The sequence below is a fragment of the Citrobacter sp. Cpa228 genome, assembly GCF_030333085.1.
GTDB classification, from domain to species: Bacteria; Pseudomonadota; Gammaproteobacteria; order Enterobacterales; family Enterobacteriaceae; genus Citrobacter; species Citrobacter pasteurii.
Genome location: NZ_JAOWGQ010000055.1, coordinates 287745 through 345415 on the forward strand (window position 1 = coordinate 287745; position 57671 = coordinate 345415).

General features: G+C 53.3%; 48 protein-coding genes and 2 pseudogenes (1 of these 50 only partly in view). 29 read left to right on the forward strand and 21 right to left on the reverse strand.

What is annotated here, in order from left to right; genetic code table 11:
* The first annotated feature begins 573 nt into the window (after positions 1–573).
* The 14 genes from lrhA (at position 574) to nuoN (ending at position 17272) form a co-directional block, all read left to right on the forward strand.
* Complete coding sequence (lrhA, locus tag OGX91_RS19940; RefSeq protein ID WP_005129482.1) at positions 574–1512, forward strand: transcriptional regulator LrhA; 939 nt, start codon at positions 574–576, stop codon at positions 1510–1512.
* Between the two features lie 627 nt (positions 1513–2139).
* Positions 2140–2583, forward strand: a complete 444-nt coding sequence (nuoA, locus tag OGX91_RS19945; RefSeq protein WP_003028077.1) for an NADH-quinone oxidoreductase subunit NuoA — start codon at positions 2140–2142, stop codon at positions 2581–2583.
* 15 nt (positions 2584–2598) lie between these two features.
* Entirely contained in the window at positions 2599–3261 is a 663-nt protein-coding gene (gene nuoB, locus OGX91_RS19950) for an NADH-quinone oxidoreductase subunit NuoB (RefSeq protein ID WP_003028075.1), read from the forward strand.
* A gap of 85 nt (positions 3262–3346) precedes the next feature.
* Positions 3347–5149 carry an NADH-quinone oxidoreductase subunit C/D gene (gene nuoC / locus OGX91_RS19955; RefSeq protein ID WP_082031705.1) on the forward strand — a complete coding sequence of 601 codons (1803 nt, stop codon included), beginning with the start codon at positions 3347–3349 and terminating at the stop codon, positions 5147–5149.
* A gap of 2 nt (positions 5150–5151) precedes the next feature.
* On the forward strand, positions 5152–5652 hold the full coding sequence (gene nuoE / locus OGX91_RS19960) for an NADH-quinone oxidoreductase subunit NuoE (RefSeq protein WP_003028069.1): 501 nt from the start codon (positions 5152–5154) through the stop codon (positions 5650–5652).
* Positions 5649–6986 (forward strand): NADH-quinone oxidoreductase subunit NuoF, encoded by a 1338-nt coding sequence (gene nuoF, locus OGX91_RS19965; protein ID WP_005129472.1) that lies wholly within the window; start codon positions 5649–5651, stop codon positions 6984–6986. The genes nuoE and nuoF overlap by 4 nt, the downstream gene beginning before the upstream one ends.
* Before the next feature lie 81 nt (positions 6987–7067).
* Entirely contained in the window at positions 7068–9794 is a 2727-nt protein-coding gene (gene nuoG, locus OGX91_RS19970; RefSeq protein WP_005129471.1) for an NADH-quinone oxidoreductase subunit NuoG, read from the forward strand.
* Positions 9791–10768, forward strand: coding sequence for an NADH-quinone oxidoreductase subunit NuoH (gene nuoH / locus OGX91_RS19975; protein ID WP_003028063.1), 978 nt, complete (start codon positions 9791–9793; stop codon positions 10766–10768). The genes nuoG and nuoH overlap by 4 nt, the downstream gene beginning before the upstream one ends.
* Positions 10769–10782: 14 nt before the next feature.
* The gene (gene nuoI, locus OGX91_RS19980; RefSeq protein WP_003028062.1) at positions 10783–11325 is read left to right on the forward strand and encodes an NADH-quinone oxidoreductase subunit NuoI; all 543 of its coding nucleotides are present in this window, start codon (positions 10783–10785) and stop codon (positions 11323–11325) included.
* Positions 11326–11336: 11 nt separating this feature from the next.
* A complete protein-coding gene (nuoJ, locus tag OGX91_RS19985; protein ID WP_003028059.1) occupies positions 11337–11891 on the forward strand; it encodes an NADH-quinone oxidoreductase subunit J in 555 nt (184 codons plus the stop codon).
* Positions 11888–12190, forward strand: a complete 303-nt coding sequence (gene nuoK / locus OGX91_RS19990; protein ID WP_000612644.1) for an NADH-quinone oxidoreductase subunit NuoK — start codon at positions 11888–11890, stop codon at positions 12188–12190. Before nuoJ ends, nuoK begins: the two co-directional genes overlap by 4 nt.
* Positions 12187–14028 (forward strand): NADH-quinone oxidoreductase subunit L, encoded by a 1842-nt coding sequence (gene nuoL / locus OGX91_RS19995; protein WP_286627228.1) that lies wholly within the window; start codon positions 12187–12189, stop codon positions 14026–14028. The genes nuoK and nuoL overlap by 4 nt, the downstream gene beginning before the upstream one ends.
* A 250-nt stretch (positions 14029–14278) precedes the next feature.
* The gene (gene nuoM, locus OGX91_RS20000; protein WP_003027692.1) at positions 14279–15808 is read left to right on the forward strand and encodes an NADH-quinone oxidoreductase subunit M; all 1530 of its coding nucleotides are present in this window, start codon (positions 14279–14281) and stop codon (positions 15806–15808) included.
* 6 nt (positions 15809–15814) lie between these two features.
* The gene (gene nuoN, locus OGX91_RS20005; protein WP_005129464.1) at positions 15815–17272 is read left to right on the forward strand and encodes an NADH-quinone oxidoreductase subunit NuoN; all 1458 of its coding nucleotides are present in this window, start codon (positions 15815–15817) and stop codon (positions 17270–17272) included.
* Positions 17273–17331: 59 nt separating this feature from the next.
* On the opposite strand, the gene OGX91_RS20010 is transcribed toward nuoN, so the two are convergent.
* Positions 17332–18336, reverse strand: coding sequence for a chemotaxis protein (locus tag OGX91_RS20010; RefSeq protein WP_005129463.1), 1005 nt, complete (start codon positions 18334–18336; stop codon positions 17332–17334).
* A gap of 64 nt (positions 18337–18400) precedes the next feature.
* Complete coding sequence (rbn, locus tag OGX91_RS20015) at positions 18401–19318, reverse strand: ribonuclease BN (RefSeq protein WP_040230132.1); 918 nt, start codon at positions 19316–19318, stop codon at positions 18401–18403.
* A 67-nt stretch (positions 19319–19385) separates the two neighbouring features.
* Here rbn and OGX91_RS20020 point away from each other — a divergent pair, with 67 nt between their 5' ends.
* The 9 genes from OGX91_RS20020 (at position 19386) to pmrD (ending at position 27726) form a co-directional block, all read left to right on the forward strand.
* Positions 19386–19847: a GNAT family N-acetyltransferase gene (locus OGX91_RS20020; RefSeq protein ID WP_005129453.1), complete on the forward strand. Its 462-nt coding sequence runs from the start codon at positions 19386–19388 to the stop codon at positions 19845–19847.
* Between the two features lie 53 nt (positions 19848–19900).
* The gene (elaB, locus tag OGX91_RS20025; RefSeq protein WP_005129450.1) at positions 19901–20206 is read left to right on the forward strand and encodes a stress response protein ElaB; all 306 of its coding nucleotides are present in this window, start codon (positions 19901–19903) and stop codon (positions 20204–20206) included.
* Positions 20207–20300: 94 nt separating this feature from the next.
* Positions 20301–21599: an isochorismate synthase MenF gene (menF, locus tag OGX91_RS20030; protein ID WP_286627229.1), complete on the forward strand. Its 1299-nt coding sequence runs from the start codon at positions 20301–20303 to the stop codon at positions 21597–21599.
* An 87-nt stretch (positions 21600–21686) separates the two neighbouring features.
* On the forward strand, positions 21687–23357 hold the full coding sequence (gene menD, locus OGX91_RS20035) for a 2-succinyl-5-enolpyruvyl-6-hydroxy-3-cyclohexene-1-carboxylic-acid synthase (protein WP_188232042.1): 1671 nt from the start codon (positions 21687–21689) through the stop codon (positions 23355–23357).
* Positions 23354–24112, forward strand: a complete 759-nt coding sequence (gene menH, locus OGX91_RS20040; RefSeq protein WP_149691461.1) for a 2-succinyl-6-hydroxy-2,4-cyclohexadiene-1-carboxylate synthase — start codon at positions 23354–23356, stop codon at positions 24110–24112. Before menD ends, menH begins: the two co-directional genes overlap by 4 nt.
* 14 nt (positions 24113–24126) lie before the next feature.
* The gene (gene menB, locus OGX91_RS20045; RefSeq protein ID WP_149691462.1) at positions 24127–24984 is read left to right on the forward strand and encodes a 1,4-dihydroxy-2-naphthoyl-CoA synthase; all 858 of its coding nucleotides are present in this window, start codon (positions 24127–24129) and stop codon (positions 24982–24984) included.
* Positions 24984–25946, forward strand: coding sequence for an o-succinylbenzoate synthase (gene menC, locus OGX91_RS20050; protein WP_005129439.1), 963 nt, complete (start codon positions 24984–24986; stop codon positions 25944–25946). Before menB ends, menC begins: the two co-directional genes overlap by 1 nt.
* Complete coding sequence (gene menE, locus OGX91_RS20055; protein ID WP_155021363.1) at positions 25943–27367, forward strand: o-succinylbenzoate--CoA ligase; 1425 nt, start codon at positions 25943–25945, stop codon at positions 27365–27367. The genes menC and menE overlap by 4 nt, the downstream gene beginning before the upstream one ends.
* A 95-nt stretch (positions 27368–27462) precedes the next feature.
* The gene (gene pmrD, locus OGX91_RS20060; RefSeq protein WP_005129436.1) at positions 27463–27726 is read left to right on the forward strand and encodes a signal transduction protein PmrD; all 264 of its coding nucleotides are present in this window, start codon (positions 27463–27465) and stop codon (positions 27724–27726) included.
* 2 nt (positions 27727–27728) lie between these two features.
* Here pmrD and arnF read toward each other — a convergent pair whose 3' ends face one another.
* The 8 genes from arnF to nudI form a co-directional block, all read right to left on the reverse strand.
* Positions 27729–28115: a 4-amino-4-deoxy-L-arabinose-phosphoundecaprenol flippase subunit ArnF gene (arnF, locus tag OGX91_RS20065; protein WP_286627230.1), complete on the reverse strand. Its 387-nt coding sequence runs from the start codon at positions 28113–28115 to the stop codon at positions 27729–27731.
* Positions 28115–28450 carry a 4-amino-4-deoxy-L-arabinose-phosphoundecaprenol flippase subunit ArnE gene (arnE, locus tag OGX91_RS20070; RefSeq protein WP_040230124.1) on the reverse strand — a complete coding sequence of 112 codons (336 nt, stop codon included), beginning with the start codon at positions 28448–28450 and terminating at the stop codon, positions 28115–28117. The genes arnF and arnE overlap by 1 nt, the downstream gene beginning before the upstream one ends.
* The gene (arnT, locus tag OGX91_RS20075) at positions 28447–30105 is read right to left on the reverse strand and encodes a lipid IV(A) 4-amino-4-deoxy-L-arabinosyltransferase (RefSeq protein WP_040230122.1); all 1659 of its coding nucleotides are present in this window, start codon (positions 30103–30105) and stop codon (positions 28447–28449) included. The genes arnE and arnT overlap by 4 nt, the downstream gene beginning before the upstream one ends.
* Positions 30102–31004 (reverse strand): 4-deoxy-4-formamido-L-arabinose-phosphoundecaprenol deformylase, encoded by a 903-nt coding sequence (arnD, locus tag OGX91_RS20080; protein WP_040230121.1) that lies wholly within the window; start codon positions 31002–31004, stop codon positions 30102–30104. The genes arnT and arnD overlap by 4 nt, the downstream gene beginning before the upstream one ends.
* The gene (gene arnA, locus OGX91_RS20085; protein ID WP_286627231.1) at positions 31001–32983 is read right to left on the reverse strand and encodes a bifunctional UDP-4-amino-4-deoxy-L-arabinose formyltransferase/UDP-glucuronic acid oxidase ArnA; all 1983 of its coding nucleotides are present in this window, start codon (positions 32981–32983) and stop codon (positions 31001–31003) included. The genes arnD and arnA overlap by 4 nt, the downstream gene beginning before the upstream one ends.
* Complete coding sequence (gene arnC / locus OGX91_RS20090) at positions 32980–33963, reverse strand: undecaprenyl-phosphate 4-deoxy-4-formamido-L-arabinose transferase (protein ID WP_188232045.1); 984 nt, start codon at positions 33961–33963, stop codon at positions 32980–32982. Before arnC ends, arnA begins: the two co-directional genes overlap by 4 nt.
* A gap of 2 nt (positions 33964–33965) precedes the next feature.
* A complete protein-coding gene (arnB, locus tag OGX91_RS20095; RefSeq protein WP_155021358.1) occupies positions 33966–35105 on the reverse strand; it encodes a UDP-4-amino-4-deoxy-L-arabinose aminotransferase in 1140 nt (379 codons plus the stop codon).
* Between the two features lie 284 nt (positions 35106–35389).
* Entirely contained in the window at positions 35390–35815 is a 426-nt protein-coding gene (nudI, locus tag OGX91_RS20100; protein WP_005129417.1) for a nucleoside triphosphatase NudI, read from the reverse strand.
* A gap of 315 nt (positions 35816–36130) precedes the next feature.
* Between nudI and OGX91_RS20105 the strand changes: the two genes are divergently transcribed.
* Both OGX91_RS20105 and OGX91_RS20110 read left to right on the forward strand, forming a co-directional pair.
* Positions 36131–36673, forward strand: a complete 543-nt coding sequence (locus OGX91_RS20105) for a YfaZ family outer membrane protein (protein ID WP_286627232.1) — start codon at positions 36131–36133, stop codon at positions 36671–36673.
* 79 nt (positions 36674–36752) lie between these two features.
* On the forward strand, positions 36753–37949 hold the full coding sequence (locus OGX91_RS20110) for a nicotinamide mononucleotide deamidase-related protein YfaY (RefSeq protein WP_149691466.1): 1197 nt from the start codon (positions 36753–36755) through the stop codon (positions 37947–37949).
* A gap of 38 nt (positions 37950–37987) precedes the next feature.
* Here the strand turns inward: OGX91_RS20110 and OGX91_RS20115 are convergent.
* The 4 genes and pseudogenes from OGX91_RS20115 to glpA form a co-directional block, all read right to left on the reverse strand.
* A pseudogene (locus tag OGX91_RS20115) lies at positions 37988–38916 on the reverse strand (Rpn family recombination-promoting nuclease/putative transposase).
* A gap of 183 nt (positions 38917–39099) precedes the next feature.
* Complete coding sequence (glpC, locus tag OGX91_RS20120; RefSeq protein WP_005129406.1) at positions 39100–40290, reverse strand: anaerobic glycerol-3-phosphate dehydrogenase subunit GlpC; 1191 nt, start codon at positions 40288–40290, stop codon at positions 39100–39102.
* Entirely contained in the window at positions 40287–41546 is a 1260-nt protein-coding gene (gene glpB / locus OGX91_RS20125) for a glycerol-3-phosphate dehydrogenase subunit GlpB (RefSeq protein ID WP_155021355.1), read from the reverse strand. The genes glpC and glpB overlap by 4 nt, the downstream gene beginning before the upstream one ends.
* Positions 41536–43164: an anaerobic glycerol-3-phosphate dehydrogenase subunit A gene (glpA, locus tag OGX91_RS20130; protein WP_005129398.1), complete on the reverse strand. Its 1629-nt coding sequence runs from the start codon at positions 43162–43164 to the stop codon at positions 41536–41538. The genes glpB and glpA overlap by 11 nt, the downstream gene beginning before the upstream one ends.
* A gap of 270 nt (positions 43165–43434) precedes the next feature.
* Between glpA and glpT the strand changes: the two genes are divergently transcribed.
* Positions 43435–44793, forward strand: coding sequence for a glycerol-3-phosphate transporter (gene glpT, locus OGX91_RS20135; protein ID WP_155021353.1), 1359 nt, complete (start codon positions 43435–43437; stop codon positions 44791–44793).
* A 3-nt stretch (positions 44794–44796) separates the two neighbouring features.
* Positions 44797–45864, forward strand: coding sequence for a glycerophosphodiester phosphodiesterase (gene glpQ, locus OGX91_RS20140; RefSeq protein WP_188232048.1), 1068 nt, complete (start codon positions 44797–44799; stop codon positions 45862–45864).
* Positions 45865–45926: 62 nt separating this feature from the next.
* Here glpQ and OGX91_RS20145 read toward each other — a convergent pair.
* From OGX91_RS20145 to ubiG, 5 genes and pseudogenes are all read right to left on the reverse strand, one after another.
* A pseudogene (locus OGX91_RS20145) lies at positions 45927–46016 on the reverse strand (hypothetical protein); the annotation flags it as partial.
* 21 nt (positions 46017–46037) lie between these two features.
* A complete protein-coding gene (yfaE, locus tag OGX91_RS20150; RefSeq protein ID WP_005129393.1) occupies positions 46038–46292 on the reverse strand; it encodes a class I ribonucleotide reductase maintenance protein YfaE in 255 nt (84 codons plus the stop codon).
* Positions 46292–47422 carry a class Ia ribonucleoside-diphosphate reductase subunit beta gene (gene nrdB / locus OGX91_RS20155; protein WP_003834668.1) on the reverse strand — a complete coding sequence of 377 codons (1131 nt, stop codon included), beginning with the start codon at positions 47420–47422 and terminating at the stop codon, positions 46292–46294. Before nrdB ends, yfaE begins: the two co-directional genes overlap by 1 nt.
* Positions 47423–47533: 111 nt before the next feature.
* Positions 47534–49819, reverse strand: coding sequence for a class 1a ribonucleoside-diphosphate reductase subunit alpha (gene nrdA, locus OGX91_RS20160; RefSeq protein WP_286627233.1), 2286 nt, complete (start codon positions 49817–49819; stop codon positions 47534–47536).
* A 487-nt stretch (positions 49820–50306) separates the two neighbouring features.
* A complete protein-coding gene (ubiG, locus tag OGX91_RS20165; RefSeq protein ID WP_005129389.1) occupies positions 50307–51035 on the reverse strand; it encodes a bifunctional 2-polyprenyl-6-hydroxyphenol methylase/3-demethylubiquinol 3-O-methyltransferase UbiG in 729 nt (242 codons plus the stop codon).
* Between the two features lie 158 nt (positions 51036–51193).
* On the opposite strand from ubiG, the gene gyrA reads away from it, so the two are divergent.
* Complete coding sequence (gene gyrA / locus OGX91_RS20170) at positions 51194–53830, forward strand: DNA topoisomerase (ATP-hydrolyzing) subunit A (protein ID WP_188232049.1); 2637 nt, start codon at positions 51194–51196, stop codon at positions 53828–53830.
* Positions 53831–53950: 120 nt separating this feature from the next.
* Complete coding sequence (gene rcsC, locus OGX91_RS20175; RefSeq protein ID WP_005129385.1) at positions 53951–56797, forward strand: two-component system sensor histidine kinase RcsC; 2847 nt, start codon at positions 53951–53953, stop codon at positions 56795–56797.
* Positions 56798–56909: 112 nt separating this feature from the next.
* Here the strand turns inward: rcsC and rcsB are convergent, their stop codons facing one another.
* Together rcsB and rcsD are read right to left on the reverse strand one after the other, a co-directional pair.
* Positions 56910–57560 carry a response regulator transcription factor RcsB gene (gene rcsB / locus OGX91_RS20180; RefSeq protein ID WP_003027592.1) on the reverse strand — a complete coding sequence of 217 codons (651 nt, stop codon included), beginning with the start codon at positions 57558–57560 and terminating at the stop codon, positions 56910–56912.
* A gap of 16 nt (positions 57561–57576) precedes the next feature.
* Positions 57577–57671, reverse strand: the 3' end of a protein-coding gene (rcsD, locus tag OGX91_RS20185) for a phosphotransferase RcsD (protein WP_286627234.1). Its footprint extends 2575 nt past the window's final position; 95 of the gene's 2670 nt are visible here — the last part of the coding sequence; its start codon lies off the right edge, out of view — the gene reads right to left on this strand; the stop codon is at positions 57577–57579.

Genomic DNA, 57671 nt, shown 5'->3' on the forward strand with positions numbered 1-57671 from the left:
CGACGCGGTGTGAATCTATTGTTAAGTATAATTAATGAATGGTGGCATTCTTAATTAATTATTATTTAATATTTAAACAGTATTTATTGAACGCGTTAATAATACGAAAACAGCCAGTCTGAGTTAACACCTTTTTGCTTCGATTAATTCGCGATAACACTTATAAATATAGTGGTTTTAGGTTAAGATAAGTCCCATGAAATGGTGCGAAACTTGTGTTTTGCGATAATTCTAATGTTAGTTAAGATTTTCTAACATACTGAAAAGTTAGTTTTTAATGTGTAAATTAGTGTTTGTTAACTATTTTTTAAATTTACAAAATTTACATGTTTTCCATTAGTCAGAATCATCCAATAGCTAAAAAATGACTCTTTCTCGTTGCTATATTCCGATGAGTGCTATGGGTATTAAATAGCGCTGAAGAGAAATTGTTTCGTTTGTTAAAGCAAATACATCCTTATTTTCACCCGGTTACACCTGGTGAAACTGCGAGGGAGGTCCATTACAAATGGAGTTGTTTGTTTCTGAATGCACAGCATTAACCCGGTATGACCCGCGAGTAAGTGAAAAATTATGATAAATGCAAATCGTCCGATAATTAACCTCGATCTCGATCTGCTGAGAACCTTCGTTGCTGTTGCCGATCTGAATACCTTCGCGGCTGCGGCAGCTGCGGTATGTCGCACTCAGTCTGCGGTGAGTCAGCAAATGCAACGCCTCGAACAACTGGTGGGGAAAGAGTTGTTCGCGCGCCATGGACGTAACAAACTACTGACCGAGCATGGGATTCAGTTGCTGGGTTACGCCAGAAAAATATTGCGTTTTAATGATGAGGCATGCTCATCATTGATGTTTAACAATCTTCAGGGAGTGTTAACTATTGGCGCTTCTGATGAGTCAGCGGATACCATCCTTCCTTTTCTGCTGAACCGGATAAGTTCGGTTTATCCGAAGCTTGCGCTGGATGTCAGAGTGAAACGCAACGCCTACATGGTGGATATGCTGAAGTCACAAGACGTTGATCTGGTGGTGACAACCAACCGGCCAGGCGATTTTGAGTGTCTGAATCTGCGTACCTCACCTACGCACTGGTATTGTGCGGCCGAATATATTTTACAAAAAGGTGAGCCGGTGCCGCTGGTGCTGCTGGACGATCCGAGTCCGTTCCGCGATATGGTACTGGCAACGCTGAACGCTGCACAGATCCCGTGGCGTCTGGCCTATGTTGCTTCAACATTAGCGGCTGTGCGTGCGGCAGTGAAGGCGGGGTTGGGCGTGACTGCCCGTCCTGTAGAAATGATGAGCCCTGATTTACGCGTACTGGGCGCGGCGGACGGATTGCCACCATTGCCGGAAACAGAGTACTTGCTGTGCTGCGACCCTGCCTCACAAAATGAGTTGGCTCAGGTGATCTTTAAGTCGATGCAGACCTATCAAAATCCCTGGCAATACAACCAGTTTACCCCTGAAGGGGGAGACGATTCGCTGATTGTTGAGGGCGACTTCGAGTGATGTACCATAAATAATCGTTATAAAATGTAAGTGCAAAAATGAGTCGCTGGTGATGAAAAAACATCCATCGGCTCTTTTTTTATGCAAATAATGACCGGAGATGTCATTTTGTATACCAAAACTTAACAAAATCAGTAGGTAAAAAAACCACCTACAAATAGTGCAAAAAATAATCACTCGAGGCGCTCTGCATTTTCATGTTAAAAAACTAGAGAAATTGTTGCTGTTTTTTATGGTGAATTAACAAAAGCGTGTCACAGATCAAGAAAATACTCCCATTTAGGGGGAGGCATCTGTGCGAATTCCTGTCAAAATAGACGTGTATTATCTTTTTTACTTCACAACGGACACGATTCAACAACATTAAAAATGACTGATGATGCGATCGAAATTGGTCTAAAGAGCACTTTATGTTAATGAAGTTGGAACAGTGTAAAATAATGTGAGGAAACTTTTGTTAAAGTTGACAAAAGGTTATAGAAAGGAGTAAAAAACCCCATCAATTAGCTGTCTAAAATGATTTTTCACAGTGATTGTAAGGTTTTTTTTATTCCTCCCCATGAATCGATGTGGCGTTCATCTGCCGAAAAGAGCAGAGAATTTGGCGCTACTTTTGATGAGTAAGCAATGAGTATGTCAACATCCACTGAAATCATCGCTCATCACTGGGCATTCGCTATCTTTCTTATTGTTGCCATTGGCCTGTGCTGCCTGATGCTCGTCGGCGGCTGGTTTTTAGGTGGTCGCGCGCGCGCGAGATCTAAAAACGTGCCGTTTGAATCAGGTATCGACTCGGTCGGCACCGCCCGCTTGCGCCTGTCTGCCAAGTTTTATCTGGTAGCCATGTTCTTCGTTATCTTCGACGTTGAAGCGCTGTATCTGTTCGCATGGTCAACTTCTATCCGTGAAAGCGGCTGGATTGGCTTTGTGGAAGCTGCAATTTTTATTTTTGTGTTACTGGCAGGTCTGGTTTATCTGGTGCGTATTGGCGCGCTGGACTGGACGCCCGCGCGTTCACGCCGCGAGCGTATGAACCCGGAAACGAACAGTATCGCTAATCGTCAACGCTAACCGCGAGGCATTAAGATGGATTATACGCTCACCCGCATAGATCCTAACGGTGAGAACGACCGTTACCCCCTGCAAAAACAGGAGATCGTAACCGACCCCCTGGAGCAAGAAGTTAACAAAAACGTGTTCATGGGCAAGCTGCATGACATGGTTAACTGGGGCCGTAAAAACTCAATTTGGCCATATAACTTTGGCCTCTCCTGCTGCTACGTAGAGATGGTGACCTCGTTTACCGCCGTGCACGATGTAGCCCGTTTTGGTGCGGAAGTTCTGCGTGCATCGCCGCGTCAGGCTGACCTGATGGTCGTAGCCGGAACCTGCTTTACCAAAATGGCGCCGGTTATTCAGCGTCTCTATGATCAGATGCTGGAACCGAAATGGGTTATTTCCATGGGCGCCTGTGCCAACTCCGGCGGTATGTACGATATCTACTCGGTAGTGCAGGGCGTTGACAAATTCATTCCGGTCGATGTGTACATCCCGGGATGCCCGCCGCGTCCGGAAGCGTATATGCAGGCTCTGATGCTGCTGCAAGATTCCATTGGCAAAGAACGCCGTCCGCTCTCCTGGGTGGTTGGCGATCAGGGCGTTTATCGCGCCAATATGCAGTCAGAACGCGAGCGTAAACGCGGCGAACGTATTGCTGTAACGAATCTTCGTACACCAGACGAGATTTAATTTGCGCCTGTCGGCAGCAGCACTTCCTTCGCTTACCACTACATAAATAGCGCGAAGCACTGCCGACCACCACGGACCATTTGCAATGGTGAACAATATGACCGACTTAACCGCGCAAGACGCCGTATGGCAAACACGGGATCACCTTGATGACCCGGTCATTGGCGAACTGCGCAACCGTTTTGGGCCGGATGCCTTTACCGTTCAGGCGACTCGCACCGGGGTACCCGTTGTTTGGGTCAAGCGTGAACAATTACTGGAAGTTGGCGATTTCTTAAAGAGACTGCCGAAACCTTACGTCATGCTGTTTGACTTACACGGCATGGACGAACGTCTGCGTACGCACCGCGAAGGGTTACCCGCCGCGGATTTTTCCGTTTTCTATCACCTGATCTCTATTGAACGCAATCGCGATATCATGCTCAAGGTGGCTTTGTCTGAAAACGATCTGCGCGTACCGACTTTCACCAAACTGTTCCCGAACGCCAACTGGTATGAGCGTGAAACCTGGGAAATGTTTGGCATCGACATCGAAGGTCACCCGCACCTGACGCGTCTGCTGATGCCGCATACCTGGGAAGGCCATCCGCTGCGTAAGGACTACCCGGCGCGTGCGACTGAATTCGACCCGTTTGAGCTGACTAAAGCCAAACAGGATCTGGAAATGGAAGCGCTGACCTTCAAACCCGAAGACTGGGGCATGAAGCGTAGCACCGAAAACGAGGACTTCATGTTCCTCAACCTCGGTCCTAACCACCCGTCTTCCCACGGTGCGTTCCGTATTGTGCTGCAGCTTGATGGCGAAGAAATCGTTGACTGCGTACCTGACATCGGCTACCACCACCGTGGCGCTGAAAAGATGGGCGAACGTCAGTCCTGGCACAGCTACATTCCGTACACCGACCGTATCGAGTACCTCGGCGGCTGCGTTAACGAAATGCCTTACGTACTGGCGGTTGAGAAACTGGCAGGCATCACCACGCCGGATCGCGTCAACGTGATTCGCGTCATGCTGTCTGAACTGTTCCGTATCAACAGTCATCTGCTGTACATCTCCACGTTCATTCAGGACGTCGGCGCGATGACCCCGGTATTCTTCGCCTTTACCGACCGTCAGAAAATCTACGACGTCGTGGAAGCGATCACCGGTTTCCGTATGCACCCGGCCTGGTTCCGTATCGGCGGTGTGGCACACGATCTGCCGCGCGGTTGGGACAAACTGCTGCGTGATTTCCTCGACTGGATGCCAAAACGTCTGGATTCTTACGAGAAAGCCGCGCTGCGTAACACCATCCTGAAAGGCCGTTCGCAGGGTGTTGCCGCTTACGGTAAGAAAGAAGCGCTGGACTGGGGTTGTACCGGTGCTGCGCTGCGTGCGACGGGTATTGATTTTGATGTGCGTAAATCACGTCCGTACTCTGGCTACGAAAACTTTGACTTTGAAGTCCCGGTTGGCGGCGGCGTTTCCGACTGCTATACCCGCGTGATGCTGAAAGTTGAAGAGCTGCGCCAGAGTCTGCGCATCCTTGAGCAGTGCCTCAACAACATGCCGGAAGGCCCGTTCAAAGCGGATCATCCGCTGACCACGCCGCCGCCGAAAGAGCGCACGCTGCAACATATCGAAACCCTGATCACCCACTTCCTGCAGGTTTCGTGGGGCCCGGTTATGCCGGCGAACGAGTCCTTCCAGATGGTGGAAGCAACCAAGGGTATCAACAGTTACTACCTGACCAGCGATGGCAGCACCATGAGTTATCGTACCCGTATCCGTACCCCGAGCTATGCGCACCTGCAGCAGATCCCGGTAGCGGTACGTGGCAGCCTGGTGTCCGACCTGATCGTCCATCTGGGTAGTATCGATTTTGTTATGTCAGATGTGGACCGCTAATTATGCACGAGAATCAACAACCACAAACCGAGGCTTTTGAGCTGAGTGCGGCTGAGCGTGAAGCGATTGAGCACGAGAAGCACCACTACGAAGACCCACGTGCGGCGTCCATTGAAGCGCTGAAAATCGTTCAGAAGCAGCGTGGCTGGGTGCCGGATGGGGCGATCTATGCGATCGCTGATGTGCTGGGGATCCCGGCAAGCGACGTCGAGGGTGTTGCGACATTCTACAGCCAGATCTTCCGCCAGCCGGTCGGTCGCCACGTGATCCGCTATTGCGACAGCGTCGTGTGCCATATCAATGGCTACCAGGGGATCCAGGCTGCGCTTGAGAAAAAACTCAACATCAAGCCGGGGCAGACGACCTTTGACGGTCGCTTTACGCTGCTGCCGACCTGTTGCCTGGGGAACTGCGACAAGGGGCCGAACATGATGATCGATGAAGATACTCATGCTCACCTGACCCCGGAAGGCATTCCCGAACTGCTGGAGCGGTATAAATGAAAGACATTATCCGTACTCCCGAAACACATCCGCTGACCTGGCGTCTGCGTGATGACAAACAGCCAGTCTGGCTGGACGAATACCGTAGCAAGAACGGTTATGAAGGTGCGCGTAAGGCCCTGACCGGGCTGTCACCGGATGAAATCGTCAACCAGGTAAAAGACGCTGGCCTGAAAGGGCGCGGCGGCGCGGGCTTTTCCACCGGTCTGAAGTGGAGCCTGATGCCGAAAGACGAATCTATGAACATCCGTTACCTGCTGTGTAACGCTGATGAAATGGAGCCGGGCACCTATAAAGACCGCCTGTTGATGGAACAGCTGCCGCACCTGCTGGTGGAAGGTATGTTGATCTCCGCGTTTGCGCTGAAAGCGTACCGTGGTTACATCTTCCTGCGCGGTGAGTATATCGAAGCGGCTGTGCATCTGCGCCGCGCGATTGCCGAAGCGACCGAAGCCGGTCTGCTTGGTAAAAACATCATGGGCACCGGTTTCGATTTCGAACTGTTCGTACACACCGGGGCAGGGCGTTACATCTGTGGTGAAGAAACTGCGCTGATTAACTCCCTCGAAGGTCGCCGTGCTAACCCGCGTTCCAAGCCGCCGTTCCCGGCAAGCTCTGGCGCATGGGGTAAACCGACCTGCGTTAACAACGTCGAAACCCTGTGTAACGTACCGGCTATCCTCGCAAACGGCGTGGAGTGGTACCAGAACATTTCGAAGAGCAAAGACGCAGGCACCAAACTGATGGGCTTCTCTGGTCGCGTGAAGAATCCGGGACTGTGGGAGCTGCCATTTGGCACTACCGCGCGTGAGATCCTCGAAGATTACGCGGGCGGCATGCGCGATGGCCTGAAGTTCAAAGCCTGGCAGCCTGGCGGCGCGGGGACTGACTTCCTGACTGAAGCACACCTCGACCTGCCGATGGAATTCGAAAGCATCGGTAAAGCGGGTAGCCGTCTGGGTACCGCGCTGGCGATGGCCGTCGACCACGAGATTGGCATGGTTGGGCTGGTGCGTAACCTGGAAGAGTTCTTTGCCCGCGAGTCCTGCGGCTGGTGTACGCCGTGCCGTGACGGTCTGCCGTGGAGTGTGAAAATTCTGCGCGCGCTGGAGCGTGGCGAAGGCCAGCCTGGGGATATCGAGACACTTGAGCAACTGTGTCGTTTCCTCGGCCCGGGTAAAACCTTCTGTGCACACGCACCGGGTGCAGTGGAACCGCTGCAGAGCGCCATTAAATATTTCCGCGAAGAATTCGAAGCTGGCATCAAGCAGACCTTCAGCAATACCCACGCTATTGGTGGTATTCAGCCGAACCTGCTGAAAGAGCGCTGGTAATAGCAGGGTTAGCCCTGTGTCGCGATAAGAAATTCGATTAACGCTTGGTCACTGACCGAGCCAACTGGAAGCATGCTGACTATGGCTACGATTCATGTAGACGGCAAAGAATATGAGGTCAACGGAGCGGACAACCTGCTGGAAGCTTGTCTGTCTCTCGGCCTTGATATTCCGTACTTTTGCTGGCACCCGGCGCTGGGCAGCGTCGGTGCTTGCCGCCAGTGTGCGGTGAAGCAATATCAGAACGCGGAAGACACGCGTGGTCGCCTGGTGATGTCTTGTATGACACCGGCCACCGAAGGCACCTTTATTTCGATTGATGACGAAGAAGCGAAGCAGTTCCGCGAAAGTGTCGTCGAGTGGTTGATGACCAACCACCCGCACGACTGCCCGGTCTGCGAAGAGGGCGGTAACTGCCACCTTCAGGATATGACCGTCATGACCGGTCATAGCTTCCGTCGCTACCGCTTCACGAAGCGTACACACCGCAACCAGGACCTGGGGCCGTTCATCTCCCACGAAATGAACCGCTGCATCGCCTGCTATCGCTGCGTGCGTTACTACAAAGATTACGCCGATGGCACGGATCTGGGCGTCTATGGCGCACATGACAACGTCTATTTTGGTCGTCCGGAAGACGGTACGCTCGAGAGCGAATTTTCCGGTAACCTGGTAGAAATTTGTCCGACCGGCGTGTTTACCGACAAAACGCACTCCGAGCGTTATAACCGTAAATGGGATATGCAGTTTGCGCCGAGCATCTGCCAGCAGTGTTCCATTGGCTGTAACACCAGCCCGGGTGAGCGTTATGGCGAACTGCGTCGTATCGAAAACCGCTACAACGGTACCGTTAACCACTACTTCCTCTGCGACCGTGGTCGTTTTGGCTATGGTTACGTGAACCTGAAAGACCGTCCGCGTCAGCCGGTACAGCGCCGTGGCGATGACCTGATCACCCTCAACGCCGAACAGGCGATGCAGGGCGCGGCTGACATTCTGCGTCAGTCGAAGAAAGTGATCGGTATCGGTTCCCCACGCGCCAGCGTTGAGAGCAACTTCGCGCTGCGTGAACTGGTCGGTGCGGATAACTTCTATACCGGTATCGCCCAGGGTGAGCAGGAACGCCTGCAACTGGCGCTGAGCGTGCTGCGTGACGGTGGTATTCATACCCCGGCGCTGCGTGAAATCGAATCTTACGATGCAGTCCTGGTGCTGGGTGAAGATGTGACCCAGACCGGTGCGCGCGTTGCGCTGGCGGTGCGCCAGGCGGTGAAAGGTAAAGCTCGCGAAATGGCGGCGGCGCAGAAAGTGGCCGACTGGCAGATCGCGGCCATCCTTAACATCGGCCAGCGCGCCAAGCACCCGCTGTTTGTCACTAACGTCGATAACACCCGTCTGGACGACATCGCGGCATGGACCTACCGTGCACCGGTTGAAGATCAGGCGCGTTTAGGTTTCGCTATCGCCCATGCGCTGGATAACAACGCACCAGCGGTTGACGGCATCGACCGTGACCTGCAGAACAAAATTGACGTTATCGTTCAGGCCCTGGCCGGGGCGAAGAAACCACTGATTATTTCCGGTACCAATGCCGGTAGCGCCGAGGTGATTCAGGCTGCTGCCAACGTGGCGAAGGCGCTGAAGGGTCGTGGCGCAGACGTCGGCATCACCATGATTGCTCGCTCGGTCAACAGCATGGGCCTCGGCATGATGGGCGGTGGTTCCCTCGACGATGCGCTGACTGAACTGGAAACAGGTCGCGCTGACGCCGTTGTGGTGCTGGAAAATGACTTGCATCGCCATGCTTCAGCCGCCCGCGTTGATGCCGCGCTGGCGAAAGCGCCGCTGGTACTGGTTGTTGACCATCAGCGCACCGCGATTATGGAAAACGCCCATCTGGTGCTTTCCGCTGCAAGCTTCGCCGAAAGCGATGGTACGGTGATTAACAACGAAGGTCGCGCCCAGCGCTTCTTCCAGGTCTATGACCCGTCGTACTACGACAGCAACACCATCATGCTGGAAAGCTGGCGCTGGCTGCACTCGCTGCACAGCACCGTGCAGAGCCGTGAAGTGGACTGGACGCAGCTCGACCACGTTATCGACGCGGTCGTTGAGAAGCTGCCGCAACTGGCGGGTATTAAAGATGCTGCGCCGGACGCAAGCTTCCGTATCCGTGGACAGAAGCTGGCGCGTGAACCGCATCGCTACAGTGGGCGTACCGCAATGCGCGCCAACATCAGCGTACACGAACCGCGTCAACCGCAGGACAAAGACACCATGTTCGCCTTCTCGATGGAAGGCAACAACCAGCCGTCTGCGCCGCGTTCACAAATTCCGTTTGCCTGGGCTCCGGGCTGGAACTCCCCACAGGCGTGGAACAAGTTCCAGGATGAAGTGGGCGGTAAACTGCGTCATGGCGATCCGGGCGTGCGTCTGATCGAAGCTTCTGCGGATGGTATGGATTACTTCACTACCGTTCCGGCGAGTTTCCAGGCTCAGGAAGGTCAGTGGCGTATCGCGCCTTACTATCACCTGTTTGGTAGTGATGAAATGTCCCAGCGTGCGCCGGTCTTCCAGACCCGTATGCCGCAGCCGTACATCAAGCTCAACCCGGCAGATGCCGCGAAGTTGGGTGTTAATGCCGGTACGCGCGTTTCTTTCAGCTACGATGGCAACACGGTCACGCTGCCGGTTGAAATCGCTGAAGGATTAACGGCAGGGCAGGTTGGTTTGCCGATGGGCATGCCTGGCATCGCGCCGGTTCTGGCAGGTGCGCGTCTTGAGGATCTGCAGGAGGCACAACAATGAGTTGGATTACACCCGATCTGATTGAGATCCTGCTGAGCATCCTCAAAGCGGTGGTGATCCTGCTGGTGGTGGTCACCTGCGGGGCATTCATGAGCTTTGGCGAACGCCGTCTGCTGGGTCTGTTCCAGAACCGTTACGGACCGAACCGTGTTGGCTGGGGCGGTTCGCTCCAGCTGGTTGCGGACATGATCAAGATGTTCTTTAAAGAAGACTGGATCCCGAAATTCTCGGATCGCGTCATCTTTACCCTGGCACCGATGATCGCCTTCACCTCGCTGCTGCTGGCTTTCGCCATTGTACCGGTGAGTCCGAACTGGGTCGTTGCTGACCTGAACATCGGGATCCTGTTCTTCCTGATGATGGCAGGCCTCGCGGTCTACGCGGTGCTGTTCGCCGGTTGGTCGAGTAACAACAAATACTCGCTACTCGGTGCGATGCGTGCGTCTGCGCAGACCCTGAGCTACGAAGTGTTCCTCGGACTTTCCCTGATGGGCGTGGTGGCGCAGGCCGGTTCATTTAACATGACCGACATCGTCAATAACCAGGCTGATATCTGGAACGTTATTCCGCAGTTCTTTGGTTTTGTCACCTTTGCCATCGCGGGCGTGGCGGTGTGTCACCGTCACCCGTTTGACCAGCCAGAAGCCGAGCAGGAACTGGCCGATGGTTACCACATTGAATATTCCGGTATGAAATTCGGTCTGTTCTTCGTCGGTGAGTACATCGGTATCGTCACCATTTCTGCGCTGATGGTTACTTTGTTCTTCGGTGGCTGGCATGGCCCGTTCTTACCGCCATTCGTCTGGTTCGCGTTGAAAACCGCGTTCTTCATGATGATGTTCATTTTGATTCGTGCGTCGTTACCGCGTCCTCGTTATGACCAGGTAATGTCCTTCGGCTGGAAAGTTTGTCTGCCGCTGACGCTCGTCAACTTGCTGGTAACGGCGGCTGTCATTCTCTGGCAGGCGCAATAAGGGACACAAACACCATGACCTTAAAAGAATTGTTCGTAGGCTTCGGCACCCAGGTACGCAGTATCTGGATGATCGGCCTGCATGCGTTCGCGAAACGCGAAACGCAGATGTACCCGGAAGAGCCGGTCTATCTACCGCCCCGTTTTCGTGGTCGTATCGTTCTGACTCGTGATCCTGACGGTGAAGAACGCTGCGTTGCCTGTAACCTGTGTGCGGTAGCGTGTCCGGTAGGCTGTATCTCTTTGCAAAAAGCAGAGACCAAAGATGGCCGCTGGTATCCGGAGTTTTTCCGCATTAACTTCTCACGCTGCATTTTCTGCGGCCTGTGTGAAGAAGCCTGTCCGACAACGGCTATTCAGCTGACTCCAGATTTCGAGCTGGGTGAGTACAAGCGCCAGGACCTGGTTTACGAGAAAGAGGATCTGCTGATCTCCGGTCCGGGCAAATACCCGGAATATAACTTCTACCGGATGGCAGGTATGGCAATCGACGGCAAAGATAAGGGCGAAGCAGAGAACGAAGCTAAGCCTATCGACGTCAAGAGCCTGTTACCGTAAGGAGAGGGGCAATGGAGTTCGCTTTTTATATCTGTGGCCTGATAGCCATTCTCGCAACCTTGCGGGTGATCACCCACACCAATCCGGTACACGCACTGTTGTATCTGATTATTTCGCTGCTGGCGATTTCCGGGGTGTTCTTCTCGTTAGGCGCTTACTTCGCGGGTGCGCTGGAAATTATCGTCTACGCGGGCGCCATCATGGTGCTGTTCGTATTCGTGGTAATGATGCTCAACCTCGGTGGTTCTGAAATTGAACAGGAACGCCAGTGGCTGAAACCTCAGGTGTGGATTGGACCGGCGATTCTGTCGGCCATCATGCTGGTGGTCATTGTTTACGCCATTCTGGGCGTAAACGATCAGGGCATCGACGGGACGCCAATTAGCGCGAAAGCAGTCGGTATTTCCCTGTTCGGACCGTATGTACTGGCGGTTGAACTGGCTTCGATGCTGCTGCTGGCGGGTCTGGTTGTGGCCTTCCACGTGGGGCGCGAAGAGCGTTCAGGTGAAGTGCTGAGCAATCGCACCGATGACCGCGCGAAAAGAAAAACGGAGGAGCACGCATGATCCCCTTACAACATGGACTGATCCTCGCTGCGATTTTATTCGTCCTGGGTTTGACCGGTCTGGTTATCCGCCGCAATCTGCTGTTTATGCTGATCGGGCTGGAAATCATGATTAACGCCTCTGCGCTGGCCTTTGTGGTCGCCGGAAGCTACTGGGGCCAGACCGATGGTCAGGTGATGTACATTCTCGCCATCAGCCTTGCGGCTGCGGAAGCGAGCATTGGACTTGCGCTGTTGTTGCAACTTCATCGCCGTCGCCAGAACCTGAACATCGATTCAGTAAGTGAGATGCGTGGATGAACATGCTTGCCTTAACCATTATTCTGCCATTTATTGGCTTTGTATTACTGGCGTTCTCCCGCGGCCGTTGGTCAGAAAATCTGTCCGCGACCGTGGGTGTCGGGTCGATTGGCCTGGCGGCGCTGGTTACTGCGTTTGTTGGCGTTGACTTCTTTGCTAATGGCCAGCAGGCCTACAGTCAGCCGCTGTGGACGTGGATGTCGGTCGGTGATTTCAACATCGGTTTCAACCTGGTGCTGGACGGCTTGTCGCTGACCATGCTCTCCGTGGTAACCGGTGTCGGCTTCCTGATCCACATGTTCGCTTCCTGGTATATGCGCGGGGAAGAGGGTTACTCCCGCTTCTTCGCCTACACTAACCTGTTTATCGCCAGCATGGTGGTTCTGGTACTGGCGGATAACCTGCTGCTGATGTACCTCGGCTGGGAAGGCGTGGGTCTGTGCTCTTACTTACTGATCGGTTTCTATTACACCGATCCGAAGAATGGCGCAGCGGCAATGAAAGCTTTCGTGGTGACCCGTGTCGGTGACGTGTTCCTGGCGTTCGCGCTGTTCATTCTCTACAACGAGCTGGGTACGCTGAACTTCCGCGAAATGGTTGAACTGGCTCCGGCGCACTTTGCCGCAGGCAATGACATGCTGATGTGGGCAACCCTGATGCTGCTGGGCGGTGCGGTCGGTAAATCTGCGCAGCTGCCGTTGCAAACATGGCTTGCTGATGCGATGGCCGGCCCGACGCCTGTCTCCGCGCTGATCCACGCCGCAACGATGGTTACCGCCGGTGTCTACCTGATTGCCCGTACCCACGGCCTGTTCCTGATGACCCCGGAAATCCTGCATCTGGTGGGGATTATCGGTGCTATCACGCTGGTGCTGGCGGGTTTTGCTGCGCTGGTACAGACCGACATCAAACGCGTTCTTGCGTACTCCACCATGAGCCAGATTGGTTATATGTTCCTGGCTCTCGGTGTACAGGCGTGGGATGCGGCGATTTTCCACCTGATGACGCACGCCTTCTTTAAAGCGCTGCTGTTCCTGGCATCCGGCTCGGTTATCCTGGCCTGCCACCACGAACAGAACATCTTCAAGATGGGCGGCCTGCGTAAGTCTATTCCGCTGGTGTATCTCTGCTTCCTGATTGGTGGCGCAGCGTTGTCGGCTCTGCCGCTGATTACCGCTGGTTTCTTCAGTAAGGATGAGATTCTGGCCGGTGCAATGGCGAACGGTCATATCAATCTGATGGTTGCAGGTCTGGTCGGTGCGTTTATGACCTCTCTGTATACCTTCCGTATGATTTTCATCGTGTTCCACGGTAAAGAACAAATTCACGCTCACGCCGGGAAGGGGATTACCCATCATCTGCCGCTGATTGTGCTGATGATCCTGTCCACCTTCGTTGGCGCGCTGATTGTGCCGCCGCTTCATGGTGTACTGCCTGCGACGACCGAGCTTGAGCATGGTCGCGTTATGACGCTGGAAATTACCTCCGGTATCGTCGCGATTGCGGGTATCTTGATCGCAGCATGGCTGTGGCTGGGTAAACGCCAGCTTGTGACATCGATTGCCAACAGTGCGCCAGGCCGTCTGCTGGGTACCTGGTGGTATAACGCCTGGGGCTTCGACTGGCTGTACGACAAAGTGTTCGTCAAGCCGTTCCTTGGCATTGCATGGCTGCTGAAACGCGATCCGCTGAATGCAATGATGAACATTCCGGCGATCCTGTCCCGCTTTGCAGGTAAAGGCCTGCTGTTAAGCGAGAACGGCTATCTGCGTTGGTATGTGGCATCAATGAGCATCGGCGCCGTTGTTGTGCTGGCACTGTTGATGGTACTGCGTTGAGTTTGTTGGCTGGATGAACAACTGCCGGATGGCGCTGCGCTTATCCGGCCTACAAACCCAAAATAATTTTTAGAATTCGTTGAAAATCTGTTCCTGAAGTACAGGCGTCATCGGCGAAGTCAGACCGAATACCGCCAGCGCAGAGCAACCGGAGCGTACTGAAGTACGTGAGGATTGCGAGCACTGCCGGGATTTGGGCTGACGAGTGAGATAGCCTGAGCAGGAGTAAATATAAGGGACATACTTAGCTATGTTATTACCCTGGTTGATATTAATCCCCTTTATCGGTGGCTTCCTGTGCTGGCAGACCGAGCGCTTTGGCGTGAAGGTGCCGCGTTGGATCGCGCTGATTACCATGGGACTGACGCTGGCGCTTGGCCTGCAACTGTGGTTGCAGGGCGGCTATTCACTGACGCAATCCGCTGGCATTCCGCAGTGGCAGTCTGAGTTTGTCCTGCCGTGGATCCCACGTTTTGGCATCTCTATTCATCTGGCTATCGACGGTCTGTCGCTGCTGATGGTAGTGCTGACCGGTCTGCTCGGTGTTCTGGCGGTACTCTGCTCCTGGAATGAAATCGAAAAATACCAGGGCTTCTTCCACCTGAACCTGATGTGGATCTTAGGCGGCGTTATCGGCGTGTTCCTTGCCATCGACATGTTCCTGTTCTTCTTCTTCTGGGAAATGATGCTGGTGCCGATGTACTTCCTGATAGCACTTTGGGGGCATAAAGCCTCTGACGGTAAAACGCGTATCACGGCGGCAACCAAGTTCTTCATTTATACCCAGGCGAGTGGCCTGGTGATGTTGATTGCCATCCTGGCACTGGTGTTTGTGCACTATAAAGCGACCGGTGTGTGGACCTTCAACTATGAAGAGCTGCTGAATACCCCGATGTCCCACGGCGTGGAATATCTGCTGATGTTGGGCTTCTTCATCGCGTTTGCGGTGAAAATGCCGGTGGTTCCGCTGCATGGCTGGTTGCCAGATGCGCACTCCCAGGCACCGACCGCAGGTTCCGTTGACCTGGCGGGGATTTTGCTGAAAACCGCGGCCTACGGTCTGCTGCGCTTCTCCCTGCCGCTGTTCCCGAACGCGTCGGCGGAGTTTGCACCTATCGCTATGTGGCTCGGCGTTATCGGTATCTTCTACGGCGCGTGGATGGCCTTTAATCAGTACGATATCAAACGCCTGATTGCTTACACCTCCGTATCGCACATGGGTTTCGTACTGATTGCTATCTACACCGGCAGCCAACTGGCGTACCAGGGTGCGGTTATCCAGATGATTGCGCACGGTCTGTCCGCAGCCGGTCTGTTCATCCTGTGTGGCCAGCTGTACGAACGTCTGCACACGCGTGATATGCGTATGATGGGCGGCCTGTGGGGCAAAATGAAATGGTTGCCAGCGCTGTCGATGTTCTTCGCAGTGTGTACGCTGGGTATGCCGGGTACAGGTAACTTCGTTGGCGAATTTATGATTCTGTTCGGCAGCTACCAGGTGGTTCCGGTTATTACCGTGATCTCAACCTTTGGTCTGGTGTTTGCTTCTGTATACTCGCTGGCGATGCTGCATCGCGCTTACTTTGGTAAGGCGAAAAGCCAGATTGCCAGTGTTGAACTGCCAGGGATGTCGCTGCGTGAGCTGTTTATCATCCTGTTGCTGGTCGTGCTTCTGGTACTGCTTGGCTTCTATCCGCAGCCGATTCTGGATACCTCGCATTCTGCGATGAGCAACATCCAGCAGTGGTTTGTTAATTCCGTTACTACTACAAGGCCGTAAATCGCCATGACAATAACTCCACAACACCTGATTGCGCTGCTACCGCTGCTGATCGTCGGCTTGACGGTGGTGGTTGTGATGCTCTCCATTGCGTGGCGACGCAATCATTTCCTCAATGCCACGTTGTCGGTCATTGGGCTTAACGCCGCGCTGGTTTCGCTCTGGTTTGTTGGCCAGGCGGGCGCCATGGACGTCACCCCGCTGATGCGGGTTGACGGTTTCGCCATGCTCTACACCGGGCTGGTGCTGTTGGCGAGTCTTGCCACCTGTACCTTCGCTTACCCGTGGCTGGAAGGCTACGATGACAACCGGGAAGAGTTCTACCTGCTGGTACTGATTGCCGCGCTCGGCGGTATTCTGCTGGCTAACGCTAACCATCTGGCGGCGTTGTTCCTCGGTATCGAACTGATCTCTCTGCCGCTGTTTGGCCTGGTTGGTTATGCGTTCCGTCAGAAGCGTTCGCTGGAAGCCAGTATCAAATACACCATCCTGTCTGCCGCAGCGTCTTCCTTCCTGCTGTTCGGTATGGCGCTGGTGTACGCGCAGTCCGGCAACCTGTCGTTCATTGCGCTTGGTAAGAGCCTCGGTGACGGCATGCTGAGCGAACCGCTGCTGCTGGCGGGCTTTGGTCTGATGATTGTTGGCCTCGGCTTCAAACTTTCACTGGTTCCGTTCCATCTGTGGACGCCAGACGTCTACCAGGGCGCTCCGGCTCCGGTTTCCACCTTCCTGGCGACGGCGAGCAAAATCGCTATCTTCGGCGTGGTAATGCGTCTGTTCCTGTACGCGCCGGTTGGCGACAGCGAAGCGGTTCGTATCGTGCTCGGTGTGATTGCCTTTGCGTCCATCATCTTCGGTAACCTGATGGCGCTGAGCCAGACCAATATCAAACGTCTGCTCGGTTACTCTTCCATCTCTCACCTCGGTTACCTGCTGGTGGCACTGATTGCTCTGCAGAGCGGCGAGATGTCGATGGAAGCAGTTGGCGTTTACCTGGCCGGTTATCTGTTCAGCAGCCTTGGCGCGTTCGGTGTGGTCAGCCTGATGTCCAGCCCGTACCGCGGCCCGGATGCGGACTCTCTGTTCTCCTACCGTGGTCTGTTCTGGCATCGTCCGATCCTCGCGGCAGTGATGACGGTAATGATGCTGTCTCTGGCCGGTATCCCGATGACGCTGGGCTTTATCGGTAAGTTCTACGTGCTGGCGGTCGGTGTGCAGGCTAATCTGTGGTGGCTGGTTGCTGCCGTGGTGGTCGGTTCGGCGATTGGTTTGTACTACTACCTGCGTGTTGCCGTGAGCCTGTACCTGAGCGCACCGCAACAGCTGAACCGTGATGCGCCGTCTAACTGGCAGTACAGCGCGGGCGGTATCGTGGTGCTGATTTCTGCCCTGCTGGTACTGGTGCTGGGTATTTACCCGCAACCGCTGATCAGCATCGTGCAGTTAGCGGCTCCGCTGATGTAAGGCTAAATGCAATAACGAAAAAACCCGCCTCGGCGGGTTTTTTTATGCGTGAAAGATAGTTAGTTCAAAAGCTGCCTGCTCACCAGTGGACCGCTGATGCCTTTCGCTGTGCGATCCATCACTTCCTGGATTACTGAAGAAAGCTCATTGACTTCGAATTTGGCCACATAACCATCGGCCTTAACCCGGCGGACGTGATCTTCATTAGCGCTACCGGAAAGCGAGGAGTGAATCACGACCGGGATCTTCTTCAGGCGTTCGTCGGTTTTTATCTTACGGGTCAGCGTAAAACCATCCATCTCCGGCATTTCCAGGTCGGTGAGCACCAGGGCAATCTTTTCGCTGATTGGCTTACCTTCCGCTTCCGCTTCTTCAGATAGCTGTTGAATTTTTTCCCACGCATCCTGGCCCGTCACATGCATCAGGTGTGGGATCTCCATGGCGTTGAGCCCTTTTTCCAGCATCGCGCGAGCCACTTTGGAGTCATCTGCCACTATCGCCACCGCACCTGGCGTGATGTTGAACTTATTGGTTTTCAGATCAGTTGCGCGCAGATCGTGGTTCGACGGTACGATGTCGTACAGAATTTGCTCAACGTCGAGCACCAGCGCCAGGTTGTTGGTCTCTTTGTTGTCGTCCAGACAGGCGATACTGGTAATGTAGCGGCCATTGACGGCTTTCTCGGCGGTATGCACCTGTTGCCAGTCGAGGCGCATAATGTTCTCTACTGACTCCACCGCAAACGCCTGGACGCTGCGGGCGTACTCTGTGATCAACAGGATGTTGAGTCCGGTCTCTGGCTTACAGCCTGCGACGGCAGGCAGGTCAATCACCGGTATCACCTGATCGCGAATGTTAACCATCCCTAAAAGCGGTGCCTTCATGCCTGCCGGACGCGTGAAGGTCGGCATCGGTACGATTTCACGCAGTTTGAATACGTTGATGCCAAACAGCTCTGATTTCTGCTCCTCAACGGATTTGCCAAGGCGAAACAGCAGCAGCTCAAAGCGGTTCGACAAGGTTAAATTGGTCCTGTCATCAATATCTTTCTGAAAATTGTTCATCCTGTCCTCAGTGTGAAAGCCAGCCTTTCCACTGTTATCGGCATTGAGGCGGAAAAATAAAGCGCTAAACGGTGAAAATGGCGAAATCGTGAGCCAGTTCCGTGTCTGGAAAAATCGCTCTGCACTCTTCAAGTAACCGCTGGCAGCCTTTTGCATCGTAGCGTGAGCTGACGTGGGTCATGATGAGTCTGCCCACACCGGCGTCCAGTGCCAGCTGTGCGGCCTGCCGGGTGGAGCTATGCCCGCGGCTGTTGGCTTTTTCCTCCATTGAGGCGTCCAGCGTGGTTTCATGTACCATCACGTCCACCCCTTTTGCCAGTTCGATAGCGCTCGCACAGGGCCCGGTATCACCGAAAATTGCCACGGATTTTCCTCGGGTTGCCGGGGAGAGAAAATCGGCGCCGTTAATCGCGCGACCATCCTCCAGCACGATGGTTTTCCCGGCTTTCAAATCCTGGAACCACGGGCCCGCTTTAACGCCTGCCGCCTTCAGGGCGCTGGCATTAAGCGCCCCCGGCTTGTCGTGTTCTTCAACACGAAAACCGTAGCACTCCAGCGGATGTTCCAGTCGAAACGCGGTCACTTTGCGCAGGCCGTCATCCACAACATCACCGGCGGTGATTTCCACAATTTCCAGTGGATAATCGGTCCAGGAACCGCTCAGTCGCAGGGCTGTTTCGGTAAATTCCCGTAATCCTTTCGGCCCATAAAGCGTCAACGGCTGGACGTTTCCGGCCATTGAACGACTGCACAGCAGCCCCGGTAAACCAAACAGGTGATCGCCATGCAGATGACTGATAAAAATACGATCAAGTTTGCCTGGGTTGAACGGGGAGCTAAGCATTTGATGCTGCGTCCCTTCGCCGCAATCAAAAAGCCACAAACCTGCCTGAGTCGGGTGTTGCAGATTCAGTAATATTGCCGTTACATTGCGAGAACGTGTGGGAACTCCCGCAGACGTACCTAAAAATAGTAATTCCATCTTTACGTTACACTTTTCGCCATCAATGAGGCAGGGTGTTCAGGTTATCACAACAAAGGGGCAGACAATGATCCACTGGCAAGATCTCCATCATGCAAAGCTGAGTGTTCAGGAGCTGTATGCCATTCTTCAGCTTCGCTGCGCAGTATTCGTTGTTGAGCAACAATGTCCGTATCAGGACGTGGATGGCGACGACTTAGTCGGCGAGAACCGTCACATTCTGGGATGGCATAATGATGAACTGGTGGCGTATGCGAGGATTCTGAAAAGTGACGATGATCTGGAGCCGGTAGTAATTGGCCGGGTGATTGTAAGCGAAGCGCTACGCGGCGAAAAATTGGGGCAGCAGTTAATGATGCAAACGCTGGCATCCTGTGCGCAGCATTGGCCGCATAAGGCGTTATACCTGGGGGCTCAGGCGCATCTGCAATCGTTCTATGCGAGATTTGGTTTTGTTCCCGTCACGGAGATCTATGACGAAGACGGTATTCCACACATCGGCATGGCGCGTGAGGGGCATCAAGCGTAAACAGCACCTGTCGTCTATAGTTAGCGGATACGTCAATAGAAAGGGAGAATAAAATGTCTTTTCATTCTTACGAATCACGTATTGATGACGATCTGGAATTGTTGAGTGAAACGCTGGAAGAAGTGTTACGTTCTTCCGGCGATCCTGCCGACCAGAAGTACCTTGAGTTGAAAGCGCGGGCTGAGCAGGCGTTAGAAGAGGTGAGAAATCGCGTTAGTCACGCCTCTGACAGTTACTATTATCGTGCAAAGCAGGCTGTTTGCCGGGCAGATGACTATGTACACGAAAAACCCTGGCGTGGGATCGGCGTGGGGGCGACAGTCGGTTTAGTGATGGGATTATTGCTGGCACGGCGATAAATATAGCGCTGTTATCGCACCCCCTATACGGGGGTACTGCTTTTTCTGCTCAGTACCCCGTATAATGAGAGGTTTTTAACAGGGAGAGGTCCGCGTGCATTCAATCACTACTGCGCTGGAAAGTCTGATGCGCATTTTGTCGCAAGAGATACCGGCAGCACCTGGCATTCGTATTTACGACATACCTTTCCCACTGAACGATGCTTTTGACGCTTTAGGATGGCTGGCCAGCCAGCCCGTCTGGCCTCAGTTTTACTGGCAGCAACGTAACGGCGATGAAGAAGCAGCTGTGCTGGGCGCAGTTGCGACATTCTCCTCACTGGAATCTGCTCAACGGTTTTTACGCCAACATGATAATTACCCCGAACTGCGCGTCTGGGGCCTGAATGCGTTTGAGCCGCAGCGCGGTAATTTATTGCTGCCGCGACTGGAATGGCGACGCTGCGCCGGGGTTGCTACCTTACGACTACACCTGTATAGCGACGTGTCGTTGCGTGAAGATGCCGCGCAGGCCGCTGCGTTTATTTCAACACTTGCACAGGTAAAACAGCTTCCCGCATTGCGTCTGATTTTGACGGGAGAGCAGCACTGGCCGGATAAAGATGGTTGGGTTCGACTTATTGAGCTTGCCACGCAGACCATTGCTGAGGAAGAACTCGACAAAGTGGTGCTGGCGCGGGCGACCGATTTACAGTTTTCTCAGCCGGTTAATGCCGCGGCGGTTATGGCCTCCAGTCGTCGTTTAAATCTCAACTGTTACCACTTCTATATGGCGTTTTCCGCCGAATCTGCTTTTCTTGGCTCATCCCCTGAACGTCTGTACAGGCGGCGTGACACGGCACTGCGCACTGAGGCGCTGGCCGGAACCGTTGCCAATCACCCTGACGATCATCGCGCCTGGCAGTTGGGTGAATGGCTGATGAAGGACGATAAAAATCAGCGTGAGAACATGTTGGTGGTGGAAGATATTTGCCAACGGCTGCAGAACTGTACGCAAACCCTCGATGTCCTGCCGCCACAGGTACTTAGACTGCGCAAAGTACAGCATCTGCGCCGCTGTATCTGGACTGCGCTCAATCAGGCGGATGATACGCTCTGTCTGGTACAGCTACAGCCTACTGCGGCCGTAGCGGGTATTCCACGCGAGCTGGCGCGTGAATTTATCCAACATAATGAACCCTTTGAACGCGAGTGGTATGCCGGTTCTGCGGGTTATCTTTCACTGCGTCAGAGCGAGTTTTGCGTGTCATTACGTTCAGCGAAAATTAGCGCAAATGTCGTACGCCTGTATGCCGGGGCGGGGATCGTGCGCGGTTCAGAACCTGAGCAAGAATGGCAAGAAATAGATAATAAAGCGGCAGGGTTACGTACTTTATTATCGATAGAAGGATAATGATTTCGTGTATATTCCCGACTCATATCAAAAATCCATTTATTCGATTCTTTATACTGTGTCGCAATATTGATACCGGACAATCTCATGTCAGTAAGCGCATTTAACCGACGCTGGGCGGCGGTCATTCTGGAAGCTCTCACTCGCCACGGCGTCAGGCATGTTTGCATTGCCCCTGGCTCTCGTTCTACACCGTTGACTCTGGCGGCAGCGGAAAACCCCGCATTCATCCACCACACCCATTTTGACGAGCGTGGTCTTGGGCATCTGGCCTTAGGTCTGGCAAAAGTTAGCCGTCAGCCTGTCGCCGTGATTGTGACGTCCGGTACCGCGGTGGCGAATTTATATCCGGCGCTGATTGAAGCCGGGCTGACCGGTGAAAAACTGATTTTGCTTACCGCTGACAGACCGCCTGAGCTTATTGACTGTGGCGCTAACCAGGCTATTCGTCAGGCCGGCATGTTTGCCTCGCATCCGTCGCAAACGCTCTCTTTACCGCGTCCGACGCAGGACATTCCGGCAAGCTGGCTGGTGTCTGCCATCGATAACGCCTTAGCCGCGCTGCATAGCGGGGCGGTTCATATAAACTGTCCGTTTGCAGAACCCTTATATGGCGAGATGGACGAAACGGGTCTGGCCTGGCAGCAGCGTCTTGGTGACTGGTGGCAGGATGATAAACCCTGGTTGGGCGCGGCGCGTCGACTGGAAAGTGATAAACAACGCGACTGGTTTTTCTGGCGGCAAAAACGTGGTGTAGTACTTGCCGGGCGCATGAGCGCCGAAGAGGGCAAGAAAGTTGCGCTCTGGGCGCAGACGTTAGGCTGGCCACTCATTGGTGATGTGCTGTCGCAAACCGGACAGCCGTTGCCCTGCGCCGATCTGTGGCTGGGGAACGCGAAAGCGATAGCTGAATTAGAGCAGGCGCAGATTGTGGTGCAGCTCGGCAGTAGTCTGACCGGTAAACGACTGCTGCAATGGCAGGCCAATTGCGACCCACAGGAATTCTGGATTGTCGACAATATCGAAGGCCGCCTCGATCCGGCTCACCATCGTGGGCGCCGGCTGGTGGCAAAAGTAGGCGACTGGCTGGAGCTGCATCCGGCGGAGAAACGCCAGCCCTGGTGTGTGGAGATCCCACGGCTGGCGCAACAGGCATGGCAGGCGGTAGAAGCCCGCCGTGACACGTTTGGCGAAGCACAGCTGGCGCACCGTATTCGCGAATACTTGCCGGAGCAGGGGCAGCTGTTCGTGGGTAACAGTCTGGTGGTACGGCTGATTGACGCACTGTCTCAGCTTCCGGCAGGTTTCCCGGTTTACAGCAATCGCGGTGCGAGCGGTATTGACGGTCTGCTATCAACGGCGGCAGGCGTACAGCGTGCCAGTGCAAAATCGACGCTGGCTATTGTTGGCGATTTATCCGCGCTGTATGACCTGAATGCGCTGGCGCTTTTGCGTCAGGTTTCCGCGCCGTTTGTCCTGATTGTGGTGAATAATAACGGCGGACAGATTTTCTCCCTGCTGCCAACCCCGCCAGGCGAACGTGAACGGTTCTACCTGATGCCGCAGAACGTCCATTTTGAGCATGCCGCGGCTATGTTTGACCTCAAATATCACCGCCCGGAGAACTGGGCGCAACTGGAGAGCGCGCTGACGAACGCCTGGCGTACCCCGGTGGCTACGGTGATTGAGCTGGTAGTGAATGAAACTGACGGGGCGCAAACCCTGCAGCAACTGCTGGCGCAGGTAAGTCATCTATGATCCTGCACGCGCAGGCGAACACGGGTCATGTGGATTCCCCCTGGCTGGTTTTCCTGCACGGATTTTCCGGTGATCGCCGGGAATGGCAGACGGTAGGTGAAGCATTCCCGGACTATTCGCGGTTGTATATCGACCTGCCTGGCCACGGCGGTTCTGCTGATATCAGCGTGAACGGATTCGATGACGTCAGCGATTTGTTGCGTAACACGCTGCTTAGTTACAACATACTTAACTACTGGCTGGTGGGATATTCCCTTGGCGGCAGAGTTGCAATGATGGCGGCCTGTCAGGGGATGCCGGGACTCTGCGGTCTGGTTGTTGAAGGTGGGCACCCTGGCTTACAACACGAAGATGAGCGCATTCAGCGTCGTCTCTCCGATGGCCGCTGGGCCGCGCGTTTTCGCACTGAGCCGCTGCGCGAGGTGTTTAATGACTGGTATCAACAGCCGGTCTTTTCCTCGCTGAATGTCGCGCAAAGAGCGGCGCTGGTCGCTTTACGCTGCCAGAATAAAGGTGAAACGTTGGCGGCAATGCTGGAAGCCACCTCGCTGGCCATACAACCTGATTTACGTGCGCAACTCACTACGCGCACATTTCCGTTTTATTATTTATGTGGTGAACGTGACGATAAATTCCGCACTCTGGCGGCGGAAATATCCGTGCCGAACCATGTGATTCGTAACGCCGGACACAACGCGCATCGGGACAATCCCGTTGGCGTGGTGGATTGTCTGGCTCAGATTCTGCGTCGCTGACTATAGGACATTTTATGATCTATCCTGATGAAACAATGCTTTACGCACCAGTAGAATGGCTCGACTGCTCTGAAGGCTACACCGACATTCTCTATGAGAAATCCACCGACGGTATTGCAAAAATCACCATTAATCGTCCGCAGGTACGCAATGCTTTCCGTCCTGTTACCGTCAAAGAGATGATTCAGGCGCTGGCGGATGCACGCTATGACGACAATATCGGCGTGATTATTCTGACCGGTGCGGGCGACAAAGCGTTCTGTGCGGGTGGCGATCAGAAAGTACGTGGCGATTACGGCGGATACCAGGATGACTCCGGCGTGCATCATCTGAACGTTCTGGACTTCCAGCGCCAGATCCGCACATGCCCGAAACCGGTTGTCGCGATGGTGGCAGGGTATTCCATCGGCGGTGGTCATGTGCTGCACATGATGTGCGACCTGACCATTGCGGCTGAAAACGCCATCTTTGGTCAGACTGGCCCGAAAGTCGGTTCCTTCGACGGCGGGTGGGGCGCGTCCTACATGGCGCGTATCGTAGGTCAGAAAAAAGCACGTGAAATCTGGTTCCTGTGCCGTCAATACGATGCAAAACAGGCGCTGGATATGGGCCTGGTCAATACCGTGGTTCCGCTGGTCGATCTGGAAAAAGAAACTGTGCGCTGGTGTCGTGAAATGCTGCAAAACAGCCCGATGGCGCTGCGCTGCCTGAAAGCTGCACTGAATGCCGACTGCGATGGCCAGGCGGGTCTGCAGGAGCTGGCCGGGAACGCGACCATGCTGTTCTACATGACTGAAGAGGGTCAGGAAGGCCGTAATGCCTTTAACCAGAAACGCCAGCCTGACTTCAGCAAATTCAAACGGAATCCGTAATGCGTAGCGCGCAGGTATACCGTTGGCAGATCCCCATGGACGCGGGGGTGATTTTGCGTGACAGGCGGTTAAAAACGCGTGACGGGCTGTACGTTTGTCTTCGTGACGGCGAGCGCGAAGGGTGGGGGGAGATCTCTCCACTACCGGGCTTCAGCCAGGAAACCTGGGAAGAGGCGCAAACTGCGCTGCTGGCCTGGGTTAACGGTTGGCTGCAGGGGGATTCATCCTCACCACAGCTGCCTGCCGTTGCATTTGGTGTTAGCTGTGCGCTGGCCGAGCTTGCGGGTACGTTGCCTGAGGCGGCGGACTATCGTGCTGCGCCGTTGTGTACAGGTGATCCTGACGATCTGGTGCTGCAACTGGCAGACATGCCTGGCGAGAAAGTTGCGAAGGTAAAAGTCGGTCTGTATGAAGCTGTTCGCGACGGTATGGTCGTCAACCTGTTGCTGGAGGCGATCCCGGAACTGCACCTGCGGCTTGATGCCAATCGTGCCTGGACGCCGCTGAAAGCCCAGCAGTTTGCGAAATATGTCAATCCTGAGTATCGCGGGCGCATTGCCTTCCTCGAAGAGCCGTGTAAAACCCGTGATGATTCCCGTGCGTTCTCGCGTGAAACAGGGATTGCCATTGCCTGGGATGAAAGTCTGCGTGAAGCCGATTTCACCTTTATGGCCGAAGAGGGCGTGAAGGCAGTCGTTATCAAGCCTACGCTGACGGGTAGCCTCGACAAGGTGCGTGAGCAGGTTGCAGCCGCACACGCGCTCGGTCTCACCGCCGTGATCAGCTCCTCTATCGAATCGAGCCTGGGCTTAACCCAGTTGGCACGCATTGCTGCCTGGTTGACGCCACAGACTATCCCTGGTCTGGATACGCTCAACCTGATGCAGTGTCAGCAGGTACGCGCGTGGCCTGGCAGTACGTTGCCATGCATTGAGGTCGATGCGCTGGAACGCCTGCTATGATCCAGCAGGAAATGCCCGATAGCGTAAGCATACCAGGCCTGGTGCAATTTGCTGACTGGCCGTGGCGTCACTGGCGACAGGTTCGTGCGGACGCGCCAGCCTTACGCCTCAACGATGAGGTGTTACGCTGGGGCGATCTCTGTGCGCGGGTCGATCGTCTGGCAAGCGGCTTTGCGGCTCAGGGGGTGGAAGAGGGCGATGGCATATTGCTCCGCGCCTGGAATCATCCCCGTCCGCTGCTGGCATGGCTGGCATTGTTGCAGTGCGGAGCACGAATATTACCTGTGAACCCGCAGTTACCACAGTCGTTGCTGGATATGTTAATCCCGGATCTGACGCTGCGTTTTGCGCTGGATCTGGAAGGCGAAAGCCCGCTCCCGGGGTTGGCACCGCTGCGGATGCTGGAACAGTCTGGCGAGCATGCTGCCGTCTGGTTGCCTCAGCGCTTGAGCACAATGACATTAACTTCCGGCTCAACCGGAGTGCCGAAAGCAGCGGTACATACCTGTCAGGCGCATTTGGCGAGTGCGCAGGGGGTGCTGTCACTGATGCCATTTGGCGAAGACGATGACTGGCTGCTCTCGCTACCGTTATTTCACGTTTCCGGCCAGGGGATTATGTGGCGCTGGCTGTTTGCGGGCGCGCGTATGACCGTGCGCGATAAGCAACCGTTAGAGCAAATGCTGACGGGGTGTACCCATGCTTCGCTGGTTCCCACGCAGCTTTGGCGACTGTTGGTCAATAACACACCGGTATCGCTAAAGGCCGTGTTGCTGGGCGGTGCAGCGATTCCTGTTGAATTGACTGAACAAGCGCGTGAGCAGGGTATTCGTTGCTGGTGCGGTTACGGGTTGACGGAATTTGCCTCCACGGTGTGTGCGAAAGAAGCCGATGGTAAGGCGGATGTCGGCTCTGCACTACCAGGCAGAGAAGTCAGGATTGTTGATGATGAAGTCTGGCTTCGTGCCGCCAGCATGGCGCAAGGGTACTGGCGCAACGGACAGCTTTATCCACTGGTTAATGCGCAAGGCTGGTTTGCCACCCGCGATCGCGGCATCGTGCATGATGGCAAGTTAACCCTTGTCGGACGGATGGACAACCTGTTTTTTAGTGGCGGAGAAGGGATCCAACCGGAAGAGGTGGAGCGCGTTATTGTATCGCATCCCCATGTTCTGCAAGCTTTTATTGTTCCAATAGAAGATGAAGAGTTTGGCAGCCGCCCCGTTGCGGTCGTTGAGTATGACGCCAACGCTGGGGACACCAATCTGGCAGAGTGGGTTAAAGACAAGCTAGCTCGCTTTCAACAACCGGTATGCTGGCTGACATTGCCACCCGAACTCAAAGCCGGAGGAATCAAAATCTCTCGTCGTGCGCTGTCGGATTGGGTAAGTGCTTCAGTATTAACATTAGGAAAACATTGATTACATTTCTCACTTTTGCCATTCCCAGGCCATTGCGGTTTTGTTTATCTGCTGAAGTGTAACCTGGTGTGAAAATCAATAGCAAAAGGTGCGCTATGGAATGGCATGTGAAGAAATCTTGCTGTAACCAAAAAGCAGGGAGGCTCTATATTGTACTTTGTGATACCGGTGGTTCGTTGAAAATGCTGGCTGAAGCGCAAGCCAGCGAGCGTGTAAAAGCTGGCGATCTCCTGTCACCGCTAAAAGATGCCCAGTATTGTATTAACCGTGACACATCGCGAGTGATTAAAATCATTGATGCCAGACAGTATCTCTGCGAAGAATGGGAGCGTCTGCGACAACTGTCTGACGATAAATGATCTCAGGGCGTGTGTTGGCGGACAGGTAAGAATATGGTCATTAACCCCGCCATAATACACAGCACACCCACCAGGGCTTTTATTGAAAAGGTTCCTTGCCAGCCCGGTAAAATCATTGATGCGATCCACACCAGCACATAGCTGAGGCTGAGCAAGGCATAGGCTTTGCTCAGCGCGAGCTGATGCAGGGCTTTATGCCAGCACATCACTGACAGTAAATAACCTACCAGCCCGCCATATAAGGTGAGTGCGTTGTTGCTGGTTGAAAAAACGGCGGAAATAAACGCCAGCGGTTGCAGCATGGGCGGCAGATTATCCATCGCGTAGCCCAGACTTAGCTGAGCAACCGACGTAATAATCACGCTACACAGCCCCCAAAAGATGCCCATTACACCGCGCTCCCAAGAATAAATATGCCGGTGATGAGTAGCCCAACCCCCAGCCAGTGACGCGTTGTGACAGGTTCGCGCCAGATTTTCCATGCCGCCAGCGTGACCCATACAAAGTTCAGGCTTAGCATTGGGTAGGCGATACCGACGGGAATATTCTGCAATACTGCCAGCCAGAGCAGCATGGCCAGTCCCAGACAGGCCAGCGCCAGACCAATCCACTGCGCGATATAGCGTGTTCGCGCGTGAGCGGGTACCGGGCGGGTGGCCTGCTTCTGACACAATTGTCCACAGACGCTGAGCAGGCTGGCAAGGACTAAGGTTAGCCAGATCATTTAGGCCTGTACTGAATCAAGACCAGGCGCCCCTGATTGTCGATATAGTCAGCGGGGGGAATGGCAAGCTGATTAATATCCTCATCCTTCGAAATTGACAGCACGAGCGTAATGATCCCTTCCTGACGATGTTGCGCCAACCAGCCGGCAAAGTCATCCCGGCTGACGAAGCGTCCCTGGGCATCCGGATAATTAAGGCCGTATTTTAACTCACCTGTTTGCCCGTACATGTTGATGTCATCGCGTTTCAGGCTCCAGGCCAGGCCAGCAGCAACGCCAACACTGTCGGTGAAAATATAACGGCTCGACTCCAGCGACTCTTTGGTCATCTCGACAAAAAACTGCGGCTGTTTGGATTCCATTACCCGGTCAGGTACTGAGAAGCCGAACAACAGCGCCAGCCCCAGCGGGCAGAGCGCTGCTAATTTCCAGTTTTTTTCACGGTTGTTAAGCGTATACCAGCCAAATAGCGTCCAGGTGATAAAAATACCCCATGAGCAAAACACTTTATACGTTTCGATATGCGACCAGACCGGTGTCTTCAACGGTCCGAGCGTGGACACGATAATCGTGGCGACAATGCCGGACACACCGAACAGCACGTTGATCCAGCCATTTACGCGCAGCGCGGCTGAGCCTTTTTCCGCGGCCTGCAGGCCGAAACGCGCCGTTAATATCGCCAGCGGCGCGAAGCAGGAGAGAATATAGGTCGGTAGTTTTCCTTTGGCGATGCTGAAAAACAGGATTGGCATGACAATCCAGCTTAACAGGTACTGTGCGCTGCGCGGAACATCCCGCTCACGCCAGCCCGTACGCAGCGCGCCGGGGAGCAGCCCGAGCCACGGTAATGCGCCAGCCACGAATACCGGAATGTAGTACCAGATGGGAGCCTTGTGTTGGGCATCATCCTGTGCGAAGCGTTGAATATGTTCAACCCAGAAGAAGTAATGCCAGAAATCCGGTTCACGCTGGGCTATCGCAACTCCCCATGGCAGCACAATTACCACGCAGCCGACCACTGCCAGTAGACCGTAGATAATGAGATCTTTCCAACGCTTTTGCATGAAAACCCACGGCAGTACGCTGAGCACAGGAACGGCAAGCGCCAGAAAACCCTTGGTCATCACGCCCATGCCGCAGGTGAATCCTAACAGCAAAAAGGCGACAACTTTACGTGTTCTGGTGGTGGCCTGCATTCCCTCCCAAAAACAGCACATGCCTGCCATTAGCCACAGCGCGATAATGGGATCAAGTACCGCGTAGGTGCCGATGCTGTAAACCGAGAAAAACGTTAAAAAGATAACTGAAGAGAGAATGGCGGTACGCTTGTCTTGCCATAACCGCATGGCAAGCCGGGCGACCAGGAGTGCTGTCAGTAAGGTGGCAAAAATGGCTCCCGCTCTGACGCCAAAATTATTAGCGCCAAACAACCATTGTCCGATGCTGTTTAACCAGTATCCGGCAATGGGTTTTTCAAAATAACGCAGCCCTAAAAAGTGCGGCACGATCCAGTCGCCAGACGTCAGCATTTCCCGGCTGATTTCAGCATAGCGCGTTTCATCAGGCTGCCAGAGCAGGCGGCTGTTGATGGGGAGAATAAAATACAGCGCAATAAACGCGATACAGGCCAGAGTGTAGCGGGCAGCAGGTTTCATTGTGTCGCACTCACCGGTTGTTGGCAGCCGAGCCATCCCTCTCTGCCGGGTATTTTTCCACGCACGATCTGCCCTGTCGGCAGCGAACTGACATTGTCAGGTAACAGGTCGCCGAGCGGGCAAAATATAATTCCCATGTCGGCAGCGCGAGTCAGCAGCTCGTCAAAATTCTGATGAAAAGCAATGCCTTCCACCTCTGCGTGAATCGTGTAGACCGGGGTGCCTTTGTCCCTCTGAATGCAGGAGAGAATATAGTCGTTGAAGTCCGCTGCCTGCACCTCCTGACCAACTACTTCATCCCATGTCGGTAGCGTGACCGGAATTTGTGGCGTCCCCATTTCTCCAGTTTCAAGTACAGGACGGAATAACGATGTTCCCCTGCAATCGCTGTTATAGCGCAGATGGAATGTTTCTTTCGCATCGACGACGCGTGAGTCGGCACGCCAACCAGCAACGGCAGAGCAGGTAACCGGTTGGCCGATGATTGTTTCGAGCGCATTAATGCCTCGCGAAATATCATCAATCAGCTGTTTATCGTTCCAATTGCCACTTCGTGATTGCCAGGCATGATGATCCCAGGCGTGTAAGCCTGTTTCGTGATACCGGGCAGCTTGCGAAATGATGGCCGCATTGGCCAGGCCAATTTCTTTTCCAGGCCAGGCGGTGCCGGCCAGTAAAATGTCCCACCCGTAGAGTGAGGCTGCGTTTGAGCGCAGCATCTTCCACAAAAATTGCGGCTTCACCAGACGCCAGAGATGGCGTCCCATGTTGTCGGGCCCGACGCTAAAAAAGAAACTTGCCCGAACGTTATGCCGGTTCAATGTCTCCAGCAGGCGGGGCACGCCTTCGCGTGTCCCTCTGAATGTATCGACATCTATGCGCAAGCCCACTTTGGTCATGATGTGTGTTCCGTGATGTCCACACTGCGTAAGAAGAAGTCCAGCGTCTCTTCAACCGTTTCTTGCATCTCGATTGTTGGTTCCCAGTTCAGGCAACGTTTGGCGTTACGAATACTGGGTTTGCGGTGCTCAACGTCCTGGTAGCCTTTGCCATAGTAGCTGCTACTCTCAACGTCGCGGAAACCAGCAAACGGCGGGAAGTGTTGGCGCAATGGATGTTTTTCGAAGCAGGAAAGGAGCATTTCAGCCAGTTCCTGAATACTTGCTTCGTTATCCGGGTTACCGATATTGATGATCTCGCCATCACAGCGCCCGCCTTCGTTTTCAATGATACGGAACAGAGCTTCGATACCGTCACGAATGTCGGTAAAGCAACGCTTCTGCTTGCCGCCTTCAATCAGCTTGATGGGGGAGCCTTCCACCAGATTCAGGATCAGTTGGGTAATGGCGCGTGAGCTGCCGATACGTGCGGCGTTCAGGCTGTCCAGACGCGGTCCCATCCAGTTAAACGGACGGAATAAGGTGAAACGTAGCCCTTCTTTTTCACCGTATGCCCAAATGACGCGATCCAGCAGTTGTTTAGAGACCGAGTAGATCCAGCGCGGTTTATTAACCGGGCCGACGATCAGGTTGGAGCTGTCTTCATCGAAGTCTTTATCGGTACACATACCGTAGACTTCAGATGTTGACGGGAAAATGATGCGTTTACGGTATTTGACACAGTAACGAATAATTTTCAGATTTTCTTCAAAATCGAGTTCGAAGACGCGCAGCGGGTTGCGGGTATATTCGATCGGCGTGGCAATGGCGACCAGTGGCAGCACAACGTCGCATTTTTTCACATGATATTCAATCCATTCGGAGTGAATGCTGATATCACCTTCCACAAAATGGAATCGTGGGTGTTGCAGAAAACGCTCAATCGCATCGCTGCCAATATCAAGCCCGTAGATTTCGTAGTTATCTTCGCGTAGCAGGCGTTCGGTCAGGTGGTTGCCAATGAAACCGTTAACGCCAAGGATCAAAACGCGGGTACGACGTTTGCTGGCGGAAACGGGCTGGCTGTTGAGGCGAGAACCCGCAACCAGACCCAAAACTTGTGCCAGCTGTGAGCCCTGCATAGTAATGCCATCACCCGCTTGCCCGGTAATGATTTCGAGTGCGCCATCGGCACAGGCAATCAGCAAGGGTGATACGGAGATAACCGTTCCCGGCAGAGCCGCAGATGTATTTGCACTCTGGCGCGATGACCAGATGGTGAATTTTTGCGTACCGGCATAGCTAAATGCACCCGGCCATGGATCGGACACGGCGCGAACCATGTTATGCAGTTGTGCGCAGGGATTGTTCCAGTCGAGGAAACTGTCTTCCGGCGTGCGGCGACCAAAACAGGTGGCGTCGGCTTCCTGTTGTGGGTACTCCTGAAAATCACCGGCTTTGATGGCTGGCAGCGCCTGCGCCAGTACCTCGCGGGCAGACTGGCATAATTTATGGTGCAGGGTTAACGCTACGTCATCGGGGGAAATGGTTATGCGCTGTTGGGCGACGATGGCACCGGCATCTGCGCGCTTGACCATGCGATGAAGCGTCACGCCTGTTTCGGTTTCGCCATTGACTAATACCCAGTTCAGCGGTGCACGGCCACGATATTTGGGCAGTAATGAGCCGTGCAGATTAAAGGCACCCGCAGGCGCAAGACGCAGGATCTCATCGCTGAGTAAATGGCGATAGTAGAATGAGAAGATCATATCGGGGGCGAGCTGCCCGATCCGCTCGATCCACAGCGGATGATTGACCTCGTCCGGAGCGTACACCGGAATACCTGCGCTGGCAGCGAGGCGGGAAACTGAGCCAAAAAGCGCTTTTTCACCTGGGTTATCAGCGTGCGTAAAAATAGCAGCGATGTCATAACCCGCATCCAACAGGGCCTGGACTCCCTGACAACCCATATCGTGATAAGCAAATACGACGGCTTTCATGCGCGGTTTTCCTCAGTTGACTGCGTGGTTTGTGGACGGATAACGTGTTGAACAAAATAGCGAGGGCGTGCGCGGACATCGTTATAGATGCGACCGATATATTCGCCGAGTAATCCCATGCCAATGAATTGCGCGCCGATAAAGGTAAACAGCACGGCAAACAGCATAAACACACCTTCTGCAGCCCACTGCGGGCCGAGCGTCAGGCGAAGAACAACAAGCAGGACCGACAGGGTAAACCCTGTGGCGGCAATGATGCTGCCCAGCAGGCTCAACATACGCAATGGCGTGGTGGTCAGGCAGGTTACCAGGTCATACATCAGGTTTATCAGACGCATGAAACTGTACTTAGAGTCGCCAAATTCACGCTCGGCATGGTGTACCGGGATTTCCGTGGCGCGGCGGGCAAAGATGTTAGCCAGGATCGGAATAAAGGTGCTGCGCTCCTGGCAATGCAACATGGCATCGACGATGTGACGGCGATAAGCGCGGAGCATGCAGCCATAATCGCCCATGGCTTTACCGGTCGTGCGCTGAATCAGATGGTTGATCATCCGTGAGGCGGTCTTACGAAAGCGGCTGTCCTGGCGGTTCTGACGCACCGTACCGACGACATCGAAGCCTTCTTTTGCCGTGGCAACCAGCCGCGTGATCTCCTCTGGTGGGTTTTGTAAATCAGCATCCAACGTGATGATCAGGTCGCCAGTGACGTGGCTGAAACCGGCCATAATCGCCGAGTGTTGCCCATAGTTTCGATTCAACAGAATAGAGACAATATGGCTGTTCGGTGCCTGGGAGGCGTCCATCATCAGTTGAGCCGAATTGTCACTGCTACCGTCATCAATGAGCAGGATTTCATATTCAGTATCCAGTTTTTCGCAGGCGGCGCTGGTGCGCCTGATTAATTCTGGCAGGCTTTCCTGTTCGTTAAAAACGGGAATGACCACCGAGACTTTACTAATCGGTGAGGCTTCAAACATGCTTATTGTCCTGCAATCTGGCGAAGTGCCGTAATGACGCGTTGTGTGTCATCGTCGGTCATGTCGGGAAATAGCGGCAGTGAACAAATGCGTGCGCTATTCCATTCGGTATTAGGCAGAGAAAGATCGGTGAAACGTTCGCGATAATATTTCTGCGTGTGGGCCGCGCGAAAATGCAGGCCTGTGCCAATATTTCTGGCCTTTAGTGCTTCCATCAGAGCATCTCTGCTTAGCCCACAGCGGGCTTCATCCACGCGAATGATGAACAAATGCCAGGCGTGCACATACGACCACTGAGGCAGGGCGAGCGGTTGAAACGGCGTATCGGCCAGCGCCTGTTGATACTGCTGCGCAATTCGCGCACGGCGTGCGTTCAGGCGATCCAGTTTGTTCAACTGCACCAGAGCGATGGCGGCGTTGATGTCAGTCAGGTTGTACTTGTATCCCGGTGCGAGAACTTCAGCTTGCGGCGCGCGACCATAGGTTTGACGGTCATACGCATCTACACCCAGGCCGTGAAATTTCAGGCTGCGAAGCCGTTGAGCGAGTTGGCTGTCGTCAGTAACAATCAGTCCACCCTCGGCACAGGTCACATTCTTGATAGCGTGAAAGGAAAAGATTGCGGTACCACGAGCACCGACATGACGACCCTTGTATAACGTTCCGACGGCGTGCGCTGCGTCTTCAATGACAGGGATTCCATAGCGTTCACCGATGGCGTAAATGGCATCAAGATCGGCTGGGGCGCCAGCGTAATGTACGGGAATAATGGCCTTGGTGCGTGGCGTGATAGCGGCTTCAATTTGCTCCGGTGTGACCATCAGCGTATCGCGGTCAATATCGATCATCACGGGTGTTGCGCCCAGCAGGACAATCATATTGAGGGTAGAAACCCACGTCATTGACGGCGTAATGACCTCATCGCCTGCACCTATGTTCAGCGCCATTAGCGTGATGTGCATACCTGCAGTGGCGGAACAGACGGCGACGGCGTGTTGATTTCCCGTCAGCTGGCAGAAGGCTTCTTCCAACTGTTGATTTTTCGGGCCAGTGGTTATCCATCCAGAGTCCAGCACCGCTTTCACCGCGGCAAGCTCTGCAGCACCCATTGCCGGGCGAGAGAAAGGCAAAAAGTCAGACATCATTATTCCTTCAAGCCATTTAACGCTACCGAAGTTTTATTTTTAGGACTAAACAGGGGCGTCGTTAATTATTTCATCAGGTTATAAAGGTTAATGGCCGAAGGTTAATTTATCCTTAAGAGTTTAAGGTTTGGGGTATAAAGATAAAAACAGGGAGAAGTGATTTATTTGTTTGAATATAAAGTGTTTTTAGCCGTTATGGCGGCATTGGTCTCTGTTGCTGAATGTTGAGAACAATACCGCTAATGTGAACATTGTTTATATTACGTTTAAATTCGTGGGATTTACAGTAACCCTTTCAAGGTCAACGTGTTACGCGTGGCGATATTTAAGTCGTAGGTGCCAAGATCTTCCGCTTTAACCCATGCGAAGTCCTGAAACTCTTCGTTAATGTTCACTTCACGATTAGTTGCCACACAATCGAAGATGAGATAAATCATATAAATCTCTTCCTGACTGCCATCGGCATAGGTTTTGGTGCGAATATCATCGCTGAAGGTCCACGGAGTAATTTCTGATAATACCAGTTGTTCACCCAGCTCTTCCCTCACTTCCCGACGCAAAGCCTCTTCGATGCGCTCACCCGGCTCAACACCCCCGCCAGATAGCGCCCACTGACCGGGAAACACGCCGCGGTCGTCAGCCATTTTACACAGTAAATAGCAGCCATCGTTTTGAATTAATGGGCAAACAATTGTTCTTTGGCGCATAGGTCAAGTCCTTCCAGGGGAGATTGAGAATTCCATCATCCACCTATCTTACCTTTTGCAGGTTGAAGAAAAAACGCTTCATCGACGATTAAGCCCGTGTGGCTGGGGAAAAATTGATAGTTGTTGAAAATGGCATTCAGAGACGCTCAGCGATAGATTTCATACAAAAATTTAACCTTATCTAAATTTTCTGAGTAGTATTTAGTTACAATATGGTATTGCATCGCTTTTTTAGCTCATTGATTCCTCGCCATCTGGCAGTACAATCCCTCGGTTTTGGGGATATGTTTTGATTCTTGCTGGAAAGGATAGAAAATGAAAAAAAGTTTACTGTTGGGTTTTGCCGGAATGCTGTTTGTTTCTGCGTCGGCGAGCGCAATTAGCATTAGCGGCCAGGCGGGCGAAGATTACACCAACCTTGGCTTCAGTATGGGCACTGAAACCACGGGTCTTGCCCTTAGCGGCAACTGGATGCATAACGATGACGACGGCGATGCGGCTGGTCTGGGGCTGGGTCTGAATATTCCACTCGGTCCACTGCTGGCAACGGTTGGTGGTAAAGGCATTTATACTAACCCGAATGATGCCGATGAGGGTTACGCTGCGGCGGTCGGTGGCGGTTTGCAGTGGCCGATTGGCGACAGCATCCGTCTGTTTGGTGAATACTACTACTCCCCGGATTCACTCTCCAGCGGGATCGACAGCTATGAAGAGGCGAATGCCGGTGCGCGCCTGACCATTATGCGTCCGCTGAGCATCGAAGCCGGTTATCGTTACCTGAATCTGGCGGGCAAAGACGGCAACCGCGATAACGCGATTGCGGATGGCCCGTACGTTGGGGTTAACGCGAGTTTCTGATTTTTCCGGCGCGGCCTTCAGTCGCGCCTTCCCCCCTCCATGCGTTATAGTGTTTTCATCATAAAAGCAGGAGAACACGATGTTAAACGTGGAGATGCTATCCACCGGGGATGAAGTGTTGCACGGACAAATCGTCGACACCAATGCCGCCTGGCTGGCAGATTTTTTCTTTAATCAGGGATTACCGTTAACACGCCGCAATACGGTTGGCGACAATCTGAACGATTTGGTCGCTATTCTGCGTGAGCGTAGCGAACATGCTGATGTACTGATCGTCAATGGCGGCTTAGGGCCGACCAGCGATGATTTGAGCGCACTGGCGGCGGCAACGGCAAAAGGTGAAGGGCTGGTACTGCATGAAGCGTGGCTGGCCGAAATGGCGCGTTTTTTCCGTGAGCGGGGACGCGTCATGGCACCGAGCAATCGCAAACAGGCTGAGCTTCCGGCCAGCGCGGAGTTTATTAATAATCCGGTCGGAACTGCCTGCGGGTTCGCCGTAAAGCTTAATCGCTGCCTGATGTTCTTTACGCCGGGTGTGCCGTCAGAATTTAAAGTCATGGTTGAACATGAGATCCTGCCGCGCCTGCGCGAACGTTTTTCTCTCTCTCAACCCCCGCTATGCCTGCGCTTAACGACTTTTGGTCGTTCTGAAAGCGATCTGGCGCAGAGCCTGGACTCTTTGGTTTTACCGCCCGGGGTGACAATGGGGTATCGCTCGTCGATGCCGATTATCGAGCTGAAGTTAACCGGGCCCGATTCCCAACGTGAAGCGATGCTGGCGCTATGGCCAGAGGTGAAACGTGTTGCCGGCCAGAATATGATTTTTGAAGGTACCGAAGGGTTACCTGTGCAAATTGCCCGTAAGCTCCAGGAGCGCCAGTACAGTCTGACGCTGAGCGAGCAATTTACCGGAGGCTTAATTGCTCTGCAGCTGTCTCGCGCCAGTGCCCCGTTGTTAGCGAGCGAGGTAGTGCCATCTCAGGAAGAAACGCTGGCGCAAACGGCTCACTGGATAACCGAGCGACGCGGCAACCATTATGCCGAACTGGCGCTGGCGGTATCGGGTTTCGAAAACGAACATATTAACTTCGCACTGGCAACACCTGACGGCACGCATGCCTTGCGGGTGCGACTCAATGCAAATCGCTATAGTTTGGCTGTTCGTCAGGAAGTTTGCGCAATGATGGCGCTTAATATGCTGCGGCGTTGGCTAAATGGTCAGGATATCGCCGGGGAACACGGCTGGATAGACGTGGTAGAATCCCTGACGGTTTGATTAGTGGCAGGGAAGGTTACAAACCTTCCCTGTCTGACTCACGCTGTGACATCGTCTGGCAATAACCCGGTAATTAACTGAACCAAATCACGATCAATCCCTTGTTCCAGCATCATGCGAGCGATCCTTGTTGCTTCTTCTTGCGTACCTTTTTGTACTCCTTGTTCCAATCCTTGTTGTAACCCTTGTTGCAGCCCATCGTGGTGGCCTTCTTGTCTGAGTCTCTCTGCGATTGTCATCAGCCTCTCCTTGTTATGAGGGGAACGTTCGGCAACTTTATGGATAAATTCGTTGACGTGAGAAACGTCGCCGTACCGTAGCAGATAATTAAATAGCGTCTGTAGCTGGCTGTCATTAGCGGTGCTTGTAACTAATAACGAGACCAGTCGGTCCACTAATCCCATCAAATCGCGATCGCGGATATGTTTTGCATCAACTCAAGCAACGTAACACGCCGATGTTGCGCGATTTCATCGTCAGGAATCACGGTAATGTCGACCAGCGGAAAAGCTTCCGAATAAAGTTGTCGCGCCAGTTGTGGGTTGTCAAATTCATCCAGCCAGTTGAGTGACCAGGGATAGGGGCTTTGTTGACCGTGATAAAACAACATGGGGATCACCAGCGGCAGCGTTTTATTCCCGACATCAAGATGGTGCTGCATCGCAGCGGTGGCATAGCGCATCAGGCGGAATGCCATGTGCTGCACAGCTGTACTCTGATGTTCGATGACACAATAGATATAGCCATCACCTTCGTGGGTTTTTAGCGACCACAATACGTCGGAGTAGTACGCGCGGAGATCCTGTTCGATAAAACTGGTGGACTCCAGCTTCAGCGTTTGCAAATTGCATATCTCACGTAATGTGACGGGGAGGTGAATCTCCAGAAAATCCCGGGCCATCTCAGGATAAGAAATTATCTTTTTAAAAACCGCATCATGCGGTGTGGATGTGGTGGGTATAGCCATGGTAGTCCGTCACCAGAAAGAGAAGATGGCGTGACGGTATCCACTTTTCACAAGCGCTGCATATGAGAAATTGATTCTTTGCGTGGGTGAATCAGAGATAAATACGCCCGACTGCAACGTATTCAAATAAGCGGAACTGGATGCGCAAAAATGCCCGGTAGCAAACACCACCGGGCAACTGAGTTACCCCAACGCTTTGGCGAGCAGGGTAATAGGATGTTCGCAACGCTTACTTGTCGACATCTCAATCTGCCATTTACACGTTTCACAGTCGGTCACGACGATATCCGCGCCGCTTTCTTCAATCTGGCGGAATAGCGGTGCGCCAATTGACTGTGACGTCGGATAGTTTTCCTTTTTGAATCCGTAAGTTCCGGCAATGCCGCAGCATTGTGAATCCAGCACTGTCAGTTCAAGTCCAGGAATTTGTCGCAGCAGTTCCAGCGTGTAGAGCGTCCAGCCCATTTTCTCCATATGACATGGTGTGTGATAGACCACTTTTAGCGGCAGCGTTTTCAGCGGCAACGTTTTCCCTTCGTCCAGCTTGCGCCACAGCCAGCGTGTAGCCAGTTCAATATGGTCGCGCAGACCTGAGTTGTCGACATCCAGCACTTCAGGGTATTCATCACGTAGCGCAAAGGTACAGGTTGAAGAGGTGGCAATAACCGGGATGCCTTTTCCGTCAATCGCTTCTCGCAGTGAAGCCACATTACTTACCGCCTGCTTACGGGCTTTATCGGTGAAACCGTTGGCGATCAGTGGTACGCCACAGCATTTCTCTTTACTCAGCAGTTGTACGCCGGTACCCATCGCGTTCAGCACTTTTATCAGATCTTTACCGAGTTGCGGATGGTTGTAGTTCACAAAGCAACCGTGGAAAAAGGCGACCTGATCCTGATACTGCGCCTGCTGTGCGGCAATGCTGCGATACCAGCGGCGGAAGGTACCGAAGGAGTACTTCGGCAGCGTACGGCGATGATCGATTTTTAGTGCATAATCAAGAAGCTGGCGCACCGGTTTCAGTGAAGTCGCGGTGTTCACGATGGGTGCGAACGGCGTAGAAACACTGCCCATCAAATCGGTATGGCTTAAGACAAAGTTACGTATCGACGGACGCGTCGTGTCGTATTTGGCACGCGCGCGTTGAATGATATCGCCAATTTTGACATCCGAAGGGCAAGCCACTTCACAGCGTTTGCAGTTGATGCAATATTTCAGCGCATCGTCATATAACGCACCATCTTTCAAACGCAGACGTTCACCGTCAGGGCCGGCTTGTTTAGGACCAGGGTAACCTGGGTTGACACGGCTTACCGGGCAGGCAGTGGTGCACACTGTGCATTTGATACAACTTTCAAAACGTGTGTCGCTCATTGCTGTCCTCCTGCACGTTTCGCAATATGATGTGCGGCGTGTAAAGCGCTCACTGCGCACACTCCGCCTCCACAACCCTGGGCGATAGGGTCAAAACCGCCAAGTACCGATCCGATGGCAAACATATTCTCTACTGTTTTTCCTGCAAGCGATGGACGCAGTTCAGCATCGGTGGTTACGCCAAACTGTTGCCACGGTTGTGGATCAAAGACGTCACGCTGATACCACTGCGCACGTGTGGCGGTTTGGTGCACATCCAGACCGAGAATCGGCTCATGAACGGCTTCGCGCGTGGCAACCAGTCCGCTGCTAAAGAAACTGCCGCTGGCGAGCACGGCGAAACGTGGCCGCAAAGGAATATCGGCATGGTTGCGGGTCCAGATTTCGCTGACAACGCTATCCTGACAGGTGATTTTTTTCACTTCATCACCTGGCATCCACACCCCACCCTGGCGTACAAACTGGCGCTGCAATTTGTTATGCAGGCGCATGCCCAGCACTGACGGCGGTAAAGTTGGTAATAACATCAGTGAGCAGGGCAGGCGGTCGTTGAGCCACTTCCAGAGCCGATCGTCAGCCAGGCCGAAACAGGCTGGCATAATTATCATGTCGCAGGTTTTTGCGATTGGCAGCAGGGCGTCATAGAGCAGCGACCATTTATCTTCGTTATCTAACAGACGAGCAATGTTGACGGCGCGAAACTCGGTTGGGTTATCACGCAGGACATCCAGTTCTGGCAAATCGATTTCAGCCGTTTCGACGCTGAGGTTACGCTGGCGCAGTGAGGCCGCGGCAAGGTGCGCCTGGAAATCCAGTAAGCCGCTAATTCCCACCACACAGACACGTTGCGCTGATAACGGCCAGACCGGCACCTCTGCTGAACTAAGCCAGGTTGAACGCAGGGTTCCCAACGGTGTTACACGTTGATGAGCCTGATGAACCTTACCGTGCAAATGTGTTCCGCACTCTTCCAACAGATCCTGCGCCTGCTGCGCCAGTGCCAGTACGGTCTGCGTGCCGATGGTGCTATAAGGATGACCTGGTGCCTGAGTACGCAGCGCATTCAACCCCGCTTCAATGTCGGTTACCGGCTGACCATCAGGCAGGTTGCTGAGCAAATCCAGTGAGCCGGAGGAAAAGTGCAGAGCGCTTTGGCCGCGGGTAACAATCGTGCAGCGCAGTCCGCTTTTTTGCAGTTGCAGGCCGCATAGCAGTCCAGCGAGGCCGCCGCCGATAATGACGGTATCAAATTTCATCCTGGTGCTCCTTTTCCAGACCACACAACCCTTGATAAACCCAGCGAGTGAATTCGCTTTCGCGCAGTGCATCTCCCCAGGCGATAGGCTGCACACCTTTCCAGCGTTCGTTGAGGAAGTCGGAAAGCTGAGTAATGGATTGTGCTGCGGTAGTGACATTAAAACGTTGCAGCAAACCTGCAGCACGACAGGCACACAATTCGCCCTGGCAGGTCCCCATTCCGACGCGGGTACGGCGACGTAAATCGAGCAGACTGTTGACGGTTAGATTCTCGACGGCGTATTGCACTTCGCCTGCGGTGACCGCTTCGCATTCACAGACCAGGCTGCGATGTTGACGGCCTTCGCTCAGCCACGCTGGGGTACGATCCCCATGGCGATAGACAGCCGAACCGCGTAGCGGCGCAGGTAACGAAATAACGCGTTTAAGCGTATGCTCGGTAGATTCCTGTGAGCCAGGCAACGCGGTGTCTGCGGTTGTGCAAGGCTGGGTATTGCCCAGCTTACGGCAAACAGCATCGGTGGCCCATTCCGCCATCAGGCGGTAGGTCATCAGTTTGCCGCCGGTAATGGTGATAAACCCTTCCAGTCCGTCACGCTCTGCGTGATCGAACAGTACAATCCCACGGCTGACGTTACGACCGGTGGGATCGTCGTCGCTGGCCACCAGCGGACGTACGCCGGAGTAGGCGCGTAAAATGCGCGTTTTCGCCATAATCGGCGCCAGTTTCTCGCCTTCACGCAGCAGAATGTCGACTTCTTCTGCGGTGACGCGGTTGCTGTCGATATCATCGTAATCAATGTGCTGCGAGGTGGTACCGATCAATGAGATGGTATCGCCTGGCACCAGAATATCGGCGTCAGACGGTTTACGGCAGCGGTTGATGACATGCTGGTTAATGCGATGATCCATAATCAGCAACGAACCTTTGGCCGGGAACATACGGATGCTCAGATCGGCATATTCTGCAATGCGTTGACCCCAGATCCCGGCGGCGTTGACGACAACCGGTGCATGCAGGGACTGCATTTCGCCCGTCAGATGATTGCGCACGTTAACGCCGCAAACCGTCGCGCCTTCGCGAATCAGTCCTGTCACTTCATGGGCTGTTAAGATAATCGCACCGTGCTCTCGTGCATCCAGCATGTTGGCGGCGGTTAAGCGGAAAGGATCAACCGTGCCGTCCGGCACTTTTACCGCACCAATCAGCTGTGGATTCACGGAAGGTTCGATAATACGTGCCTGATGAGGGTCAATCGCTTCTGCGCGGATGCCTGCATCTTCACAGGCACGTATAAAAGTGGCCTGGAAAGAGAGTTCATCTTCCGGCAGCGTAATAAACAGACCGTCCGTCGGCTCAACACAATGGCGGGCGATACGTTTCAGAATTTGGTTTTCGCTAATGCATTCGCGGGCAGATTCAGCGTCAGTAACGGCGTAACGTGCTCCGCTGTGCAGCAGGCCGTGGTTACGGCCCGTCGCGCCTGTCGCGATATCGTGGCGTTCTACTAAGATGACGCGCAATCCGCGCAGGGCACAGTCGCGTGCGATCCCTGCACCTGTTGCTCCTCCACCAATGATAATCACGTCACTTGTTTGCGAGTCGCGAGTTTTCATTGTTTTTCCTCACAGTTCGTTTTTTATCATTTAGCCACATAAAAAACATGGATTGTTTGATTTCGCGCATAATCGCTCATAATTCGAAAATGAAACGTGATTCCGTGCGCCTTTATGAACATTTGTCATAAATCTGTAACAATATGTGCTGCGTTTCACATTTTTGTTATGTATCTTTCCTTAACATCGCGGCCACACTGGGAGCGGTAGGGTAGTAATGACGAACTGCAGTGTTTACTTCGAATGAAAGACGGCCACGGAGGCTACACTATGTTGAGCATTTTTAAACCAGCGTCACACACGGCGCGTTTACCTGCAGCGGAGATCGATCCGACATATCGTCGATTACGTTGGCAGATTTTTCTGGGGATATTTTTTGGTTATGCCGCGTACTATCTGGTACGTAAGAACTTTGCCCTTGCGATGCCGTATCTGGTTGAGCAGGGGTTCTCGCGTGGCGATCTGGGTTTTGCGTTGTCCGGTATCTCCATTGCTTACGGATTTTCGAAATTCATCATGGGGTCCGTTTCGGATCGCTCGAATCCGCGCGTTTTCCTGCCAGCGGGTCTGATACTGGCTGCGGCAGTGATGTTGTTTATGGGCTTTGTGCCGTGGGCGACATCGAGCATCGCGGTAATGTTTGTGTTGCTGTTCCTCTGCGGATGGTTCCAGGGGATGGGGTGGCCGCCGTGTGGTCGTACCATGGTGCACTGGTGGTCGCAGAAAGAGCGTGGCGGCATCGTTTCCGTTTGGAACTGTGCGCATAACGTGGGTGGCGGTCTGCCTCCGCTGCTGTTCCTGCTGGGTATGGCCTGGTTTAACGACTGGAAAGCGGCGCTGTACATGCCTGCTTTCGGTGCGATCGTCGTCGCGCTGTTTGCCTTTGCGATGATGCGTGATACGCCGCAATCCTGTGGCCTGCCGCCTATCGAAGAGTACAAGAACGACTATCCGGATGATTACAATGAAAAAGCGGAAGAAGAGCTGACTGCGAAGCAGATCTTCATGCAATACGTACTGCCGAACAAACTGTTGTGGTATATCGCTATCGCCAACGTGTTCGTCTATCTGCTGCGTTACGGTATCCTGGACTGGTCACCGACCTATCTGAAAGAAGTGAAGCATTTTGCACTGGATAAATCGTCCTGGGCTTACTTCCTGTACGAGTATGCCGGTATCCCGGGGACGCTGCTGTGCGGCTGGATGTCGGATAAAGTCTTCCGCGGTAACCGTGGCGCCACCGGCGTGTTCTTTATGACGCTGGTCACCATCGCGACGGTCGTTTACTGGATGAACCCGGCAGGCAATCCGAACGTGGATATGGCTTGTATGATTATCATCGGCTTCCTGATCTACGGCCCGGTCATGTTGATCGGTCTGCATGCGCTGGAACTGGCACCGAAAAAAGCGGCGGGGACGGCGGCAGGCTTCACCGGACTGTTCGGTTATCTCGGTGGTTCTGTGGCTGCGAGCGCCATTGTCGGTTACACCGTTGACTTCTTCGGCTGGGACGGCGGCTTTATGGTGATGATTGGCGGTAGCGTGCTGGCGGTTATTCTGTTGGTAGTCGTCATGATTGGTGAAAAACGCCATCACGAAGAGATGCTGCTCAAGCGTAACGGGGGCTAATAGATGAAAACCACATTGAAAAGTCTCAGCGTGGCGCTGATGCTGGCAGGTATGGTTGTGAGCAGTGCGGCGGTTGCCGCAGATAAAATTGTCATTGCGCACCGTGGCGCCAGCGGATATTTACCGGAGCATACGCTGCCTGCGAAAGCGATGGCTTATGCTCAGGGCGCGGATTTTCTGGAGCAGGATTTGGTGATGACTAAGGATGATCATCTGGTTGTCCTGCATGACCACTATCTTGACCGCGTCACCGATGTTGCTGAGCGCTTCCCGGATCGTGCGCGTAAAGATGGGCGTTACTATGCCATCGACTTTACGCTGGATGAGATCAAATCGCTGAAATTTACCGAAGGTTTCGATATCGAAAATGGCAAAAAGGTACAGACATATCCAGGGCGTTTCCCGATGGGTAAATCTGATTTCCGTGTGCACACTTTCGAAGAAGAAATTGAATTTGTTCAGGGATTAAATCATTCAACCGGTAAAAATATCGGTATTTACCCGGAAATGAAAGCGCCGTGGTTCCATCACCAGGAAGGGAAGGATATCGCCGCTAAGACGCTGGAAGTGCTGAAAAAGTACGGGTACACCGACAAGAACGACAAGGTCTATCTGCAGTGTTTTGATGTCGCAGAGTTAAAGCGCATTAAGAATGAACTGGAACCGAAGATGGGGATGGATCTCAATCTGGTACAGTTGATTGCATATACAGACTGGAATGAAACTCAGGAGAAAAAGCCGGACGGCAGTTGGGTGAATTACAACTACGACTGGATGTTCAAACCGGGTGCCATGAAGCAGGTGGCGGCGTATGCGGACGGCATTGGGCCGGACTACCACATGCTGATTGATGAGAAGTCGAAGAAGGGCAATATCTCGTTAACTGGCATGGTGCAGGACGCACATCAGAATAAGATGGTGGTGCATCCTTATACCGTTCGCGCCGATCAACTGCCGGATTACACCACTGACGTAAACCAGCTGTATGACATTCTTTATAACAAAGCGGGTGTTGACGGGCTGTTCACCGACTTCCCCGACAAAGCAGTGAAATTCCTGAATAAAGAGTAATGGCATAAGGCCTGTGATGCACCTCCGGTCACAGGCATTATTGGACGAAACGTGATTAACTGCTAGATAAGGCCGTCTGCTGTCAACGTTTTCCTACATGCCTGCAGGAGAAATAAAGGGCTGCCGTCTATCGGCGGCTCTTTTGCCAGTAACAATTTTTTTCCCGCCTTGCGTTACAGCTCTATTTCAATATCCCCGTTTGCCCGGCAACAGCAGGGCAATATCTCACCCGGCTGAATAAAGGCCAGAGGTTCGGCAATCCAGTCAACCTGTCCCGCCACCAGGCGGGTACGGCAGGAACCGCAGTAACCTGCACGGCACTGATACTCGACTTCAACGTTGTGCGATTCGAGCGCGGCGAGCAGGGAAGGGTGTTCATCCTGGCACAGCAGTTGTGTGCCAGAGATGCGCAGAGTAACGCGGCCCATCAGAGCTGGAAATTACTCAGGTCGTCGGTATCAACTTCGGCGTCGATTTGGCCGACCAGGTAAGAGCTGACTTCGACTTCCTGCGGTGCAACCTGGACGTTATCGGATACCAGCCAGGTATTGATCCACGGGATCGGGTTCGAGCGTGTCTGGAATGGCAGATCAAGGCCAACAGCCTGCATACGGATATTGGTGATGTACTCAACGTACTGGCACAGAATGTCTTTATTCAGGCCGATCATCGAGCCGTCACGGAACAGATAATCCGCCCACTCTTTTTCCTGCAGCGCGGCCTGTACAAACAGGTCATAGCACTCTTGTTTGCACTCTTCGGCAATTTCCGCCATTTCCGGATCGTCCACGCCGCTGCGCAGCAGGTTCAGCATATGCTGGGTGCCGGTCAGATGCAGGGCTTCGTCGCGGGCAATCAGACGAATGATTTTTGCATTGCCTTCCATCAGTTCGCGTTCCGCAAAAGCGAAAGAGCAGGCAAAGCTGACGTAGAAGCGAATCGCTTCCAGCGCGTTAACGCTCATCAGGCACAGATACAGTTTTTTCTTCAGTTCACGTAGGTTGACGACAACCGTTTTACCATTGACCGTATGCGTGCCTTCGCCCAGCAGATGCCAGTAGCTGGTCATCTCGATCAACTCATCGTAGTAGCTGGAAATGCCTTCCGCGCGTTTCTGGATCTGTTCGTTGGTGACGATATCGTCGAACACCACCGCGGGATCGTTCACGATGTTACGAATGATGTGGGTGTAAGAGCGGGAGTGGATAGTTTCGGAAAATGCCCACGTTTCCACCCAGGTTTCCAGCTCAGGGATAGAAATCAGCGGCAGTAGCGCCACGTTCGGGCTACGTCCCTGAATAGAGTCCAGCAGCGTCTGATACTTCAGGTTGCTGATAAAAATATGTTTTTCATGTTCCGGCAGTGCCTGGAAGTCAATGCGGTCACGTGAAACGTCGACTTCTTCCGGACGCCAGAAGAAAGAGAGCTGCTTTTCGATCAGTTTTTCGAAGATGTCATATTTTTGCTGATCGTAGCGGGCGACGTTCACCGGCTGGCCGAAAAACATCGGTTCCAGAAGCTGGTCATTTTTCGTCTGTGAAAAAGTGGTGTATGCCATTGATGTGAATCCTTTGTGGGATGAGCGCCGGAGGCGGTGCAAGCACCTTGTCCGGCCTACAAACCGTGCAATCGTAGGCCGGGTAAGCGTAGCGCCACCCGGCATCATTCATCAGATCTTACATGCGCCGCTTTCGCAGCCATCATCCTGAATGGATGGCACCAAATCGTCCTGAGAATCTTCCGCACCGTCACGGGTGTTCTGATAATACAGCGTTTTGACACCAAATTTGTAGGCGGTGAGCAGGTCTTTCAGTAACTGCTGCATCGGCACTTTTCCTGATGTGAAACGTGACGGATCGTAGTTGGTGTTGGCAGAAATCGACTGATCGATAAATTTCTGCATGATCCCCACCAGTTGCAGATACCCGTCATTGTTCGGCATCTCCCACAGCAGTTCGTACGCGTCGTGCAGGTGTTCGTAGTCCGGCACAACCTGACGCAGAATGCCATCTTTGGATGCTTTAATGCTCACGTAGCCGCGCGGCGGTTCAATGCCGTTAGTGGCGTTGGAGATCTGTGAAGAGGTCTCCGACGGCATCAGCGCGGACAGCGTGGAGTTACGCAGACCGTGGGTCTTAATGGACTCACGCAGTTGCTCCCAGTCCAGGTGCAACGGCTCGTTGGCAATGGCATCCAGATCTTTCTTATAAGTATCGATCGGCAAAATACCCTGCGCATAGGTGGTTTCGTTGAACCATGGGCATGCGCCTTGCTCTTTTGCCAGCTCGTTAGAGGCTTTCAGCAGGTAATACTGAATGGCTTCAAAGGTTTTGTGGGTCAGGTTATTCGCGCTGCCGTCAGAGTAACGCTTACCGTTTTTCGCCAGCCAGTAGGCGTAGTTGATTACGCCAATACCCAGCGTACGACGGCCCATGGCGCCACGTTTAGCGGCCGGAATTGGATAATCCTGGTAATCCAGCAGCGCATCGAGAGCACGCACAGCCAGTACGGCCAGTTCTTCCAGCTCATCCAGGCTGTCGATAGCACCAAGGTTGAATGCGGACAACGTACACAGCGCGATTTCACCGTTCTCGTCGTTCACATCGGTCAACGGTTTGGTCGGCAGTGCGATTTCCAGACACAGGTTGGACTGGCGTACCGGTGCGACAGCCGGATCAAACGGGCTGTGGGTGTTGCAGTGGTCAACGTTCTGAATGTAAATGCGACCAGTAGAGGCACGTTCCTGCATCATCAGCGAGAACAGCTCAACCGCTTTCACGCGCTGTTTGCGGATGCTGTCGTCGTTTTCATATTTTGTGTACAGGCGTTCAAACTCGTCCTGATCGGCGAAGAATGCGTCGTACAGGCCCGGAACATCGGACGGGCTGAACAGCGTGATGTCACCACCTTTCAGCAGGCGGGTATACATCAGCTTGTTGATTTGTACGCCGTAGTCCATGTGACGGACGCGGTTGCCTTCTACGCCACGGTTGTTTTTCAGCACCAGCAGGCTTTCTACTTCCAGATGCCACATCGGGTAGAACAGCGTAGCGGCACCGCCGCGAACGCCGCCCTGAGAGCAGGATTTAACCGCTGTCTGGAAGTGTTTGTAGAATGGGATACAGCCGGTGTGGAACGCTTCACCGCCGCGAATCGGGCTACCCAGCGCACGAATGCGACCCGCGTTGATACCAATGCCAGCACGCTGAGAAACGTATTTTACAATTGCGCTGGACGTGGCGTTGATTGAATCCAGGCTGTCGCCGCACTCGATCAGTACACAGGAACTGAACTGACGGGTTGGGGTGCGCACGCCGGACATGATGGGGGTTGGCAGCGAAATTTTAAACGTAGAAACGGCGTCGTAGAAACGTTTAACGTATTCCAGACGGGTTTCACGCGGGTAGTTAGAAAACAGGCAGGCAGCGACCAGAATGTAGAGGAACTGTGCGCTTTCATAAATCTCACCGGTCACACGGTTTTGCACCAGATATTTGCCCTCTAACTGCTTCACCGCAGCATAAGAGAAGGTCATATCACGGTCGTGCACGATGAACGAGTCCATCTGCTTGAACTCTTCTTCCGTGTAGTCTTCCAGCAGATGATTATCGTATTTGCCCATTTCAACCATTTTCACCACATGGTCGAACAGTTTTGGCGGCTCAAACTCGCCGTAGGCTTTTTTACGCAGGTGGAAAATTGCCAGGCGAGCAGCCAGGTACTGATAATCCGGCGCGTCGCGGGAGATCAGGTCTGCAGCTGCTTTGATGATTGTTTCATGGATATCGGAAGTCTTGATACCGTCATAAAACTGAATGTGGGAGCGCAACTCGACCTGTGAAATCGATACGTTATTCAGTCCTTCTGCCGCCCAATCCAGAACTCGATGGATTTTGTCGAGATTGATGCGCTCTGTACTACCATCACGCTTTGTCACCAGCAGACTCTGATTCATGTGGTTTTTTACCTGTCCGTGAAAGAAAAAATATCCCCCATATTATCCACAGTGCCATGTTGTGACTAAGTCTGTGGATAAATACTATATGTAGGGGTTGTTTGATAAAATAGACGCTATATGGTGAGTATTCTAGTAGGGATTCTTTTCAGCACAAGAGTTGATTTTGAGGTTAAATTGAGGTTGCAAAAGGGTAAGAATCGCTAAGTGCGCGTCTTATAAGGCCTGGCGGGGATGTCAATAATTGAGAAAAAAAATAGAAAATTTGATCGAGTGCTGATTTCTTCATCTAAGGCAAAGAAAGTTCTTATGATCTGGCACAAAAATTGCCCTAAGGCGCCTACTCAGGATCAGTAGGCGATGCGTAATCACGTAGGCTGATAAGCGAAGCGTCATCAGGCGTTAAAGCCCGGAGTCGTGCCGGATGGCGGCGCTGGTGCGCTTTATCCGGCCTACAATCGAGCGTCATCAGGCCATGAGCGCCGGCTTATTCGCTTTTGGCGGTGGTATGCACCATATAGTTCACATCCACGCCGGGGCCCAGTTTGAAGGTGTTGGTAATGGGGTTGTAATGCAGACCAGTCATGTGACGCTCTTTCAGCACAGTCTGGTCAACCCACTGTAACAATTCAGCCGGCTTAATAAATTTTTTCACATCGTGCGTACCTTTAGGCACCATGCGCAGAATATATTCCGCGCCGACCACGGCCATCAACCAGGATTTACCGTTACGGTTGAGCGTGGAGAAAAATACTTCGCCGCCGGGTTTGACCAGTCTGGCGCAGGCTCTGACCACCGACTGCGGGTCTGGTACGTGTTCCAGCATTTCCATACAGGTGACGACGTCATACTGGTGCGCATATTTCTCGGCGTGTTCTTCGACAGTCTCCTGCACATACTCAACATGAATGCCACTTTCCAGCGCATGCAGTTTTGCCACCTGTAAGGGTTCAAACCCCATATCCAGGCCGGTGACCGTTGCGCCTTCACGCGCCATGCTTTCTGCCAGAATCCCGCCGCCGCAGCCGACGTCGAGTACCTTTTTACCAAACAGACCACCTGACCGTTCGGCGATATAGCCCAGACGCAGCGGGTTTATGCGGTGCAGAGGCTTAAATTCACCCTCAAGATCCCACCAGCGCGACGCGACTGCTTCAAATTTGGCAATTTCTTCATGGTCAACGTTGTGAGTTACCGGGGGTTTTTCGGCATTCATTGGGGCTTCTACTCCTAAATTTGCGATGCAAACGAGTATATCAGCCTGACGGGATGAATAAAGCCTCTGTCAGGGGGAATCCATTTACCTGAATCTTCACGTATGTGTTATAATTTGCGACCTTTGAATCCGGGATACAGTAGAGGGATAGCGGTTAGATGAGCGACCTTGCGAGAGAAATTACACCGGTCAACATTGAGGAAGAGCTGAAGAGCTCCTATCTGGATTATGCGATGTCGGTCATTGTTGGCCGTGCGCTGCCGGACGTCCGAGATGGCCTGAAGCCGGTACACCGTCGCGTACTTTACGCCATGAACGTATTGGGCAACGACTGGAATAAAGCCTATAAAAAATCTGCCCGTGTCGTTGGTGACGTAATCGGTAAATACCACCCTCATGGTGATACCGCCGTTTACGACACCATTGTTCGTATGGCGCAGCCATTCTCCTTGCGTTACATGCTGGTGGATGGTCAGGGTAACTTTGGTTCTGTCGATGGCGACTCCGCAGCTGCGATGCGTTATACGGAAATCCGTATGTCGAAAATCGCCCACGAGCTGATGGCTGACCTGGAAAAAGAAACGGTTGATTTCGTCGATAACTACGACGGCACTGAACGCATTCCAGACGTTATGCCAACCAAAATTCCTAACCTGCTGGTGAACGGTTCGTCCGGTATCGCGGTAGGTATGGCAACCAATATTCCGCCGCACAACCTGACGGAAGTGATCAACGGCTGTCTGGCATATATTGACGATGAAAACATCAGCATTGAAGGGCTGATGGAACATATTCCGGGTCCGGACTTCCCGACCGCAGCGATCATCAATGGTCGTCGTGGTATCGAAGAAGCTTACCGTACCGGTCGCGGCAAGGTATACATTCGCGCACGTGCAGAAGTTGAAGCTGACGCGAAAACTGGCCGTGAAACCATCATCGTGCATGAAATTCCGTATCAGGTGAACAAAGCACGCCTGATCGAGAAAATCGCCGAGCTGGTAAAAGACAAACGCGTTGAAGGCATCAGCGCGCTGCGTGACGAGTCTGACAAAGACGGGATGCGCATCGTGATTGAAGTCAAACGCGATGCGGTCGGGGAAGTGGTGCTGAACAACCTCTACTCCCAGACCCAACTGCAGGTTTCTTTCGGTATCAACATGGTTGCGCTGCACCATGGTCAGCCGAAGATCATGAACCTGAAAGAGATTATCGCTGCATTTGTTCGTCACCGTCGTGAAGTGGTTACCCGCCGTACTATTTTTGAACTGCGTAAAGCCCGCGACCGTGCACACATCCTCGAAGCGCTGGCGATTGCTCTTGCCAACATCGATCCGATCATCGAACTGATCCGTCGTGCACCGACCCCAGCTGAAGCGAAAGCGGCGCTGGTTGCTCGTTCCTGGGAACTGGGTAACGTCTCTGCCATGCTGGAACGTGCCGGTGATGATGCCGCGCGTCCTGAGTGGCTGGAGCCAGAATTTGGCGTGCGTGACGGCCAGTACTATCTGACTGAACAGCAGGCCCAGGCGATTCTGGATCTGCGTCTGCAGAAACTGACCGGCCTTGAGCATGAAAAACTGCTCGACGAATACAAAGAGCTGCTGGAGCAGATCGCTGAACTGCTGCACATTCTGGGCAGTGCCGATCGTCTGATGGAAGTTATCCGTGAAGAGATGGAGCTGGTTCGTGAGCAGTTCGGCGACGCACGTCGTACCGAAATCACCGCGAACAGCGCTGACATCAACATCGAAGATCTGATTAGCCAGGAAGATGTTGTCGTGACCTTGTCTCATCAGGGCTACGTGAAATATCAGCCGTTAACCGACTACGAAGCACAGCGTCGTGGCGGGAAAGGTAAATCAGCAGCACGCATTAAAGAAGAAGACTTTATCGACCGCCTGCTGGTGGCCAACACCCATGACACGATCCTCTGCTTCTCCAGCCGTGGTCGTTTGTACTGGATGAAGGTTTATCAGCTACCGGAAGCGAGCCGTGGCGCGCGTGGACGTCCAATCGTCAACCTGCTGCCGCTGGAAGCCAACGAACGTATCACCGCGATTCTGCCAGTACGCGAGTACGAAGAGGGCGTGAACGTCTTTATGGCGACCGCCAGCGGTACCGTGAAGAAAACGGCGCTGACCGAGTTCAGCCGTCCGCGTTCAGCCGGTATCATTGCGGTTAATCTGAACGAAGGCGACGAACTGATTGGCGTTGACCTGACGTCCGGTTCCGATGAAGTCATGCTGTTCTCTGCTGCCGGTAAAGTGGTGCGCTTCAAAGAAGACGCCGTTCGTGCGATGGGGCGTACCGCGACCGGTGTACGTGGTATCAAGCTGGCCGGGGAAGATAAAGTTGTTTCTCTGATTGTTCCGCGCGGTGAAGGTGCCATCCTGACCGTGACGCAGAACGGCTACGGTAAGCGTACCGCAGCGGAAGAGTATCCGACGAAGTCTCGTGCGACGCAGGGCGTTATCTCCATCAAAGTCACCGAACGCAACGGTTCCGTTGTGGGCGCAGTGCAGGTTGAGGATACCGACCAGATCATGATGATCACCGATGCCGGTACGCTGGTGCGTACACGCGTGTCGGAAATCAGCGTGGTAGGGCGTAACACCCAGGGCGTGATCCTCATCCGCACGGCGGAAGATGAAAACGTAGTCGGCCTGCAACGTGTTGCTGAACCGGTTGATGATGAAGAGCTCGACTCCATCGACGGCAGCGCTGCGGAAGGGGACGAGGATATAGCTCCTGAAGCTGAGAGCGACGATGATGCGGCAGATGACGCAGAAGAGTAATTAAGTTGTGATGAGAAGGGTCGGAGAAATCCGACCCTTTTTTATTGGCATTGCGACAAAAGACATTTACCGCTACCTTAACCACACTCTATTGATACCCTGAGGCGGAGCTTCGCCCCTTTGAAATACCTTGCTTCCGTTCATTCAACTCTAAAAGTCTCACGCTACCTGTTCAGAGCGCTGGCCTTACTGGTCTGGTGTCTGATTGCTTTTGCTTCGGTGTTCTACATTGTGAATGCGCTGCACCAGCGAGAGTCTGAGATCCGTCAGGAGTTTAATCTCAGCTCCGATCAGGCCCAACGCTACATTCAGCGTACTTCTGACGTAATAAAAGAGCTGAAATACATTGCTGAAAACCGATTAACGGCAGAAAACGGCGTGATGTCATTGCGGGCACGGGATGATAAAACCGTGGTGCCGAATTTTGAACCGCTGTTTGCTGATTCCGACTGTGCGGTGATGGGTAATGCCTGGCGTGGCTCGCTGGAGTCATTGGCGTGGTTTATGCGCTACTGGCGCGACAATTTCTCAGCGGCTTATGATTTGAACCGTGTGTTCCTGATCGGCAGCGATAACCTCTGTATGGCCAATTTTGGTCTGCGGGATATGCCTGTCGAACGTGACGAGGCGCTGAAAGCGCTGCATGAGCGCATCATTAAGTATCGCAATGCACCGCAGGAAGAAAACGGCAATAACCTGTTCTGGATAAGCCAGGGACCGCGTCCGGGGGTGGGGTATTTTTATGCACTGACGCCGGTCTATCTTGCCAATCGTCTGCAGGCGTTGCTGGGTGTGGAACAGCCGATTCGTATGGAGAACTTCTTCACGCCGGGCAGTTTGCCGATGGGGGTGACAATCCTTGATGAAAATGGTCATGCGCTGATTTCACTCACCGGTCCTGAAGGCAATATTCAGTCTGAACCGCGCTGGATGCAGGAGCGCTCGTGGTTTGGCTACACGCCGGGCTTTCGTAATCTGGTGTTGAAGAAAAACCTGCCGCCATCATCGCTCAGTATTGTGTACTCCGTGCCGGTCGATCTGGTGCTGGAGCGGATACGCATGATGATCCTGAATGCGGTTCTGCTGAATGTGCTGGTAGGTGCAGCGTTGTTTATGCTGACGCGCATGTATGAGCGGCGTATTTTTATTCCAGCGGAAAGCGATGCCCAGCGCCTGGAAGAGCATGAACAGTTTAACCGTAAAATTGTGGCTTCTGCACCGGTCGGTATTTGTATTCTGCGCACAATTGATGGCATTAATATTCTGAGCAACGAGCTGGCGCATACCTATCTCAACATGCTGACGCATGAAGACAGGCAACGGTTGACGCAAATTATCTGCGGCCAGCAGGTTAATTTCGTCGATGTGTTGACCAGCAATAATACCAATCTGCAAATCAGCTTTGTGCATTCACGTTATCGCAATGAGAACGTAGCGATATGCGTCCTGGTCGATGTGAGTGCTCGTGTGAAAATGGAAGAGTCGTTACAGGAGATGGCGCAGGCGGCGGAACAGGCCAGCCAGTCAAAATCAATGTTCCTTGCGACGGTGAGTCATGAATTACGCACGCCCCTGTATGGCATTATCGGCAACCTTGACCTGCTGCAAACGAAAGAACTGCCCAGCGGAGTGGATCGCCTGGTGACGGCGATGAATAACTCCTCCAGCCTGTTATTGAAGATTATCAGTGATATTCTCGATTTCTCGAAAATTGAATCCGAACAGTTGAAGATTGAACCGCGTGAATTTTCACCGCGGGAAGTGATGAGCCATATTACGGCCAACTATCTGCCGCTGGTGGTACGCAAGCAACTGGGATTGTACTGTTTCATTGAACCGGATGTGCCAGTGGCATTAAATGGCGATCCGATGCGCTTACAGCAGGTCATTTCTAACCTGTTGAGTAATGCGATTAAATTCACTGATACCGGCTGTATTGTGTTGCATGTTCAGTGCAGCGGCGACTACCTCAGCATTCGTGTGCGTGATACTGGCGTGGGGATCCCGGCCAAAGAAGTCGTTCGTCTGTTCGATCCCTTCTTCCAGGTGGGGACGGGTGTGCAGCGTAATTTCCAGGGGACCGGGTTGGGTCTGGCTATCTGTGAAAAACTGATCAGCATGATGGACGGGGATATTTCCGTTGATTCTGAACCGGGGATGGGGAGCCAGTTTACGCTGAGGATACCGCTGTATGGTGCTCAGTATCCACAGAATAAAAGTGTGGACGGTCTTGCCAGTACCCGCTGCTGGCTGGCGGTGCGAAACGCGTCACTCTATCACTTTATCGAATCCAGCCTCACGCGTACCGGGATGACGGTGCTGCGTTATGAGGGGCAGCAACCTGATGCAAATGATGTATTGATTGCTGATGATGTGTTGGATCAGGCGTGGCAGGGACGAGCCACGGTGATTTTCTGTCGTCGCCACATTGGTATTCCGCTGGAAAGAACGCCTGGCGAGTGGGTGCACAGTGTGGCATCACCGCACGAGTTGCCAGCGCTGCTGGCGCATATCTACAGCGTTGAACTGGGCAGTGAAGAGCTTTCCACCGCGTTGCCAGCTCCGGACAAAGTGGGAGCCACAAACGATGACATGATGATTCTGGTGGTTGACGATCATCCGATTAACCGTCGTTTACTGGCCGATCAGTTGGGATCGTTGGGGTATCAGTGTAAAACCGCCAACGACGGTGTGGACGCGCTCAATGTGTTGAGTAAAAACCATATTGATATCGTGCTGAGCGACGTCAACATGCCGAATATGGATGGCTATCGTTTGACGCAGCGCATTCGCCAACTGGGGTTAACGCTGCCGGTGATCGGTGTGACGGCCAATGCTCTGGCGGAAGAGAAGCAGCGTTGTCTGGAGTCGGGAATGGACAGTTGCTTATCCAAGCCAGTAACGTTAGACGTGCTGAAGCAGACGCTAACGGTCTATGCGGATCGCGTGAGAAAAACGCGGGGATAAAAGAGGAAGGGTAGCGCTGTGTGCTTTATCCGGCCTACAGAACATACACAACGCTGTATTGTTCGTAGGCCAGATAAACGCGGTGCCATCAGGCAGATGATATGAAACCGAATTACTCTTTGTCTGACGGGCTTAACGTCACAGATGACAGATAATTCAGCAGGGCGATATCGTTTTCCACGCCGAGTTTCATCATTGCAGATTTTTTCTGGCTACTGATGGTTTTAATACTGCGATTGAGCTTTTTAGCGATTTCAGTCACCAGGAAACCTTCGGCAAACAGGCGCAGAACTTCACTTTCTTTCGGTGACAGGCGTTTGTCGCCATAACCGCTGGCGCTGATTTTTTCCAGCAGGCGAGAGACGCTTTCCGGGGTGAATTTCTTACCTTTTTGCAGCGCCGCCAGCGCCTTAGGCAGGTCAGTTGGCGCACCTTGTTTCAGCACGATCCCTTCAATGTCGAGATCCAGTACCGCGCTCAGGATGGCCGGGTTGTTGTTCATGGTCAAAACGATGATCGACAGGCTCGGGAAATGGCGTTTGATATATTTAATTAACGTGATCCCATCACCATATTTATCTCCCGGCATTGAGAGATCGGTAATCAACACATGAGCATCTAATTTAGGCAAATTGTTGATCAGTGCAGTGGAGTCTTCAAATTCGCCGACAACGTTCACCCACTCGATTTGTTCAAGTGATTTACGAATACCGAACAGTACAATCGGATGGTCATCGGCAATAATTACGTTCATAGTGTTCATGTATTGGGCTACCTTGCTACAGCAAGCTCTTGACGTAAACGTCAATGTCGCTGATGTACTTTTCTATACCTGGAGCATCTTTCTCTTGAATAAGATGTTCCAGCGCTTCAC

Excerpts from the sequence above, each read along its gene's own strand:
- nrdA (WP_286627233.1), bottom strand. The coding sequence starts at position 49,819 with ATGAATCAGAGTCTGCTGGTGACAAAGCGTGATGGTAGTACAGAGCGC.
- nuoL (WP_286627228.1), top strand. The coding sequence starts at position 12,187 with ATGAACATGCTTGCCTTAACCATTATTCTGCCATTTATTGGCTTTGTA.
- menC (WP_005129439.1), top strand. The coding sequence starts at position 24,984 with ATGCGTAGCGCGCAGGTATACCGTTGGCAGATCCCCATGGACGCGGGG.
- nrdB (WP_003834668.1), bottom strand. The coding sequence starts at position 47,422 with ATGGCATACACCACTTTTTCACAGACGAAAAATGACCAGCTTCTGGAA.
- arnF (WP_286627230.1), bottom strand. The coding sequence starts at position 28,115 with ATGGGCATCTTTTGGGGGCTGTGTAGCGTGATTATTACGTCGGTTGCT.
- nuoE (WP_003028069.1), top strand. The coding sequence starts at position 5,152 with ATGCACGAGAATCAACAACCACAAACCGAGGCTTTTGAGCTGAGTGCG.
- nudI (WP_005129417.1), bottom strand. The coding sequence starts at position 35,815 with ATGCGCCAAAGAACAATTGTTTGCCCATTAATTCAAAACGATGGCTGC.
- arnA (WP_286627231.1), bottom strand. The coding sequence starts at position 32,983 with ATGAAAGCCGTCGTATTTGCTTATCACGATATGGGTTGTCAGGGAGTC.
- gyrA (WP_188232049.1), top strand. The coding sequence starts at position 51,194 with ATGAGCGACCTTGCGAGAGAAATTACACCGGTCAACATTGAGGAAGAG.
- arnE (WP_040230124.1), bottom strand. The coding sequence starts at position 28,450 with ATGATCTGGCTAACCTTAGTCCTTGCCAGCCTGCTCAGCGTCTGTGGA.
- rbn (WP_040230132.1), bottom strand. The coding sequence starts at position 19,318 with ATGGAATTACTATTTTTAGGTACGTCTGCGGGAGTTCCCACACGTTCT.
- nuoF (WP_005129472.1), top strand. The coding sequence starts at position 5,649 with ATGAAAGACATTATCCGTACTCCCGAAACACATCCGCTGACCTGGCGT.
- yfaE (WP_005129393.1), bottom strand. The coding sequence starts at position 46,292 with ATGGGCCGCGTTACTCTGCGCATCTCTGGCACACAACTGCTGTGCCAG.
- nuoK (WP_000612644.1), top strand. The coding sequence starts at position 11,888 with ATGATCCCCTTACAACATGGACTGATCCTCGCTGCGATTTTATTCGTC.
- OGX91_RS20105 (WP_286627232.1), top strand. The coding sequence starts at position 36,131 with ATGAAAAAAAGTTTACTGTTGGGTTTTGCCGGAATGCTGTTTGTTTCT.
- nuoG (WP_005129471.1), top strand. The coding sequence starts at position 7,068 with ATGGCTACGATTCATGTAGACGGCAAAGAATATGAGGTCAACGGAGCG.
- pmrD (WP_005129436.1), top strand. The coding sequence starts at position 27,463 with ATGGAATGGCATGTGAAGAAATCTTGCTGTAACCAAAAAGCAGGGAGG.
- menE (WP_155021363.1), top strand. The coding sequence starts at position 25,943 with ATGATCCAGCAGGAAATGCCCGATAGCGTAAGCATACCAGGCCTGGTG.
- arnD (WP_040230121.1), bottom strand. The coding sequence starts at position 31,004 with ATGACCAAAGTGGGCTTGCGCATAGATGTCGATACATTCAGAGGGACA.
- glpQ (WP_188232048.1), top strand. The coding sequence starts at position 44,797 with ATGAAAACCACATTGAAAAGTCTCAGCGTGGCGCTGATGCTGGCAGGT.
- arnC (WP_188232045.1), bottom strand. The coding sequence starts at position 33,963 with ATGTTTGAAGCCTCACCGATTAGTAAAGTCTCGGTGGTCATTCCCGTT.
- nuoN (WP_005129464.1), top strand. The coding sequence starts at position 15,815 with ATGACAATAACTCCACAACACCTGATTGCGCTGCTACCGCTGCTGATC.
- menH (WP_149691461.1), top strand. The coding sequence starts at position 23,354 with ATGATCCTGCACGCGCAGGCGAACACGGGTCATGTGGATTCCCCCTGG.
- glpB (WP_155021355.1), bottom strand. The coding sequence starts at position 41,546 with ATGAAATTTGATACCGTCATTATCGGCGGCGGCCTCGCTGGACTGCTA.
- rcsB (WP_003027592.1), bottom strand. The coding sequence starts at position 57,560 with ATGAACACTATGAACGTAATTATTGCCGATGACCATCCGATTGTACTG.
- nuoM (WP_003027692.1), top strand. The coding sequence starts at position 14,279 with ATGTTATTACCCTGGTTGATATTAATCCCCTTTATCGGTGGCTTCCTG.
- lrhA (WP_005129482.1), top strand. The coding sequence starts at position 574 with ATGATAAATGCAAATCGTCCGATAATTAACCTCGATCTCGATCTGCTG.
- OGX91_RS20020 (WP_005129453.1), top strand. The coding sequence starts at position 19,386 with ATGATCCACTGGCAAGATCTCCATCATGCAAAGCTGAGTGTTCAGGAG.
- nuoB (WP_003028075.1), top strand. The coding sequence starts at position 2,599 with ATGGATTATACGCTCACCCGCATAGATCCTAACGGTGAGAACGACCGT.
- OGX91_RS20110 (WP_149691466.1), top strand. The coding sequence starts at position 36,753 with ATGTTAAACGTGGAGATGCTATCCACCGGGGATGAAGTGTTGCACGGA.
- glpT (WP_155021353.1), top strand. The coding sequence starts at position 43,435 with ATGTTGAGCATTTTTAAACCAGCGTCACACACGGCGCGTTTACCTGCA.
- menD (WP_188232042.1), top strand. The coding sequence starts at position 21,687 with ATGTCAGTAAGCGCATTTAACCGACGCTGGGCGGCGGTCATTCTGGAA.
- menB (WP_149691462.1), top strand. The coding sequence starts at position 24,127 with ATGATCTATCCTGATGAAACAATGCTTTACGCACCAGTAGAATGGCTC.
- nuoH (WP_003028063.1), top strand. The coding sequence starts at position 9,791 with ATGAGTTGGATTACACCCGATCTGATTGAGATCCTGCTGAGCATCCTC.
- ubiG (WP_005129389.1), bottom strand. The coding sequence starts at position 51,035 with ATGAATGCCGAAAAACCCCCGGTAACTCACAACGTTGACCATGAAGAA.
- glpC (WP_005129406.1), bottom strand. The coding sequence starts at position 40,290 with ATGAGCGACACACGTTTTGAAAGTTGTATCAAATGCACAGTGTGCACC.
- nuoI (WP_003028062.1), top strand. The coding sequence starts at position 10,783 with ATGACCTTAAAAGAATTGTTCGTAGGCTTCGGCACCCAGGTACGCAGT.
- OGX91_RS20010 (WP_005129463.1), bottom strand. The coding sequence starts at position 18,336 with ATGAACAATTTTCAGAAAGATATTGATGACAGGACCAATTTAACCTTG.
- elaB (WP_005129450.1), top strand. The coding sequence starts at position 19,901 with ATGTCTTTTCATTCTTACGAATCACGTATTGATGACGATCTGGAATTG.
- arnB (WP_155021358.1), bottom strand. The coding sequence starts at position 35,105 with ATGTCTGACTTTTTGCCTTTCTCTCGCCCGGCAATGGGTGCTGCAGAG.
- nuoJ (WP_003028059.1), top strand. The coding sequence starts at position 11,337 with ATGGAGTTCGCTTTTTATATCTGTGGCCTGATAGCCATTCTCGCAACC.
- nuoA (WP_003028077.1), top strand. The coding sequence starts at position 2,140 with ATGAGTATGTCAACATCCACTGAAATCATCGCTCATCACTGGGCATTC.
- glpA (WP_005129398.1), bottom strand. The coding sequence starts at position 43,164 with ATGAAAACTCGCGACTCGCAAACAAGTGACGTGATTATCATTGGTGGA.
- nuoC (WP_082031705.1), top strand. The coding sequence starts at position 3,347 with ATGGTGAACAATATGACCGACTTAACCGCGCAAGACGCCGTATGGCAA.
- arnT (WP_040230122.1), bottom strand. The coding sequence starts at position 30,105 with ATGAAACCTGCTGCCCGCTACACTCTGGCCTGTATCGCGTTTATTGCG.